We start from the raw sequence: 51,778 nt of genomic DNA on the forward strand, positions 1-51,778 counted from the left end.
TGCTGGCCGGGATGGACGCGGCACGGGCCATGATCGCTTTCTGGCTACCCCATAAAGCGAACAGGACGCCTAAGGGGAAAACGAGCAGGGCCAGTGCCAGTTCGCCAGTTCCAGGATTCTGATCCGTCTGGTGCCAATACCAGAGCGCGATTGCCCAGCAGACGATGAAGGTGGTGATAACGATTGCGCCTAGTTTGAACCACTCGGCAGGCAAGCGCGCCGGTGTCGTTGTAGTTGTTGTCATCTCAGTCGCTCAGATGTTGTCTATTGTTGCCTGCTGGCCGGCTATCAGGGTGGCGCCGCAGGCGGTTTTGTCGCCGTGACGTGCGGCCGGTTTGCCGTCGATGATCAAGGTCGAGTCGCCGCTGATGATTGGGCTGGATCCGTGCTTGGGACAGCTAGTCTTGTCGCCCATCCGAGCGATACCGACGCCACCGGTATCGCTATGCGGGGATGCTTCGACCACTACTCCTCCATGCGACGTTTTGTCACCGAGCTTGATCAGTGGACCTGCCATGATGTCTCCTTAAGAAGTCTTAACCAATTGAAAAACGGCGGCTAATCCTGTTTCTCATCCAACTGCCATATCGTATTTCCGTAGCTAGAATCCAGTTTAGGGAAGATGTCGCCCTTGCCGAAAAAGCGGCGTGAACCTGGAGACGCTGGGCTGAAATAAAAGCCGCTCATCTCGCAGTGCTCTCCTGCTTCAACGCGTCGCTCTTTACGTTCTACCTGATCAGCCTCAGTATCGATTTCTTCAAATTCGCCTTCTAGACATTCAATGTAAAACCACTTCGAAGGCGCGGATGTGAATGCATTACGCGCAACGAGACTTGGAGCAAGGTCTGGGGTAAAGTCTTCGGAGTAAAAAGGATCTTCTTTTAATTGCGGGTCGTTCGCGTTTTTCCTGACGAATTCAAGCATTGCTTGACCATCTAGCCATAGTTTAGATCTGCCGACGTTGGCAAGGGCGCGTTGACCTAGATCGTTAAAGATGGAACACTCTAGAAGCTTTCCGTATTCATTACCGTTCCATGCAAATTGCAGGGCGCCATCAGGATACTCGGAAGACACATAAACACCGTTTTTTGGCGGAATGTCGCCAGTTTCGCAACTAATGTCTTCACGAATCCTAAACTTGGGCAACCGAGGAAATTGCGATGCATGCTCTTGCCACGCTAAAGCAAGAGAAAAATCATCCCATCTGCCATCGATTTGGCCCTTTTCCATCGTGTCATCAATATTTCCAGCATATCTTGTAATAGACGCAAACATCTCATCAAATTGTTCCTCCTCATCAGGCAGAGCCCACTGCATTGAAAACTCTGCCATTCCCCGACCGCACTGATAAGCTCCAGTTCTATGGTAAATTTCTGAAGCGCGATCTGCCATGTGTTTTGCAACTGACAGTCCAAAATCCGCTAGAAACGACCAAGCGTGATTGGACCAATTTTCGCTGGTGTCACGCTCTCCCCACTGAGAACTCTTCAGGAAACGGTCCCTGCCTTCATCACGGCTCTTGTCTAATATTCCGTCAACGAACGTTTGAAGTGCACGAACGCGCTCATGAAGGCCTTTTAAATATTCATCAGATGCAAAAAAGTAGAGCAGCATTGCTTGCTTCTTTTGCCATGTGGTCAAGGTTTTTTTCGATGTCATATTGTCTTTCGCCTCTTGATTTCGAGAAGATAAACTATGGCTTAAATGAAGTCACTTGCCCCGGTAAGGCAGGTAAGCCAATTTTGTCTGGAAATCCACTACCATCAAAATCGGTGTATCCCCATCCCGTTTCAAACGGACCGCTTATGTTTGGATGCGTGATCTTCTGTCGAATCCCCAAATATTCTTCTTGCTCCGGCTTTGGTAATTTATAAAACTCATCTTGGCTAATCGACTTGTCCAGCGTATTTGCATCATTTTTCTTGTAGTACCTCATTACGTCGTTTCGCCGATCATTCCTTTCAACGTTAAATACGATTTGTTCTCCGCCACCTTCCAAATACCTGTCCGGTAGCGCATCTTTTTTCTGACTTGATGCCGGACCTCTCCATACTTTCAGTGTTTCCCCAGGTTTGATGTCATAAACCACGAATTGGCCGTTCACATTCCAGTCAGGCCAGACGGCCAGAAATTTCCGCCAAGCCGCACGTGGATCGGGAGAATTCTGAATCTCGTTAAAAACTTTTTCACTGATCCAACAATCGCTCATCGCCCGACTGTTTGGCGATAGTATGCGGATAAGTCGTGCGGGGCCTTCTATTTCATCAGCAGTGAGTTTATGAAAAGACTTAATGTTTTGCTCTGTTAAACTGGGCCAGCCGTCCTTCACCTTTTTTGCTACACTTTCAGCGTAGCGTTTTGGATTTGCTTCGGACCAGCGAAGATTGTTACCTTCGCTAAGCCATTTTGGACACGGACGCGGCTTTCGCATCAAAGTAACTGCAGTCGCTTCAGGTAACGCACCGCGATAATGCACATTGTTCAGATTGACAATCGCTTTCTTGCTTAGTGCCGTTTCGTCCAACAAGCGCAGAATGACTGCGTCAAATATGGCGTCAATAGTAAGATTGACCTTTGCTATTCCTTCGGTCGCTCGAGAGCGTACCCACATCACTTGCTCTAATGCTTGAGAGGCTTTAGGTCCAACTACCGGGATATGAGAAACCTTGTCGCTAAGTTGTCGCAGCGTTGCGATTGCGGAATCGAATGCTTTGATAAGTTCTGTAGCACCAGTTTTTGATTTGACTTTCTTGATTTCGTTAGCCAGCCAAGAAAAAACATCATCGATTTTGTGTTCTCGCAGATATTTTTGAAAAACTCTTCGACGGAGCAGCGCTACAACCCATGTAATAGCCTTGTCTACGGCGCTTATAATGGCGTTTCCGCCGGCGCGTCGAATGAAGGCAAAGAAGATCTTTAAAACACCTTTCACAAACGAACCGAGGAAAGGCACCAAGCCGATCAGTGTCAGAGCAAGCGCTACCCAAGCCCAGGTATCAGAGGTGTCTTGATGGAGCTTCTTGCAATTAGCAATCAGGTCGCGCACATCGCAGATCTGATCAACCAAAGGAATCATCGATATCGCCGCGTCGGCGACGATCTGCCCGGTAGAGCGGTTCTCATTGAAGTCCCCCTGAACCGCCTGCCAGAACCATTCCCATGGATTGGAACTTACCTCTTCCTCGGGGCGCTGCTCGTTCGTGGTCCAGGCGAGGGCATCACGCATCTGTGTCGTATTAATGTCAGGCATGGATTACTCCGACGAAGACAGTGGGCAGATGTCGCGATCAACCAAGTAACTTTTGCAAGGGGTCATGTGGTTTTTCGTCCTTCGGCTTGCGCGGTTTGTACACCACCTTTTTCACTGGCTTGTTGTCGACGTTCTCATGACGTGCTTTCCCGTTCGCGTCCAGTGTCCCCGTCAGCACGGGCCCCTTATCGAAATGGATTTCGTACTCCACGTCAGGGATGCCTTCCCCAACCTCAGCATCCAGGTAGTTCAGTGAAATCCAGTGAGGCTCTTCCTCGCCCAGCTCACTCGGCAGGTTCTGGAGATTGGCAGTCTGGCGACCGCCCTTATCAAACACGTGCTGTCCACCCTTGACGGAAAACGTCCCCGGACACGCAAACGTAATGTCCCCACCCTCCAGCGTGATCGACGACTCCCCCGCCTGCAGCACGATCTTTTCCTTTGCCTTGATCTCGATGCAGTCATTCACCGAGATCACCGTGATCTCCTTGTCCGCCAGGATCTCCAACGCATCCGTATGCGCCTGCAAGGACACCGGCCCATTCGCCGCAATCGCCTGAATCCCACCCGAGTGGGTAAACAGGCTGGTAGCCCCACCCGACACCGACGAAAACGTATGCCCCGCCGTCATGTGCAGATCCGACTGCGTCGTCCAGTGCAGATGCCTCCCCGCGTACAGCACCGTCGACGCCGGCGTCGCCCAGTTGATGCTGGCCGCCGAATCCATCAGCACGATCGGCGACCCGAACTTCTCCACAGGTTGCGACATGTCGAGCTCGCGCGACCCCGGCTTGGCCTTGAACGCCGGCTGCCCATTCACTGGCCCTTCATACTTGCCTTTGGCCGCAGGATCGATCTGCTCGATAAACGTCTCTTGCGCCTTCAAGGCATCCTTGCTGAACAAGGCCTGCTGCGCCGCCGCGGCATCCGCCAGCTTGGTCGACAGCTCATGCGCACTCTTGAACTGCGCCACCGCCTCCGCCACATCCATCTGCGTCGAGGTCACGCTGGGTCCTTGTGCACGCCGGGCGCGTGTGGACAGCAACACACCTTCTCCACCGCGAATCACCGCCCAGGCATCGGTGCGCAGCTCGAATCCACTGCCGCGATAAGCACCACGTTGCGAGGTACCAGGCTCCTGATGGATCAGGTAACCCAGATTGAGTTGACTAGCGCCGACGCTGGTCGCCAGCCGCATGCGCAGCTGCCCGGTCGTGTCGTCGATCTGCCACTGGTTGTAGCCGCTGCCGTCGAAGTTGCGGGTATGGATCCCCGACAGCACCCCCGCATGGTTGGCGTTTGAGTCGACGCCGGCCGAGAACGGCGGCAGGTCCGCCCCGTTATAGAGCTGCGCCACGATCACCGGCCGGTCGATATCGCCTTCGATGAAGTCGACCAGCACCTCGGTCCCGATACGCGGCGTGAACACCGTCCCCCAGTTCGGCCCGGCCAGCGCCTCGGCCACGCGTACCCAGGTGCCGGAGGTCTCGTTCCCCGGAGCGCAGCCCTTGTCGTCGGTGTTGTGCGCCATCCCGCCCGGGTTCGGACGCGCACCCCGCTGCCAGGCGAACTGGATCCGCACCTGGTGATCGCGGTTGGTGGTCGATACCGCATCCGCCAGCCCGACGACCAGGGCACACTGCGGCCCCGGCGCCGTGGTCCGGTGCGGCGCCACCGTCAAGGAAGGAACGAGCGGCACCACCTCGCGCACGCAGGAAAACGCGTTGCGGTAGGTCCCATGCTCGACACCGGACGAGACGGCGCCTGCCACCCCCGTCCGGAAGTTGTTGCGCGCCTCGTGCCGCACCGACAGCAGCTTGAAGGCGTTCTCACCGTCGGGATAACGGTCGTGCTGGCTCAGGTAAAAAGCATGGCCGGCCGCCAGCCTGCGCACCGCCCCGGTCCCGTCGAACACCTTGTTCCCGAGCTCCAGCGCCTGCAGCATCAATTCGCTGTGCGTATCGGCGGCGCCGCGCTCGGTGGCGATGCGTTCGCCGCTGCCGTCGTACAGGTGCAGCGGCGGCAGGTCCCCCGCATCGAGATGCGAGACGTGTTCGTACGCGGGCGCCAGCAGCTGCGCCGGATCCCAGCTGCTGATCGCCACGCTGTTGGCCTGCACGCTGCGGCGCGCCCGGAAGCCGTCGATCGCATCATCCTGCTCGGTAGCACGCACGCCATGAAAGCGCAGGACCTCACCGCCCGGCGTGGCGGGCGCAATCGCCCTGCTGTCGAACACGATCAGCCGGTGCTTCGCCTGACCGTCCGCGCCATTTTCCGCATCCTCCGCCTGCTCGTGCTCGAAGCGCCAGTTCAGGCCCTCCGATGCCAGCAGCCGCGTGAAGAAATCCAGGTCGCTCTCGCGGTATTGGGTGCAGACCGCCCGCGGCAGCAGGTCCTGCGTGATGTCGAAATCAAAACGTAGCTGTGGATAATCCGCGAGTAATTCACAGACGATATCGCGGACGTTCTTGTCCTGGAAGATGTAGCTGTCGCGTCGCAGCGCCAGCATCGATAGCGCCGGCTCCAGCCGCAGACGGTAGCGCGCCACGCCGCCATCCGCTCCCAGCCACGAAGCCGCCGTACACAGCCCGTGCCACATGCGCCGCGAACCGTCCGGCTGCAGCAGTCCGATGCTCAGCTCTTCGCCGATGAACAGCCCCAGGTCGAGGTCCGTCGAGGTGCTGAGCGCATCCACGTCGAACGCGAACAGTGCATTGACCGCCTCGACCCCGCTGAAGGCTTCCGCCACCAGGGATTCGGGCAGGCCGCTATCCTGGCTGCTTGCCAGGGTGATGAGCCGTGCGTGCTGGCTCAGCCCCGTGCCAAAGATGCCCAGGGCCGGGAAATCCGGTACCGCCTTCATGCGGCGACGGCCAGTAGCTCGAGCCGCAGTTCCTTCAGGCCGGCCGGGACGTAGATCGAGATCGATTGGGCCTTGAGCATGCGCTCGTACATCGGCCCTTTCGCCTCCAGCACGAAGTAGCAGGTCTCGGGACGCACCGGCACCGCCGCCGGCAGTTGCGGCGCGTACTGCAGCCGCACGCCCGGCAGCGCCGACAGCACGAACGTCTCGACGTCGTCCGGCGCGCCGACCTTGAAGCGTAGCGGCACCACGTCCACCAGCTCTACCGCGGGAATGGCGGCCGATACCACGATGTAGAAGGTGGTCCGCTCGTCGATCTTGCCCGAGTCGAGCGCGCCGATGTGGTAGGACGGCCGTACCTCGCTGAGGGCGATGGCGAAGTATTTGGAAGAGATCACCGTGTCGAGCAGCTCGCGGATGATCGCATGCAGCTTGGTGAAGGACGGTCCCGGATCGTTGTGCTGGTAGGGCGGCAGGTCGCCCAAGGTCCAGCTCTTGGAGAAAGTCATCAGCCCGCCCGCCAGATCGAGCAGCTGCTCGTACAGGCGCTCCGGATGCAGGGCCGGATGGTTGAAGTGGTGGGTCAAGGTCGCATACGCGGAACTGGCCGTGTGCAGCAGCCAGAACGAGGACATGTCGCCCGAGCGGAACTCCACCACGTTGCGGCTCGGCTCGCGCTGGTGCCCGTACAGGGCGGCAGTCTTGGCCTGCAGTGCATCGAGCAGGCGGCGCAGCTGCTGGAACAGCACCGGCGCGGCCCCGGTCGACAGCGTCGGCGGCACGAAGCTCTCGTCCATCTCGAAGCCGCCGGTGGAGGCGCGCCGCAGCCGCAGTAGCGGAAAGTGGATGTAGGAGTCGCGCGGCTCCGACTCCGACACCAGCCGCACCGCCTTCTTCAGGTAGGCCAGTTGTACCGGCGCGGCCTGGGTGTACAGGTCGGGCGTTTCCTGGTTCGCCTGCACGAAGCGCGCCGTGTTGCTGGCCTGCCCGGGCGGGGTGAAATTGCCGCTGAACGGCTTCATGCCGGGCAGGGCGACGTAATAGGTGATGGTCTGCTGGGAGGGCGGCAGCAGGCTCAGGTCCACCGTCTCGGGCAGGGCGTCGACGTCCGGGGCGTCGACCAGTTCCCCGTCCTGGAAGCGCACCGCCAGGGCCAGCAGCCGCAGCATGCTGTTGGCCAGGGCTTCGCGGTCGACCTGCAGGGCCTCCACGCCCCATGCATAGGGATGGACGGCCTTGATGCTCTTGTGGAGGCATTGCTCGTGATAGAGGTCTTGCCGCTGGAAGTGCTGTGGACGCAATAACAGGCCTTCGCCCCAGAGAACTTTGCTAGTCATCTCTGCCTTCCCTCAATGTTTGGTGTGATTTGGCGGAACCTACCCGAGAAACCATAACAACTGGAAAGGGTTGCCCATGTGAAGTTGATCAAACGTTGACGCTGCCCGGCATGGCAACATCGAATTTCGTTTTTTGCCGTCCACACGGCGGCACAAAGGGGAGCGCGATGAAGGGTTACACGCCAGGCTTGTTCGACCGCCTGCTGGGCATGCCGAGCCGCGGGCCGGGCAAGACTGCCGCGCAAAGGCTGACGATCGACGAGCTGAAGGACACGGTGGCGCGTGACCTCGAGTCCCTGCTCAACACGCGTTCCAGCATCCCGGAAGGCGCGCTCAAGGCCTACCCCGAATGCAGCCGCTCGATGGTCACCTATGGGTTGAACGACTTCGCCGACCGCTGCCTGTCCAGCCCGACCGACCGCGCGTCCATCTGCGCCAGCATCGAGAAGACCATTGCCTGCCACGAGCCGCGCCTGCGCAACATACGGGCGAATCTCGACCTGCACGGCGAGTCGGTGAACCGCCTGAATTTTTCGATCACCGCCGTGCTGGTGGCCAGCGTGTCGCAGGAGCCGGTCAACTTCGACGCCGTCCTGACGCCATCGACCCTGCAGTACAGCATCAGCAAGGCCGGCAAGGCAGCGCGCGCCGCGCCGCTGGGGACCTGAACCATGGACCAGATGCTGCCCTATTACGAGAGCGAACTCGGCTACCTGCGCCGCGACCTGCGCGAGTTCGCCGAGCGCTATCCACGGATCGCCGGGCGCCTCCTGATCAGCGGCGAGGTATGCGAAGACCCGCATACCGAACGCATGATCGAATCCTTCGCGCTGCTCAACGCGCGCATCGCCAAGCGCCTCGACGACGACTACCCGGAGTTCACGGAAGCGCTGTTCGAGGTGCTGTATCCGCACTACCTGCGCCCCTTTCCTTCGTGCTCGATCGCGCGCATGGACTTCGGCGGCGCCGCCAAGCAGGCCGGCACCAGTATCATCGCGCGCGGCACCCAGCTGAACACGCGCCCGGTGCGCGGCGCGGCCTGCACCTTCCGCACGGTCTATCCGGTTACGGTGGCGCCGCTGGCGCTTGCCCGCGCCGCCTTCTCGGCCATCATCGACGCGCCCGACGCGGTGCGCCTGCCGGGGAATGCGTCTTCCAGCATCAGCCTCACCGTGTCCTCTACTTCCGAGCAGGGTTCGATCGCCCAGCTCGCGCTGCCGATGCTGCGCGTCTTCATCGACGGCGAACCCTCGTTCTGCGCGGCCCTGCGCGACGCGCTCTTCATGCGCGGCGTCGCGGCGTATGTCGAAGCCGACAACAGCGGCCGCTGGACTGCGCTGCCCGCCATCCCGGTGCATCCCGCCGGCTTCGACGAAGAAGAATCGCTGATCGATTTCCCGGCGCGTTCGCACGCCGCCTACCGCCTGCTGACCGAATACTTCTGCTTCCCGGAGAAGTTCAACTTCGTCGACATCGATTTGCACGCGCTGGCCGCGCATGCGCCTCCCGGTGCGCGCACCCTGACCCTGCACCTGGCCCTGTCCGGTGTGCGTTCCGATTCGAACCTGGCGCGCATGCTCGGCACCCTGTCCACCAACAACGTGCTGCTGGGCTGCACCCCGGTGATCAACCTGTTCCGCCAGCGCGGCGAACCTATCCGCGTGACGCACACCAGCGCCAGCTACCCGGTGCTGGCCGACGCACGGCGCGCCTTTGCCTACGAGGTCTATGCGATCGAGTCCTTGAGCCTGATCCGCCAGACCCCGCAGGGCGAGACCCTGGTGCAGTTCCGTCCCTTCTACGCGCTGAAGCACGCGCAGATGCCGGATGACGCCGGCCACTACTATGCGGTGCGGCGCGACGCGTCGCTGGCGGAGAGGAGCCCCGGTTTCGAAACCCAGGTGTCGATCGTCGACATCGACTTCGACCCGGGCGAAGTGGAAACCGACACCCTGAATATCGAACTCACCTGCACCAACCGCGACTTGCCGGCCAGCTTGAGCTATGGCCAGCAGGGCGGCGACCTGTTCCTGGAAGGCGGCTCGAGCGTCCGATCGATCGCTTTCCTGCGCAAGCCGACAAGCTCCCACCGCTTCGCCAGCGGCCGCGGCGCGCACTGGCGCCTGATCTCGCACCTGGCGTTGAACCACCTGTCGCTGGCCGACGGCGGCGTCGATGCCTTCCGCGAGATGCTGGCCCTGTACGACCTGCCCCGCTCGCCATCCTCGCAGCGCCAGATCGGCGGCATCAAGGCGATCGCCCAGCGGCCCACCACGGCCTGGCTGGCCGGTAATCCCTTCACCTGCCTGGTGCGTGGCGTCGAAGTCCGCCTGAGCATCGACGAGGAAGCCTTTGTCGGCAGCGGCATCCATGCCTTTGCCCAGGTGGTCGAGCGCTTCCTGGCGCTGTACGTGCATGCCAACAGCTTCACCCAGCTGGTGATCGCATCGAGCAAAACCGGAGAAGAGATATTGACATGCCAGTCCCGCAGCGGCGATTTGAGCCTGCTGTAATCGAGCGCCTGTTCCGCGAGCCCTACCGCTTCGAGTACGTCCAGGCGGTGCGCATGCTCGAACTGTGGCTGCGCCGGCGCGGCAAGCCTTCGCGCGACCTGGTGGCGCAGTACCTGCGCTTCCAGAATTCGGTCTCGCTCGGTTTTCCGGCCAGCCAGCTCGAAGCGGTGCAGGCCGAGCCGCGCGACATCGATACCAGGCCTGCGGCGCTGGCCGCCGCGCTGGACGCGGGGGCGCTCAAGTACGTGCGCCTGACGCCGTCCTTCATGGGCCTGCTGGGCGGCCACGGCGTGCTGCCGCTGCACTACACCGAGCGCATCGCCGAGCACCAGTCGCTGGAAAAGGGGGAATCGGAAGCCGAAGGCGCACGCGCCTTCCTCGACACCTTTTCCAACCGCACGCTGGCCCTGTTCTACGAAGCCTGGCGCAAGTACCGCCTGGCCCTGCAATACCAGCGCGACGGCCACGACGCCTTCCTGCCTTTGCTCCTGAGCCTGGCCGGACTGGGCAGCGGCGCGCTGCGGCAGCGCCTGGCCGGCAGCGAGGATGGGGTGGTGCTGGACGAGTCGATCGCCTACTTTGCCGGTGCGATGCGCCAGCGCCCGGCCTCCAGCATGCAGCTGGGGCGGGTGCTGTCGGAATATTTTGGACAGCGCGTCAATGCCGAGCAGTTCGTCGGCTGCTGGTACGAGGTGCCCCCAAGCCAGCAGACCATCCTGGGCAGCGACAATGCGGTGCTCGGTGGAGGTGCCATCGCCGGCGCGCGCGTCTGGCAGCGCGACCTGCGCCTGCGCCTGGTGGTGGGTCCGCTGGACCGGGCCGGCTTCAACGACTTCCTGCCGGGCGGGCTGGCCGCGCGGGCGCTGCGCAGCATGCTGGCGATGTTCACCGGGCTGTCGCTCGAATACGAGGTGGAACTGGTGCTGCTGGCAGCCGACGTGCGCAACGTGCGGCTGGAAGGGGATGAAGGCCGGCTGGGCTGGGATGCCTACCTGGTCGAGGGATTGCAGACCGAAGACCGACGCGATGTGCGCTACGAATTAAGTCTCTAGCGCCGGCTCAGCTCGCGCTCCAGGTCCACCCGCAGCGTGGTGGCCGTCGGTGTCAGCCCGCGGTCGCCCGGCGTATAGAAAATGCCGGGCAATACCTCATCCTCTTCCAGCTGGGGCAGCAAATCGCTCATCAGGTCGTCCAGTGAAAAGGCTTGCGGCTCGTAGCCATCCCATTCGTATTCCGCGCACAGGTCGGCGAATTCGCTGGCAGGCCACATGGCGAACACCAGGGTGCCGTCGTCGGTCTTGGCCAGCGCCCAGCCGTCGCGGTACAGTCCCCATGCTTCGCCCGACGCCGCCACCTGCTGCACGAAACGCGTATAGCGCTGCCGGGCGGGCAGGGTGACCACGTCCGCCAGCTGCTGCGCGCCGAGCTTGATTGCTGAAAGTGTCTGCTCGCTCAAGGTATCCACCGCCAAAATAAATGCCGTCTCCGGGAGGATACGCCGGATCGCGAATCGGTGGCGCGGGCACCCGTCACCATTACCTGGCAGGTAATCGCCAGCCCCCAGCCGCCTGCGGAAAAATGGTGGCCAGCGTCACCGGTTTCCTCGACAAGGCGTGAAGCCTGGGCCACAATCGGCCGCAACTGGATCGGAAGGCAAGCCATGGATACTGCAGCGCGCGCAGTGGACAACCAGTACTTCAGCGATTTCGCCGCCGCGCTGCGCTATTGGCGCGGCAAGCGCGGGGCCAGCCAGCTCAAGCTGTCGGTGGACACCGGCATCTCGCAGCGCCACCTGAGTTTCCTGGAGACGGGCAGGGCGGCGCCAAGCCGCGAGCTGATCCTCAAGCTGGGCCTGGTGCTCGACATCCCGCTGCGCCAGCGTAATGCGATGCTGCTGGCGGCCGGCTTCGCGCCGGCCTACCGCGAGCGCAGCCTGTCGGACCCGGAGCTGGCGTCCGTGATGCAGGCGCTCGACTTCATGCTGGCCCAGCAGGCGCCCTATCCGGCCCTGGTGGTCGACCGCCTGTGGAACCTGGTGATGGCGAACGAGCCGGCCGCCCGCATGATGCGTTTTTTCCTCGGCATGCCGGCTAATTCCCCGATCCCGCGCGACGGTTCGGTCAACGTGCTCAAGCTGACGCTCGACCCGGACGGCTTGCGGCGCCACCTGCTGAACTGGGAAGACGTCTGCACCGACCTGCTGCAGTGGGTGCAGCGGGAGGCGATGGGCGATGGTCCGGGCAGCGAGGCGAGTGCCTTGCTGGACGAGCTGATGGCCTTTCCCGGCATCGCAGGCGCGACCAGCCAGCCCAACCTCGACCGCCGCGCCCTGCCCTTCCTGCCGGTCCAGCTGCGCAAGGACGAGGTGACGCTGAACCTGTTCACCACCATCACCACGCTGGGCACGCCGCACGACGTAACCGTGCACGAGCTGCGGCTGGAATCCTTCTTCCCGGCGGATGCGGCCAGCCGCGCGTGGTTCGAGGCACAAGCGGCTGGCTGAGGATAAGATGGGCGTTTTCCACAAGCGCGTCCTCCATGCCCTTCGATCTCCTGCCCTTCGGCCGCATGGCCGGCCTGTTCTTCGTCACCGCCATCGCCGAGCTGCTCGGCTGCTACCTGCCTTTGCTGTGGCTGACCGGAAAGGGCTCCGCCTGGCTGCTGGTTCCGGCGGCCCTCAGCCTGGCGGTCTTCGTCTGGCTCCTGACCCTGCACCCGGCCGCCAGCGGGCGCGTCTACGCCAGCTATGGCGCGGTCTACATCGCCACCGCGCTGGCCTGGTTGTGGATCGTGGACGGCATCAGGCCGGTGTGGAGCGATTACCTGGGTGTGGCGCTGGCGCTGGCGGGTGCCGCCTGCATCGCTTTAGGACAGCGCCAGGCTTGAACCGTCAAGCGGCCAGCTTCGCCAGCAGGTCCTGCACCACGTCCAGCTGCACCGGCTTGGTCAGGTGCTGGTCGAAGCCGGCCTCGTTCGACTTGCGGCGGTCGCTATCCGCGCCCCAGCCGGTCAGCGCCACCAGCGTGACGTCTTCCAGCCCTTCCAGCCCGCGCATCGCGCGTGCGGTCTCGTAGCCGTCCATGCCGGGCATGCCGATGTCGAGGAAGGCCACCTGCGGCCGGAAGGCCTGCGCGGCCGCCAGGGCCTCGATGCCGCCGTGCGCCACCTGGGTCGTGTAGCCGCAGGCTTCCAGGATCATCGACAGCGTCGTCGCCGCGTCGACGTTGTCGTCCACCACCAGGATCCGGGTGCCGCCCACCGCGCCCTCCGCCGATTGCGGCACGGGCTGCACCAGCGTGTCCTGGGCGCCGTCTGCGAGCGGCAGGCGCACGGTGAAGGTGCTGCCGGCATGCGGCCCGCCGCTCGCTGCCGCGACCGATCCGCCGTGCATGTCCACCAGCCTGCGCACCAGCGACAGGCCGATCCCCAGCCCGCCTTGGGCGCGTTCCAGGTGGTGCCCGACCTGGCTGAACATCTCGAACACCGAGGAGAGTTCGTCCTGGGGGATGCCGATCCCGTTGTCCGAGACCGCGATCAGCGCGTCCGATCCTTCGATGCGCAAGGACAGGCCGATGCGCCCGCCGTTAGGGGTGTACTTGGCCGCGTTGTTGAGCAGGTTGGCCACCACCTGGGCGATGCGCGTAACGTCGGCCTCGACCGGCACCGCATGTTCCGGCACGTCCACCGACAGCTCGTGGCGGCCGGTCTCGATCAGCGGCAGGCTGGTCTCGACGGCGTTCGAGAGCACGCCGCGCAGGTCGGCGCGTTCCTTCTTGAGTTCCAGCTTGCCGCCGCTGATGCGGGCGATGTCCAGGAGGTCGTCTATCAGGTGCACCATGTGGCTGACCTGGCGTTCCATCATCTCGCGCACCCGCGCCACCGAGGCGGGGTTGTCGCCCTTCAGGCGCATGACCGACAGGCCGCTGCGGATCGGCGCCAGCGGGTTGCGCAACTCGTGCGCCAGGGTGGCCAGGAATTCGGTCTTGCGGCGGTCGGCCTCTTCCAGGTCGCTGGCCAGCTTGCGCAGGGTTTCCTCGGATTGCTTGCGCGCCGTGATGTCGCTGAACAGCAGGGCCACCCGGCGGCTGGCCGGCCCGCCGAGGCGGGTGGCATAGACGTCGAACCAGCGTCCCATCGCAGGGGCCGCGTTCTCGAAGCGCACCGGCTCGCCCATTTGCGCCACCCGGCCGTAGGTCTCGAACCAGAACGCGTCGAGGGTCGGGATCATCTCGCGCGCCGTCCTGCCCACCGCGTCATGCAGGCCCGTATGGGCCTCGAACATCGGGTTCATCTCGAGGAAGCGGTAGTCGACCGGCCGGTCCTGCGCGTCGAAGATCATCTCGAAGATGCAGAAGCCCTGGTCGACCGATTCGAACAGGGTGCGGTAGCGCTCCTCGCTGGCGCGCAGCTTCTCGGCGGCGCGCCGGCTTTCGGTGGTGTCGACCACGATCGCCACCAGGCCCTGGAATTCGCCGTTCGGGCCGCGCAGCGCGTTGACGCTGCTGGTGGCCGGCATTACGCTGCCGTCGCGGCGCAGGTATTCCTTGTCGATGACCACGCCCGACTCGCCGCCGGCCAGCAGGCGCACCGCCTCCAGCGTCACCGGCACCGAATCCGGGGCGGTGACGTCGAGCACGCTGGCGCCCAGCAGTTCCGCCTCGGTGCGCTGCACCATCTCGCAGTACTTCTGGTTCACCAGGGTGATGCGGCCTTCGTGGTCCAGTTGCACCACGCCGGTGGCGGCCTGGCTGACGATCTTCTGGAAGCGTTCGCGGCTTTCGTACAGCTCGATCTCGGCGAGCTTGCGGTCGGTGACGTCGATGCCGTGCACCAGGATGCCCGTCACGCGGCCGGCGTGGTCGCGCAGCGGCATGTAGACCTGGTCGACGAAACGGCGCTCCAGCGGCGCATCCGGGCGGCGCTGCAGCATCACCGGCACGTCGTTGCCGAATAGCGGCTCGCCGCTGCGGTACACGCCGTCCAGCAGTTCGACGAAGCCCTGTCCGGCGAGTTCCGGCAGCGCCTCGCGCAGGGGCACGCCGATGTTGGAGCGGCCGCCGACCAGCTGCAGGTAGCGTTCGTTTTCCAGCTCGAACACGTGATCCGGGCCGCTGAACACGCACATGAAGGCCGGCGCTTGGCGGAACACGTCGTCCAGGCGCTGCTTGGCGCTGCGTAGCTGGGCCAGCAGGCCTTCGCGCTCGGCCTCGGCGCGCACCTGGCCGGTGATGTCGCGCGAGTTCGCCAGCAGGCCATCCTGGCCAACCCGGCTGACGGTGACCTCCCACCATTTGACGGTGCCGGCGGCGGTCGGGCAAGGCGCGCGCAGGCGCCCGACGCCGGTGCTGCGCGCCGCCGCCATCGCGGCTTCGACCTCGGCCCGGCTTCTCTCCGGCCACAGCGCGGTCCAGGGCTGGCCGCGTACCGCCTCGAAACCGTCGAGTTCCAGGGCGCGCAGGCCGTTGCTGTTCATCGCGACGATATGGCCCGCCGCGTCGAGCAGCTTGACGCAATCGGGGCTGGCTTCGAAGAGTAGATGGCCTAGTGTGGCGGGGTCGAGCGCCTGGGAGGCGTCACGGCTGTCCTGCATGGTAGGGTCCTTGTTGGGTACTCGGCAGTATATCTGCATGCCAGGGGTATCGTCGCCAAATTCGTCAAATTTGTCACACAACTGTTATCGAATGGTCACAAGGAAGTCATGTTCCCTCCCTACCATGCACGGACTATTCCTAACAACCAACAGGATCACCCGTGAACAAGCCGACCGACCTCGCCCGCATCCCTGTCGACCATGACGACATCGATACGAACGTTTCGTCGAATGAACACTTCAGCACTGTCCTCGAAGCCCGCCTGAGCCGCCGCAGCCTGCTGCGCGGCGGCGCCGCGACGGCTGCCTCCGCCCTGCTGGGCGCCATCGGCCTGAGCGGATGCGGCGGTTCGGACAACGACATCGCTACCCTGCCGACGCCGCCAGTCGGCAGCACCCCGCCGCCGCCGGCCGAAAAACTGCTCGGCTTCAGCGCCGTTTCCAAGAGCCTGGCCGATACGGTCGTCGTCCCGGCGGGCTACACCGCCAGCGTGCTGTACGCCATGGGCGACCCGCTGACCGCCTCCACGCCCGCATTCAAGAACGACGGCACCGACACCGACCACGAGAACCGTGCCGGCGACCAGCACGACGGCATGGAATTCTTCGCGCTCTCCAGCACCGGTATGCCGTCGACGACGGCGGCCGACCGCGGCCTGCTGGCAGTGAACCACGAAGCCACGATCGACGAGAAGCTTTCCGCATTCTTCCTGCACCCGAACGGCGGCACCATGAGCCTGCCGCGCCCGGCGCTTGAGGTGGACAAGGAAATGGCGCTGCATGGCCTGTCCGTGGTCGAAGTGCGCCGCAACGGCGCCAAATGGGAATACCTGAAGGATTCCGCGTTCAATCGCCGCGTCCATCAACAGACCGACATCGAGATCTCCGGCCCGGTACGCGGCAATGCGCTGGTGGTCACCAAGTACTCCACCAACGGCACCAGGATCCGCGGCACCCTGAACAACTGCGGCACCGGCAAGACTCCGTGGAACACCTACCTGTCGGGCGAAGAGAACTGGGCCGGCTACTTTACCCGCGGCGCGGCCGACAATGCCGCGCGCGGCAACGACAAGAGCGTGGTCTCGCTCAACCGTTACGGCCGCAGCCAGGGCGCGGCATCGCGCCACGGCTGGGAGACCGGTGGTACCGAAGACAAGTACGCTCGCTGGGACATCAGCAGGAAGGGTGCGTCGCTCGACGGTAGCGACGACTACCGCAACGAGCTGAACGGCATGGGCTACATCGTCGAGATGGATGCCTACGACAAGACCAAATCCATCAAGAAGCGCACCGCGCTGGGCCGCTTCGCCCACGAAAGCGCCGTCTTCGGCAAGCCGGTCGCCGGGCAGCCGCTGGCCGTGTACATGGGCGACGATTCGCGCAACGAATACATCTTCAAGTTCGTTTCGAACGCCGTCTGGGCCGCGGCCGACGCGACGCCGCTTGACCGCATCGCCACCGGCGACAAGTACCTCGACAGCGGCAAGCTGTACGTGGCGAAGTTCGCCGCCGACGGCAGCGGCCAGTGGATCGAACTTTCGATCGGCAATCCGGAGATCGCCTCCTACGCCGCCTACAAGTTCGCCGACCAGGCCGACGTGCTGGTGAATGCCAGACTAGCCGGCGACGCCGTCGGCGCGACCAAGATGGACCGCCCGGAATGGTGCTCGGTACATCCCGGCACCGGCGAGATCTACTTCACGCTGACCAACAACAGCAACCGCCGCGTCGAGCCGAGCGGATCGAGCCAGGCCGCGCCGGATGCCGCCAATCCGCGCGTCTACACCGACATGAAAGGCACGACCGCGCAGGTGGGCAATCCGAACGGCCATATCATCCGCGTCAAGGAAGGCGCTGCCGGTTCGACAGCCACCAGCTTCATCTGGGACATCTACCTGTTCGGCGCGGAATCCGGCGCCCCGGCAGGCACGGTGAACCTGTCCGGCCTTAGCGCCGACCAGGATTTCTCGAGCCCGGACGGCCTGGCCTTTACCCCCTCCACCGGCATCTGCTGGATCCAGACCGACGATGGCGCCTACACCGACGTCACCAACTGCATGATGCTGGCCGGCGTGCCGGGCCGCGTGGGCGACGGCAAGAAAGTCACCCTGAACTACCCGCGCGCCAACGGCAGCACCCTGAGCGTGGACACCTACGTCGGCCTGGCCGCGACCCAGGATACGCTCAAGCGCTTTCTGGTGGGCCCGGTCGGTTCCGAGATCACCGGCATCACCGAAACGCCGGACGGCAAGGCGCTGTTCGTGAACATCCAGCATCCGGGCGAGACCACCGCTGCAGCCAATGCCGCCGATCCAAGCAAGTACACCAGCCAGTGGCCGGCGAACGCGGGCTACGGCGCCGGCAAGCGCCCGCGCTCGGCCACCATCGTGATCACCAAGAACGACGGCGGCCGCATCGGCACCTGAGCCTGAAGCGGCGCTGACACAATCTCCATCCTTTGGGGCTGGACGTCCACACGTCCGGCCCTTTTTTTCGTCCATCGCAAAGAGGTTTGATGCGAGGCATGCCAGCATCGTGGATGCGCCCTTCAACGCCGCAGGAGCACGCCATGCCAACCGTCACGCTGTCCACCTATCTCCGCATCACGCGCGCCAGCGCCCTGTTCGATATCCTCATCGTCGCGCCCTTCGCCACGCCCTGGACCTTCCAGCTGCTGTACCCTCAGCTGGGCAAAGTCAATCTCTGGCTGGGCGGCGCGGCGCTGCCGCCCTTCGCCCAGCTGCATATCATGATCACCTGCCTGATGGGCAGCCTGGTGCTGCTGTGGTCCGTGCGGCGCTTGCTGGAACCGAGCCTGGCGCTGGGCCGCTACGACGGCGCCGGACGCTTCCTGTTCGCGACCTGGATGCTGTGGGCGCTGGCCCAGGGCGGGCTGCCGTTGGTCTGGCTGTTCCTGGCGCCGGAACTGCTGTGGGGCGTGGCGCAATGGTGGCCGGTGGCGCCAGCGCGCACGGCCCAGCGCAGCAACGGGCCGGGCCTCAAGCTCGTGCATGCTTCCTAAGGCAGCGGCAGCAGCACCGCGCGTGCGGTCTTCACCAGCGCCGCCCCCATGCGTTCGAGCCGGGGTGGCTGGATGCGCCAGGCGTGCCAGTAGAGCGGCACGTCCATGTGCAGCGTGGGCGCCAGGTCCACCAGGCTGCCGTCCTCCAGCATCGCACCGCACTGCTCCATGGGCAGCATGCCGTAGCCCATGCCGATCCGGATCGCCGTCACGAACGGGTCGCTGGCCGGCACGTAGTGGAACGGATAGGAGCCCTCGGGCAGGCCGAAATGCTTCAGCAGGAAGGCCGACTGCAGCGAGTCCTTGCGGTCGAAGACCACCACCGGCGCGCGGCGCGCCGTCTCGCGGTTGAAGCCGTCGGCGAACCACTGCCGGGCGAAGCTGTTCGACGCGACCATCCGGTAGCGCATCTGGCCCAGCGGGCTCACGCTGCAGCCGTGCATCGGCATCGCCTCGCCCGATATGCACGCCACCACGCGGCCCTGCTCCAGCAGCGCAAAGGTATGGCCCTGGTTGTCGAGCACGAATTCCACCAGCAGTTCTTCCTGCGCGAGGATGGGCGCCAGCACCGGCAGCAGCCAGGTCGCCAGGGTGTCGTTGTTGACCGCGATCGACACCCGGGCCGGGCCCTCGTCCATGCCCATCTCGGCCAGGAACTCCGATTCCAGCAAGGTCGAGCGGCGCAGGTACTGCAGCAGGCGCGTGCCCGGCCCGGTCGGCCGGCAAGGGCGGCTGCGCACCAGCAGCGGCGTGCCGAAGTCCTGCTCCAGCGCCGAGATGCGCTGCGAGACGGCCGAGGGGCTGAGCGACAGCTGGACGGCCGCCGCTTCCAGGCTGCCGGTGTCGACGGCGGCGATGAAGGCCGCGCTGCGGCGGGGATCGATTTGCATGGATCAGTTTTGCTTAACCAAGTTTAGAAATCATGAATATATTTGAATTTTGCTGTGCGGTAAGCAAACATGGCGGTTTTCGTCGAGGTGCATCATGTTTTTCCAACAGGTTTTCCTGCAGGGGCTGGGTTTGGGAGCCAGCCTGATCATGGCCATCGGTGCGCAGAATGCGCACGTGATCCGTACCGGCGTGCGCGGCCAGCACGTGCTGGCCACGGTCGCCGCCTGCATCGCGGTCGACGTGCTGCTGATCGGGCTCGGCATCGCGGGCCTGGGCGCGCTGGTGGAAGCCTCGCCCACGCTCATGGGGGTGGCGCGCTACGGCGGCGCCGCTTTCCTGGTCTGGTATGGCTGGCGCTGCTGGAAGAGCAGCCTGCGCGGCGGCGCGTCGCTCGCGGCGTCGCCCGACGAGAAGGCCCAGACCCTGGGCCGCGCCCTGGCCACCGTGCTGGCGCTGTCGCTGCTCAACCCGCACGTCTACCTCGATACCGTGGTGCTGCTGGGTGCGGTCGGCAGCAGCCTGGCCGGCGATGCGCGCCTGTCCTTTGCCCTCGGTGCGATGACGGCCTCGGTGCTGTGGTTCTCGGCGCTCGGCCTGGGCGCCCGGCGCTTCGCGACGGTGCTCGGCCGTCCGGCGGTATGGCGCGGAATCGAGGCCCTGACCGGCACCTTGATGCTGGTGCTGGCGTATCTGCTGGTACGCGGCGCATAAGCGCGCGGCTCTCGCTATACTCATGATGACACCTTGACTACGGAGCCGCCATCATGAGCCACGACCTGCTGTCGAAGCTGGACATCCGCTACCCCATCATCCAGGCCCCCATGGCGGGCGTCTCCACCCCGGCGCTGGCCGCCGCCGTCTCGGAAGCGGGCGGGCTCGGCTCGATCGCCCTGGGCACCTCGACCGTGCAGGCGGCGCGCGCCGCCATCGCGGCAGTGCGCGAGAAGACCGCCCGGCCGTTCAACGCCAACGTGTTCACCCATGCGCCGGCCCAGGCCGACCCGGCGCGCGAAGCCGCCTGGCTGGCCTGGCTGCGCCCGCATTTCGCACAGTTCGGCGCCGAGCCTCCTGCCGCGCTGTCGGAAATCTACCGCAGCTTCCTGGCGGACGAGGCGATGCTCGAGCTGCTGCTGGAAACGCGCCCGGCCGTGGTCAGCTTCCATTTCGGCCTGCCGCCGCAGGACTGGATCGACGCGCTGAAGGCCGCCGGCATCGTCCTGTTCACCACCGCGACTTCGCTGGACGAGGCGCAGCGGATCGAGGCGGCCGGGATCGACGTGATCGTCGCCCAGGGCATCGAAGCGGGCGGACACCGCGGCATCTTCGATCCTTCCGCACCCGACCCGGCCTTGCCCACCTTCGAGCTGCTGGAACAGCTGCGCGACAAGCTCGCGCTGCCGCTGGTCGCGGCCGGCGGCATCATGGACGGCAAACAGATCCGCACCGCCTTCTATCACGGCGCCAGCGCGGTCCAGATGGGCAGCGCCTTCATCGCCTGTCCCGAGTCCTCGGCCCCGCCGCACCACCGCGCGCTGATCGCGCAGGGCAGCGGTCTGCAGACCGAACTCACGGCCGTGATCTCCGGCCGGCCGGCGCGCGGCATCGTCAACCGCTTGTTCCTCGAGGTCGGGGCCGACGGCCATCCGCCGCTGCCGGACTATCCGATCGCCTACGACGCCGCCAAGGCCCTGCATGCGGCCGCATCCAGCAAAGGCAGCCAGGATTACTCGGTCAACTGGGGCGGCACCAACTTCGCCCAGGCGCGCGCCATGCCGGCGGGCGAACTGGTCGCCACCCTGGCGGCGGAAATGAACGAGGAAGCCTAGGCGTCGCGCGCCAGCGGGCGGCAGCGTTCTTCGACCAGGGCATGCAACAGCTTCACCGCGGGCGAGAACTGCCTGCGGTGCGGGCAGACCAGGTGCAGCGGGGTGGGCTCGCCCGGCAGCTCCGGCAGCAGCACTTCCAGCCGCTTCTCCGCCACGTCCTGGCTGACGTCGAGCCAGGATTTGTAGGCGATGCCCTCGCCGGCCAGCGCCCAGCGCCGCACCACCTCGGCATCGTCGCTCACCAGCCGCCCCGACACCTGCACCAGCCGCGCGCCTTCCGCGGTCGGGAAGGACCAGCGGTCGTAGGTGCGGCCGCGCAGCCGGTATTGCAGGCAGTTGTGATCCGCCAGCGCGTCGAGCGAGCCCGGGGCGCCGTACTGGGCGAGGTAGGCGGGCGAGGCCACCAGCACGCGGCGGTTAGTGGGCGCGACCGGCAGGGCGACGTAGCTGGCGTCATCGATCTGCCCGTAGCGCAGGGCGATGTCGACCGGGTCGCGGAACACGTCCGCCACCTGGTCCGACACCAGGAGCTGGATGTCGAGCCCCGGATGGGCGCGGCGAAATTCCGAGATCCAGGGCAGCAGCAGATTGCGCCCGAAGTCCGAGGGGGCCGCGATCTGCAGGGTGCCGGTCAGGCAGTTGGCGTCGCCCCGGAGGCCGTCGTGACCCTCGCGCAGGGCATCCAGCGCGTCCTGCGCGAAGGGCAGGTAGCGCTTGCCTTCCTCGGTCAGGCGTAGACTGCGGGTGGAGCGCGCGAACAGCCGGATGTCGAGCTCGCGCTCCAGGCGCCCGATCGCCGCGCTGGCCTGCCCGGGCAGCAGGTTGACTTCGCGCGCGGCCTTCGAAAAGCTGCCCAGGGCCGCGGTACGGACGAACAGCGCCAGGTCATCCAGCCTGATCATTTTCTCTCCAGCTGTGAAAGTGAAATCGCTCCAGCCGGGTTTTTCATCTCCGGCCTGCTACATAGAATCGTCATTGACCTCAAAACTTACCGGAGATTCAACATGAAAGCAGTAGTGTATACCCAGCATGGCTTGCCCATCAGCGACCCCCAGTCCCTGCAGGAGATCGAGCTGCCGATGCCGCTGGCCGGTCCGCACGACCTGCTGGTGGAAGTACGCGCCGTCTCCGTCAATCCGGTCGATACCAAGATCCGCCTGGGCAGCCCGGTCACCGAACCGCGCGTGCTGGGCTGGGACGCCAGCGGCATCGTGCGCGGCGTCGGCAGCGCCGTCAGCCTGTTCAAGGAAGGCGACGAAGTGTTCTACGCCGGCTCGCTGCTGCGTCCCGGTTCGAACAGCCAGTTCCAGGCCGTGGACGAGCGCATTGTCGGCCGCAAGCCGGCAACGCTCGATTTCGCCCAGTCGGCCGCCCTGCCCCTGACCGCGATCACGGCCTGGGAGCTGCTGTTCGACCGCCTGCGCATCGCCGAGGGCGGCGGTGGCGGGAAGTCGCTGCTGGTGATCGGCGCGGCCGGCGGAGTCGGCTCGATCCTGTTACAGTTGGCACGCAAGCTCACCGGGCTCACCGTGATCGGCACCGCCTCGCGCGAGGAAACCCGCAACTGGGTGCGCGAGCTCGGCGCCCACCACGTCATCGACCACGCGCAGCCATTGCGTCCGCAGCTCGAAGCGCTGGGCTTCCCGGCGGTGGACATCGTCATCAGCCTGACGCACACCGACAAGCACTATCCCGCCATCGTCGACGTGCTGGCGCCGCAGGGGCAGTTCGCGCTGATCGACGACCCGGCCAGCCTGGACGCGGTGCCGCTCAAGCGCAAGTCGATCTCGCTGCACTGGGAGCTGATGTTCACGCGCTCGATGTTCGAGACGGACGACATGATCAAGCAGCACAAGCTCCTGAACCTCGTCGCGCAGATGGTCGACGAGGGCAGCCTGCGCACCACGCTCGGCGAGCATTACGGCAGCATCTCGGCGCAGAACCTGCGCCGCGCGCATGCCCTGATCGAGAGCGGCCGCGCGGTCGGCAAGATCGTGCTCGAACATTTTTAAGTCAATGTAACAAGCTAAGGAAACGAACAAGATGGATATTCTCGCAACCGCCCGCAAGCGTCACACAGCCAAGGCCTACGACAGCGAACGCCGCGTCCCCGAAGAACTCATGCAGCAGGTCTACAGCCTGCTGCGCCACAGCCCCTCGTCGGTGAACTCGCAGCCCTGGCACTTCATCGTCGCCAACACCCCCGAGGGCAAGGCGCGGGTGGCCAAGGCGGCGCAGGGCGGCTATGGCTACAACGCGGCGAAGATCCTCGATGCCTCGCACGTGATCGTGTTCTGCTCGCGCATCGACATGGACGACGCCCACCTGGAGCGCCTGCTGGCGCAGGAAGCGCGCGACGGGCGCTTCCGCGACGATGCGGCGCGTGCGGGCCAGGACGCGGGCCGGCGCGGCTATGTGCGCACCCACCGCTACATCACGCGCGACCTGCCGCAGTGGCTGGAAAAGCAGGTCTACCTGGCGCTGGGTACCGCCCTGCTGGGCGCGGCTTCGCTCGGCATCGACGCCACGCCGATGGAAGGCTTCGACCAGAAGATCCTGGACGAGGAATTCGGCCTGCACGAGCAGGGCCTGGCCAGCGTGGTGCTGGCCAGCTTCGGCTACAGCTCGAGCGCCGACTTCAATGCCGGCCTGCCGAAGTCGCGCCTGCCGGAAGAGCTGACCTTCACTTTCGTGTGATGAGCGCCGGCGGCCCGTAGTGGTAATCCGCAGGATCCCGCGGCGGGACCGGGCAACGCTGCATCTCCAGCACCGCGCGCCGGTAGGCCTCCAGCGGCGCCATCCCGAGCCGCGCGCGGCGCGCCTCGACCTGCGCCCGGTCGTCCATGCGGTCGAACGCGAGGGCGCAGTAAATCCCGGTCGGGGCCGACAGCTGCGTCCCGTAATGCTGCGGGCGCTTCTCCATGACCGCGATGCGGTCGTACAGGTAGGCGAAGGACTCGTCCAGGCCGTCGCCGCCCGCGCTGGCGGCCTGCTCGACCAGGGCCAGCGCCTGCTTCTGGAAAGGCAGGTCGCGTTCTGCCTGCTGGACCACCACCCAGGCATCCTTGACTGCTCCTGCGCCATGCGTGGCCGCCGATGGCCAGCCACAGCGCGCCATCAGGGCCTTCAGGCGCTGCGTGTTGGTGCGGTCGACCAGCTCGACGTGCTGCAAGAGTTTCTGCTGAACGGGGCTCTCGGGGGCGAGGTAGTCGATGCGCTTGCGCAGTGCCTGGCCGGCCTCTTTCATGACCGCGAGTTCGCCGGCCAGCCCGCCGCAGGATTCGTCGGCCTGGGCGGACAACGGCAAGGCCAGGCAGGCGGCGAGCAGAGTGGCAGTCAGGCGCATCGTGTTCTCCAGTTCATCGTCGAACCAGTGTAGCGGGAGGCTCCGCTAGCGTCCATGCGAGGCGCATGGCGATGCCGCATCCCTGCTTGCCCCGCAGCCGTACGCTCGTCCATGTGCCGGGGCAGGATAATGCCCACAGCCGATCCGAGGGGACAAGCATGCTGCGACGACGCTTCCTGGCAATATCTGCCCTGCTGGCCAGCGGCCGCCTGGCTGCGGCCGAGCGCGACTTCTGGCAGCGCCTGCAGGAGGGCGGCTACGTGCTGCTGATCCGCCATGCCGCCACCCATCCCGGCATCGGCGATCCGCCCGGCTTCCGGCTGGCCGTGTGCAGCACCCAGCGCAACCTGTCGGACCAGGGCAGGCGCGACGCACGCACGATTGGCGTCGCCTTCCGCGAACGCGGCATCCCGCTCGGGCCGGTGCTGTCGAGCCGCTGGTGCCGCTGCCTCGACACCGCCCGCCTGGCCTTCGGCCGGGTGGAAGAAGCGCCGATGCTTGATTCCCTGTTCCGCGACAGCGAGGCCGCGGCACGCGCCAAGACCCGCGAAGTGCTGGACCGGGCCGCTGCATGGCGTGGAAACAAGGCCAACCTGGTGCTGGTCACGCACGACGTCAACATCCGCGCGCTGGTGAACGAATATGTGGCGCAGGGCGAGATCGTGGTGGCGCGGCCGGGACCGGACCGGCTGGAAGTCGTGGGTCGGCTGGGTGCACAAGATTTGGGCGTACAATAATTTGCCTTTTCCTTGACGGGAGACTGTCCATGAAACGCTGGTTTTTACTCGCTGCACTGGTCGCCACCACCGCTTCCGCCCACCATGGCTGGAGCGAATACAACGCCGACAAGCCGCTCACCCTGTCCGGCACCATCGAGGAGTCGGGATACATGCAGCCGCACGGCTTCGTGCGCCTCAAGACCGCCGACAAGACCTGGCTGGTGGTGCTGGCGCCGCCGGGACGCATGGAAAACCGCGGCTTGCCGAAGGAAAACCTGGCAGTGGGGGGCCAGGCCACGGTTGTTGGTTATCCACACCGCAGCAAGGCCACCGAGCTGCGCGCCGAACGCATTACCATCAAGGACAAGACCACGGAGCTGCGCTGATGCTGCAAGACGCGGCGAGCTTCGCCGCGTCCTTGCCGCTGGCGCAGGCCCTGCGCGAAGGCGCCTGGCTGTACCCGGCCGTCGAGACGCTCCACATCATCGGTTTCACCGTGCTGGTGGGCGCGGCGGCGATGTTCGACCTGCGCGTGCTCGGCTTCGGCCGCCAGCTGCCGGTCAGGGCGCTGGCGCGCCACCTGCTGCCCTGGTCGGCCGGCAGCATGCTGCTGGTGGTCCCCACCGGCCTGCTGCTGTTCGTGGCCGATCCGCTGGCCCTGCTGGCCAACCGCGTGTTCCTGCTCAAGCTCGGTCTGATGGTCCTGGCCGGTCTGAATGCGCTCGCCTTCCACGCCGGACCCTACCGCCGGGCGGAGGCCTGGCCGGACCGGGCGCCGCCACGGGCCATGCTGCATGCCCTGCTCTCGCTGGCTCTGTGGTTCGGCGTGATCGCCTGCGGACGCCTGCTGGCCTATTTCTAGTAGTTGCACTATGCTGGACGGATCATGTGCGTCAACTACCATACCCCCACCCGTGAACAGTTCGGCACGCTCGGCGCCTTCAGCGAGCTGCCGGCCGACTGGCGCTGGCCCGACGAAGTCTGGAAGGACTACAGCGCGCCGATCGTGCGCCGCGGCCGCGACGGCAGCCCTGAAGTCTGCCTGGCCAGTTACGGCATGGTGCCGCGCCGTCACATCCCGCCTGGGGTGAAACCCTTCGACACCATGAACGCACGCGCAGAATCGCTGGGCGAGCGGCGCTCCTTCGCCCCCGCCTGGCGCCGCCTGCAGCTGTGCGCGGTGCCGATGAGCTGGTTCTACGAGCCCTGCTACGAAAGCGGCCGCGCGCTGCGCCATGCGATCGGCATGCACGACGACAGCCCCTTCCTTGTTGCCGGCCTGTGGCGCGAGTGGACCGAGGCCGACGGCCGGGTCGAGTCCTCGTTCACCCAGATCACGATCAACGCCGACGAGCACCCCTTGATGTCGCGCATGCACAAGTCGGGCGACGAGAAGCGCTCGCTGGTCGTGGTCAGGCCGGAAGAACTCGAGGACTGGCTGGCCTGCCGCGACGTGGATACGGCGCGCAGTTTTCTCCGCCACTATCCGGCGGCAGGCATGAAGACCTGGGCGGCGCCGCAGACGGTCAAAAAACCCCCGGAGCCCTCGCCGAACCTGTCGCTGTTCTAGCGCTCCGGCGCGCACCCCATGATCATGCTAGAGTTTCAGCATCATGCTGAAACCACTCGCCACCTTCGCCTTCGCCGCCGCCATTGCCGTCCCCGCCCAGGCAGCCGTCCCGGTCTACGGCTTCGTCGTCAAGAACAGCTATCCGCACGACCCGAAGGCCTTCACCCAGGGCCTGTTCTTCCGCGACGGCCACCTGTACGAAACGACGGGCCGCAACGGCAGCTCCTCGCTGCGCAAGGTGGACCTTGCCAGCGGCAAGGTGCTGCAAAAGGCCGACATGCCGGCGGAAGTCTTCGGCGAAGGCTCGACCCCGGTCGGGAACAGCATCCTTGCCCTCACCTGGACCTCGCAGGTCGGCTACGTGTTCGACATGAAGACCTTCAAGCTGAAGCAGACCTTCAAGTACGTCGGCGAAGGCTGGGGCCTGGCCAGCGATGCCAAGGCGGTGTACATGAGCGACGGCAGCTCCTTCATCCGCGTGCTGGAACCGAAGACCATGAAGGAAGTGCGCCGCATCCAGGTGACGCACCAGGGCCAGCCGATCGCCCAGCTGAACGAGCTCGAGATGGTCGAGGGCGAGCTGTTCTCGAACGTCTGGGGCACCGACCTGATCCTGCGCATCGACCCTGGCAGCGGCAAGGTGAAAGGCGTGATCAACCTCGAAGGCCTGCTGCCCCCGGCGCAGCGCGGTACCCTCGACCCGGACGCGGTCCTGAACGGCATCGCCTGGGACAGCAAGGGCAAGCGCCTGTTCGTCACCGGCAAGCTGTGGCCCAGGCTGTACGAGATCGAACTGGTGCCGCAGAAGCGTCAGTGATCCTCTAGTGATCCTGGCTGGTCACATCGATGACCACCTTCCCGAAGTGCGAGCCTGATTCCATGTAGCGGTAGGCCTCCTGGGCCCGCGCGAACGGGAACACGCGGTCGATCACCGGCTTCAGGCCGGTGACGTCGGCGAAGCGCATCACGTCTTCCAGCATCGTGCGGCTGCCCACGAAGATGCCGACCATGCGCTTGGCGGTGGCCAGCAGCGAAGCGGGGTTCACCTCGCCGCCGAAGCCGCTGACGCCGCCGATGATCGCCACCGTCCCGCCCATCGCCGCCGCCGACACCGAGCGGTTGACCGTGCCCTTGCCGCCGACTTCCAGCACCACGTTTGCGCCCCTGCCCTGGGTCATGGCCAGCACTTCCTCGTGCCATTCGGGGATTTCCTGGTAGTTGATCGTATGGTGCGCCCCGAGGTGGCGGGCGCGCTGCAGCTTCTCATCGCTCGACGAGGTGATGATGGTGCGCAGGCCGGCCGCCTTGGCCAGCTGCATGCCCAGCACCGAGACGCCGCCGGTCCCGAGCAGCAGCACGGTGTCGCCCGGCTTGAGCCCATTGCTGGACACGAAGATCGCATTCCACGCGGTGACGCCGGCGCAGGGCATGGTGGAGGCCTCGATGAAGCTCAGCGAGGCCGGGATCTTCGCCAGCGCGTCCTCGTGCAGCACCACTTCCTCGGCCAGCATGCCGTCGATGTCGCCGCCCAGGGCGTGGCGGATCTTGTCGGCCGAGGTCATGCCGTCCTGCCAGTAAGGGAAGAAGGAGCCCGCCACGCGGTCGCCGACCTGTACGCGCGTGACGCCCGGCCCGACTTCCAGCACTTCGCCGGCGCCGTCCGAGCAGGGGATGATCGGATCGTCCACGGTGACGAGGTAGTTGCCGCTGGCGACCATCAGGTCGCGGTAGTTCAGCGACACCGCATGTACGCGGATGCGCACCTCGCCGTGGCCGAGGTTGCGGTCCGGGTAGTCGATGCACTGCAGGCCGTCGATGTTCGCGCCGGGAAGAATCTGGTATGCCTTCATGGGGTTCTCCTGAGGATGATCGGTTGTCAAAAAGAGCGCCTAACAAAACCCCGAGGGCAAGGCGCATCGTCGAAGACAGTACGCTAGTACGGCGAGACGATGCAACGCAGCCATCGGGGGAATTGTTAGGCGCTCTAAAGGTCACATCGGCTTGGCGACCATTAGCCAGAAAATCACCACGAAGGCGATGAAGGCCGGCACGCCGAGCGTGACCCAGATGCGGAAAAAGCGCCAGTACTGCGGCGTGAGTTCGGTGCCCGTGCGCGCCGCCTCCTGGGCGATGTCGCGCATGCGGATCTGCAGCCACACCACCGGCAGCCAGCAGGCACCGGCCAGCACGTACAGGATGATCGACCACATGATCCACTTGCTGTGCAGCGGGTAGCCCGCCAGGTGGATCAGGTAGAAGCCGGTCAGCGGCTGCGCGATCGCGGTGGTTGCCGTGAACAGCCAGTCGGCCACCACCACGTACTTGGCCACCACGGCGATCGCGCGCACGTCGCGGCTGACGTTGGCGAACAGCATGTACCAGGCCGAGCCGATGCCGGTGCCGAACAGGAAGGTGGACGACAGGATGTGCAGCCACTTGACGACGACGTAGTCCATCTATGTTTCCTCCAGTTCGTAGAGCAGCCAGATGGCTGCCAGCATGGGCAGGTTCTTGGTGAGCGGCCCGTAGGGATGCAGCAGGAATTCCGGCAGCTTGATGGCGATGACGACGGTGTAGAAACCGATCAGGCCGAGCTGCGCCAGCCACAGCCAGCGCCGCCGCGCCAGCAACAGGATGCCCAGGCCCAGCGCCAGGTCGAAGGTGGCGGCGCCGTACAGCATCAGGGGCTGCAGCGCCGGCGGAATGCCGGTGCGGGCCAGCAGGTCGTAGCTCGCTTCGACCGGATACAGGCCGTAGGAGACGATGGCAGTGATGATCCACACCGCCACGATCGACAGGCGCAGGACCGGCAGCAGCCAGCCCAGCTTGGCCTGGGTGCGCTCGGCGCCGGGGTTGCGGATGAAGTCCTGTACCGGGCGCGGCGGATGGCCGAGCAGCTGGGTCGTCATCGACACGTCGCCGGCATTGCCGCGGTCCAGCATGCGCAGCGCCTCCTCGTCGAGCAGCCCGCCCGGCAGCACGCGGCCGAACTTCGCCATCAGGCGCGCCAGCGCGCCGGGCAGCGGCAACACGGGCTGGCGCCCCATTCCCATGCTTGTCCGCAGCGCCTGCAGATAGTCGGTGAAGGGCATCGCCTGGGGCCCGACCAGGGGCACGCGCAAGGCCGTGCCGTTGGCGGGCGACAGCGGCAGGCGGTGCTTGAGCAGGCCGGTGACGGCCGCCACCAGGTCGTCGATGTGGATCGGCTGCACCAGCTGGGGCGCGCTGCCGAAGCGCAGCGTGAGCGGCATGCTGGCCAGGGTGCGGAACACCCTGGCGCTGGTTCCCTCGCTGCCATATACCAGCGAGGGCTGCACGATGTAGGCGCGTACGGGAAGCGAGGCCAGGTAGTCGTCGGCCGCCTTCTTGGACAGGTGGTAGCGGGTGTCGGCGGCACGGTCGGCGCCCAGGGCAGAGAGCTGGATCACCATCTGCACCTCGTGCGATTCGGCGCAGGCGGCGAACAGGGCGCGCGGCGCTTCGGTATGCAGGCGCTCGAAGGTCTGGCTGCCGGTTTCGCGGAAGATACCGACCGTGTTGATCACCACGTCGATGCCGGAAAGGCGCGCCAGCCAGGCGGATTTATCGGTATCTTGGGTGAAGTCCGCATGGATGTAGGCGAGGCGCGCGCTGTTGCCGGATTCGGTACTGCTCCTGGGCCGGCGCACCGCGCAGACGACGTGGTGGCCTTCGGCCAGCAATGCCTGGAGCAGGTGTTGTCCGATGAAACCGCTGGCTCCCGTCAGCAAGATCCGCATCCATGCTTCCTTTCACGCAATTCAAGTGTAACCCGATCAAGAGGACCCTATGCAAACGCAAGCCTGGAACTCGGCACTACAGCGCGGCCTCGTCGGCGGCGCCACCTCCAGCATCCTGTCGACGGTGGCGCTGGCGGCCCTCGGCAAGAAGGAAGTCGGCAGCGCCTACGCGCCCACCAATGCGGTCAGCCACTGGCTCTACGGCGACAAGGCGGCGCGCCACAGCGGCCCGTCCATGCGCTACACGGTGCCCGGCTACCTGATCCACCACGCCAGCGCTACCTTCTGGTCGATCCTGTTCGAGCGCTTCGCCGGCAAGTATCTCGACCGCAATACGCCGGTCGGCATGCTCACCGCGGCGGCGGCCACCTCGGCCTTCGCCTGCTTCGCCGACTACAACCTGACGCCCAAGCGCTTCCATCCCGGCTATGAAAAGCACCTGTCCAAGCCTTCGCTGGCCGTCGTGTATGCCGGCTTTGCACTGGGCCTGGCGGCGGGCGCCGCGCTAATGCGTCGCAAGTAGTCTAGAGCAGGCAGAGAAAACGTGCCGCCCTATGTCTATGCGTTAATAGTGCATGGGGTCATCGGCTTCCTCGACGTGGCGATCAACCACGAATGGCTGGCGAAACTGCCCTCGCGGCCTGAGTGCGTGTCCGAAGAACGCCTGCACAGCGCGCGCGAATTCCTGTTCGCCGCGCTGTTCGCCTCGCTCGCCTGGTTCGAGTGGCACGGGGCCTTTGTCTGGTGGATCGTGGCGCTGTTCGCTGGCGAACTGCTGGTCACGGCGCGCGACGTGGTGGTCGAAGGCGAGGTGCGCCAGCTGCCGGCCAGCGAACGCTTCCTGCACCTGTTCCTGTTCATGAACCTCGGCATCATGGTCACGCTCACCGGACAGGCGCTGCTGGCCTGGCACGCACTGCCTACCGGGCTGGCGCCGGTGAACCATGGCTGGGCCAGCTGGTTGCTGAGTGCGATGGCCCTGGGCGCGTTTGCCTGGGGGGTGCGCGATGCACGCGCGTCGCTGCGCCTTGGCCGGGAAGCGCTACCGGCCTGATATCGGAAATAAAAAAGGCCGCGCGAAGGCGGCCCCGACTCTCCTATCCGGGAATCGTCAGAACTCGTAACGTGCGGTCACGCGGACCGAACGCGGAATCTGGAACGAGGTAGGCTGCATGTAGTTCAGGTTCAGCTTGCCCTCGCCGACGGTGTCACGCGAATAGTCGCGGCGCTCGTCGAACTCGACCGCTTTCTGGCTGTTGAACACGTTGAAGACGTCAGCCTGGAGGGTGAGCTTGCCTTTGGCGACACGCGGCATGTAGGCCAGCTGCAGGTCGAGCGAGCCGGTCCATGGCGTACGGCCCGCGGTACCGCGCTGCACCAGCGTGGACGTGCCGCCCGATTTCAGGCAGTAGTACGACGACGCGGTGGTGTAGTTGGCTGCGTCGTCGTAGTCGTCTGCCGACTCGGGCACGAAGCCGATGCAGCTGACCGGACGGCCCGACGACACCGTGGCGTTGAAGCCCAGGCGCAGTTCGCTGGTGAGGCCGTAGTTGCCGTACATCTTGAGCACGTGGCGGCGGTCGTTCGACAGGTAGCCGTTCGAGCCGTGGGTCAGCGACGCGAAATCGAAGTCCTGCGACACACCGGCATCTTCCTGGTTGATGACCGAGTTCACATAGCCCTCGGCGCTGCCCTTGACCTTGGACAGGGTATAGGATGCGGCCACGCCCCAGGTGCCGTTGAACGGACGCTCAGCGGTGAACTCGAGCGAGGAGTAGTTGCGGGTGTACTTCTCCAGGCCCAGGTACTTCGCCGGAATCACTACTTCCGTCAGCTTGCCGTCGTTGTTGAGGTCCATCTGCAGGTTGACGTCGTTGCCCGGGTTGAGCAGGAGGCATTGCGCCATGGTGCTCGAGTCGAAGTTCTTGTGCCCGTTGTCGGCTGCCCAGCGCTCGAAGCCCATGTGCGAGCAGAAGTCGTCCATGCCGTCCTGGACCTTGCGGTAGCTGGCCTTCACACCCATGCTCCAGCCGCTCGCCAGCGCCTTCTGGAAACCGAGGATGAATTCGTCCTGCGACATCGGCTTGAGCTTGGTGTCCGCGATGGTCGCCGGGTGCGGCAGCGAGCCGTCACCGACGATCTGCGGTACGCCGAAGTCGTTGGCGCTCACGCCCACCGGACCCTGGGTGCGCGGATCGCGGCCGGTGAAGGTGTAGAAGCGCTGCTCGTACAGTTCGCCCTGGGTAGCGCGGATGTTGGTGTTCGACGCGACCGGGATGTAGTAGCGGCCGGCGTTGGCGTACACCTTCAGCGTCGCATCGCCCTGCACGTCCCATGCGAAGCCCAGGCGTGGCGCCAGCAAGTGGTCGGCCTTGACGAAGCTGACGCCGTCGCCGTTCTTGTTGTTGAACGATTCCGAGCGCAGGCCTGCGTACAGCAGCACGTTCTGGGTAACTTTCCAGTTGTCTTCCACGTAGTAGGCGCTGTTCTCGACCTCGAAGCTGCCGCCGGTGCTCACCGACTCGCGACGGCGCACGTATTGGCCGCCCGGCGCGACGACGTTCGGCACGCCGTTGACGGTGCCGTTATCCGACACGAAATAGCGCCAGTAGTAGCCGCCCGAGTAATCCGACTGGCCGCCTGCATACGAGGTGAACTTCTGGTGGTCGACACCGGCGCGCAGCGTGTGGCTGCCGAGCGAATAGTCGACGTCGAAGCGGAAGGCGCGGCGCTTGTCTTCATCGACCGGACGTGCATTCGGGTCGCGCACCGGAGCACCCGGGAACGGCATCGCCCAGCAGCCGATCTCGGTCTGGTCGACGTCGAGCACGACCGGGCAATCCTGGCCCGAGTTGCGCGCGCCGACGGTATGGGCGACCTGGTCGTTCACGGCGCCGACCAGGGCGGACACGGTCAGGTTGTCGGTCAGGTAGCCGGTGTACTTGCCGATCAGGATCTCGCCGCCCGAGGTGATCTTGCTGATCGCCGGTTCGCCCAGGTGGTAAGTCAGGTTCTTCTGGTTGGGGCGGGTGACGATGTCGCGGTTAAAGTCGAGGATCTCGTCTTCGTGCTCGTTCGAGATCGCGGTCAGCTCCAGGCGGTGCGCGTCGGTCGGCATGAAGTCGACCTTGATCATGCCGTTCGGCTTGCTGGAGGTGGTCCGGGTGCTGAGCGCTTCCGAGAAGGTGTCGGTGCGGTCGTGCCGGCCCTCGATGAGGCCGAATACGAACAGCTTGTCCTGGATGATCGGGCCGCCGCCATAGACGTTGAAGGACAGGTCGGTCTGCTGGCGCGCCTTGCGGAAGGAAATGTAGTTGTTGGCGCCCGGATCGTTCAGGTCAGGAATGTCCTTGCCTTTCGAACGCAGCCCCTGCGGTTCCAGTAGACCGATGCGCCGCCCTTCCAGGTGTTGGTGCCGCGCTTGGTCACCAGGCTCACCACGCCGCCCAGCGAACGGCCGAACTCGGCGCCGTAGCCGCCCGACTTGACCTGTTGCGCCCCGATCGCGTCGAACGGCAGGTTGGCGTAGGACAGGAAGTTGCGGATGTTGGTCACGTCGAAGCCGTTGATGTAGTAGCCGTTCTCTGCAACCGACGAACCGCCGAAGGAGGGCAGGCCGCCGACGCCCAGGTCGGCGTCGCCCTTGATCACGCCGGGAGCGAGCAGGGCGAACGAGTTCGCATCGCGCGCGACCGGGAGCGCAGCCATCTGTTCGGCGGTGAACACCGTGTTCGATTCCACGCTCGAGACGTCGATCACGCTGCGCACGCCTTTCACGACCACGCGCGAGACATTATCGACCGCCAGGTCGACCGCGGTACCGGAACCGATCGCGACGTTCACGTCACGGGTGATGCCGCCGCCTTCGACGCGGTACGAACCCGGCTGGAGCTTGGCGGCGGTGTAGGTGCCGTTCGCATCGACCGTGATCTGGCGCGTCGCGCCGTTCTCGATACTGGTGATCGTGATCTTGTCACCGGGCTTGCCGCGGCCATAAATCGAGCCTTCGGAACTCTGCGCGACGGCGACAGAGGAAATCAACATGCCCACTGCAATTGCGGCGACGCTAAGCTGATAGCGCCCGGATGAGAAACGCATAGATGCTCCTGTAGTAATAAGAGTGTTGTGATCAGTCGTCAGCAAATATTGCTAAGACGAAATGATTACTGATCAGAGTATCTGTCAATACACCGTGTCAAACAGTTGTTTGTCTAGACAACATTACTCACGAGATATCATGCGCGCTGAGTGACTTCTGATACCAAAAAGCGACAAGTCGCTGCCTGGCATGTCGATGGCGTGCGCTTGGATGACTGGCCAGGACGGCCATGGAAACGGCGGAGAGGGAGTCGGACAGCCAATGGACTGTCCGACAAAAGAGACTGCGCTCAGTGCGCTTTCTTGCCGCGCATGCGCTGCACGAGGGTCACGACCATCAGCACGAGGGCGCCGACCACGACGCCGGCCAGCGCATCGACGATGGTCGGGGTGATTGCCGCCAGCACGCCGCCGACGCCCGGCACGCCTGCTGTCACCTGCGCCGCGCCTTCCGCGAAATGGTGCAGCGGCTCCCAGGCGTGGGCGATGATGCCGCCGCCGACCATGAACATGGCCGCAGTGCCGACCACCGACAGGACTTTCATCAACCGGGGCGCCGTCGCGAGCAGCAGATTGCCGGTGCCGCGCGCCAGGCCGCTTGCTTTCTGGCTCAGGGACAGGCCCACATCGTCCATCTTGACGATGGCGGCCACCAGGCCGTACACGCCCACCGTCATCGCCAGCGCGATGGTAACCAGCACCATGACCTGCTGGCTGAACGGTGCGTTTTCCACTGTGCCGAGGGCGATCACGATGATCTCTGCCGAAAGGATGAAATCGGTGCGAACCGCGCCCTTGATTTTTTCCTGCTCGAGCGCGTGCATGTCGACTGCGGGATTGACCAGCGCTTCGCTCAGTGCGGCTTTGTGCTCTGCGTCTTCCTTACCGTGAAGGAACTTGTGCGCCAGCTTCTCGGCGCCTTCGAAACAGAGGAAGGCGCCGCCGATCACGAGCAGCGGCGTGATCAGCCATGGAACGAAGGCCGAGATCGCCAGCGCCGCCGGCACCAGGACCGCCTTGTTCTTGAGTGAACCCTTCGCTACCGACCAGACGACAGGCAGCTCGCGTTCAGCATTGACACCGGTAACTTGTTGCGCATTCAGCGCCAGGTCGTCACCCAGTACGCCAGCAGTCTTCTTCGCCGCCACTTTGCTCATCACGGCCACATCATCGAGGACACTTGCAATATCGTCTAGTAGTAATAACAGGCTGCCAGCCATCGTTGCTCCAATCATGTCAAGTTCATATCATCTTACCTGAGCGGTGATTTGCAGTCACACGGTTCAGCGCGGCTTTATGCATTTCAGTCGCGTAAATCTGCATCTCGTCGCTTTTGCCGGGCGTCCGGAAAATCGCGTACGTATAGTGCAGGCTGTTGGCTGCGGTACTGCAGCCTCGCCACCGAAGGAGACGCCATGAATACCGAATCGACCCTGCAAGCAGCACCTGTGCGCCGTGCCCGTCCGCCGAAACGCAAGACCCGCATCACGATCTACCTCGACGACGAAGTCCTGAACGAATTCCGCAACCTGTCGGAACGCTGCGGCACCGGTTACCAGACGCTGATCAACGCCGCCCTGCGCCACCGCCTGGCGGCGCCGAGCGTCGAAAACAGCCTGGCCTGAGGCTGCGCGTCGCTTCGCCTCCGGACGGGATTACATAGAGCAATTCTTTTGTGCTAATCTTCCCGCTCTTTTAACCCCGGAGGGACTTATGAAAAAAGGCGAACTGATCGCGGAATTCGCGAAGCGCACCGAGATGTCCGGCGCGGCTGCCAACACCGCCGTCAACACGATCATCGAGATCATCACCGAGCGCCTGAAGAAGGGTGACACGGTCGGCATCACCGGCTTCGGCACCTTCTCGGTCACCAAGCGCGCTGCGCGCAAGGGCCGTAACCCGGCAACCGGCGACGTCATCAAGATTGCAGCATCGAAGACCCCGCGCTTCGCTGCCGGTGCGACGCTGAAAGCAGCTGTCAACCCAAAGAAGAAGTAAGCAGTACCCTGGCCTTGCGCCGCGCTCCGGTTGATCCGGACGCGCGCGCTGGCCCGTTTCGCATTACCCTCCTCCCTCTTTCCCTTCCTTTTCCCCTAGCAGCATGAGCTTCGCTACCTGGATCGCCTTCGTCATCGCCGGTTCCCTGATCGCCATTTCGCCCGGTTCCGGCGCGGTGCTGTCGATGTCGCACGGCCTCGCGTACGGCCTGAAGAAAGCCAGTGCTACCGTGCTGGGCCTGCAGCTCGGCCTGATCCTGGTGCTGGTGATCGCCGGCGCCGGCGTGGGTTCGCTGCTGCTGGCGTCTTCGGTGGCGTTTACCGCCGTGAAGATCGTCGGCGCGCTATACCTGATCTACCTGGGCATCGCGCAGTGGCGCGCGCCGGCGGCGCCGGCCACCGATGCCGGCGCGGTGAGCAGCGCCGGCCTGCCCGCCCACCCGGGCTTCGGCAAGCGCGTGATGACCGGCTTCCTCACCAATGCCACCAACCCCAAGGGCATCATTTTCATGGTCGCGGTGCTGCCCCAGTTCATCAACCAGAAAGCGCCCCTGCTGCCGCAGCTGGCCATCCTCGGGGTGACCATGGTGACCATCGATTCGATCGTCATGCACGGCTATGCCGGCATGGCATCCATGATGCAGCGTTTCCTGCGCGACGTGCGGGCCGTGAAGCTCCAGAACCGCATCTTCGGCGCCGTGCTGGTCGTCATGGGTACCCTGCTGTTCCTGGTCGAACCCGGCCGCCGCGCCTGAGTCATGTATCTTGCTGTGTCTGTTACACAGCAGTTGCAACTTTCTGTAAGTTACGTATTCCCGGCACGCCTTCGTGCGTTGTAATCAGGTAGCCGTCCTTCGTCCACCTAGCGGAGCCCCCATGAACAAGCGATTCGCCTGTACCGCCGTGATGCTCGCGCTCACGGCTTTATCCACTGCCGCCCTGGCGCAGGGCACGCTGGAGACCGAGCCGCCGGGCCGCGTCGGCCGCGTTTCGCTGGCCCAGGGCAAGGTCAGCATCAGCGGCGACGTGGGCGAAACCGCCACTGCCGCCCTGGTCAACTGGCCCGTCACCAGCCGCAACCTGATCACCACCGAACCGAACGGACGCACCGAGGTGCGGATCGGCTCGACCGCGATCCGCATCGACGGCGACAGCTCGCTCGAAGTGAGCGAACTGGACGACGACAGCCTGCGCCTGCGCCTGCACTACGGCAGCGCCAGCATCCGCATCCTGAGCGAGGACGTGCTGCCGGAATTCGAACTGAGCACGCCCCAGGGCCGCGTGCGCATGCTCAAGCCCGGCCGCCTGCGCGTGGATGCCGAGCGCGTGCGCGATACCAGCGTGGTCAGCGTGTTCGATGGCGAAGCCCAGGTCGATGGCGGCGGCGCCAGCCTGACCATCCGCGCCGGCCGCAGCGCCGAGCTGCGCGACGACGACGTGCGCACATTACAGGCGCAACGCGACGCTTTCGACGACTGGGCATTGGGGCGCGACCGGGAGCTCGACGGTGCGCGCTCGGCGCAGTACGTCACCACCGAGATGACCGGCTATGAAGAGCTGGACCGCCACGGCATCTGGCAAGACGACATCGAGTACGGCCCGCTGTGGATCCCGTCGGTCACCTCGAGCTGGGTGCCCTACCGCGACGGCCGCTGGACCTGGATCGCCCCCTGGGGCTGGACCTGGGTCGACAATGCGCCCTGGGGCTATGCGCCCTTCCACTACGGCCGCTGGGTGCACGTGAAGAACCGCTGGGCCTGGGCCCCGGGCCGCAAGGAACACTACGGCCGCCGTCCGATCTGGGCGCCGGCGCTGGTCGGCTGGGTCGGCGGCAGCGGCTGGAGCGCGAGCTTCCACCAGCACGGTTCGCGTCCGGCCACCGGCTGGTACCCGCTCGGCCCGCGCGACCACTACGTGCCGCACTACCGCCTGTCGGACGAGCGCCTGCGCCGCCTGAACTCCTGGAGCTGGCGCGACCGCAAGGACGGCGACCGCCGCGACCGCAATCGCGACCGTGGCGACGGACCGGGCGTGCCCGACTACCGCCAGCGCGGCCTGACCGTGGTCCCGCATGCGAACTTCGGCCAGCGCGGCCAGGTCGTGGTGCCGGACGTGCCGCGCGCCACCCTGCCGGGCGTCATCCCGAGCGGTCCGGGCGCCGCGCCGCCGGCGCCGCTGACATGGCGCGACCGCGCCGCCCGCCGCGACCGCGACCGCGACGGCATTCCCGACCGCATCGACCGTATCGACGGACCGCGCGACCGCGATGGGGACGGTATTCCGAACCGGGTCGACAGCCGGCCCGGCGGCATCCGCGACCGTGCCGACCGTGATGGCGACGGCATTCGCAACCGTTTCGACCGTGATCGGGATGGCGACGGCATCCCGAACCGCGTCGACCGCGAAGGCTGGGGCCGCGACCGCGCCGAACGCGGCCAGCGTCCGCCGGTGCTGACGACCAATCCGGCGCCCCGTCCGCCGGTGGCGGCAACGCCGGGCCAGCAGCCGTTCCAGCCGGGCGCGATCACCACCGCGCCACCACCGGCGCCGGCCGTGGTGCAGGAACCCGCCCGTCCGCAATGGGGACGCGGACGCGAGGACGAGCGCCGCGAACGTCCCGAGCGTGCCGAGCGCTGGGACCGTGGCGAGCGTGGCGACCGCGGCGAGCGATTCGAGGGCCGCCGCGAGCGTCCGCAGCCGGTGGCGGCGATGCCGCAGCCGGCCGCACCGAGCATGCCGCCTCCGCAGGCGGTCGCGCCCCCGCCGCCACGCGTGATGGCGCCGCCGCCTCCGCCGATGGCAGCCCCGCCCGCGCCGCCACCGGCGCGCGCCAGGCTCGAACGCCGCTCCGAAGCCCTGGACCACGGGCGGCCCAACGAAAGAGAACGCTGATGTGAAGGCGGCGGCGGCGCCGTCCATGCCGCCGTTTGCGCCGCCCGTCACGCCAGGCTGCCGTTCGTCCCATAGCGCTCGCGGCGTGGCCGGCGGAGGAATACAGTGGCATCACTCGCTCGCAGGCAGCAGCGCTGCTCCGAGCGACCCCCATGTCCCGCTATTCTTCCCATTCCAAAAAGAATAGTTCAGGCCGGCCACAGCGCCGGCCTTTTTTTTCGCCCCTGCAGCACCATATGGGATTGGCTACAATGCCGCTTTGCACAGGACAAATACTATGGACCAGAAAGAATCCCTCATCGAATACCCGAGCGACTTCCCGATCAAGGTGATGGGCGCGACGCATGTCGATTTCGCTTCGACAATTGTCGAAGTGATTACGCAACTGGATCCGACTTTCCACGCCGGAAAGATGCAAAGCCGTCCTTCCGCCAAGGGCAACTACACCGGCCTGACCGTGACCGTGCGCGCCACCAGCCGCGAGATGCTGGACGACGTCTATCGCGCCCTGTCCTCGCACCACATGGTCAAGATGGTCCTCTAAAGAGCCAAACGGGATCGACGGCCGGCGGGCACGATGCATCGCGCTGGCTTATAATGACAGGGCTGTCCATATTCCCGCCCTATACCCACATGTCCGCTACCCGTCCCGCCACGCCGCTGATCCGCGAGCTCGGCCGCGCCGACTACGAACCGACCTTTGCCGCGATGCGCGCCTTTACCGACGCGCGCACCCCGGAGACGCAGGATGAGTTGTGGATCGTCGAGCATCCTCCCGTGTACACGCTGGGCCTGGGTGCCGACCGCGCCCACGTGCTGGCGCCCCACGATATTCCCGTGGTCCAGACCGACCGCGGCGGCGAGGTGACCTACCATGGTCCCGGCCAGGTCGTGATCTACCTGCTGATGGACCTGCGCCGCAACAAGCCGGGCGGCAAGCTGTACGCCCGCCAGTTTGTGGCAAAAATCGAACAGGCGGTCATCGAGGTGCTGGCGGCGTATAATCTCGCGGGCGAACGCGTTGCCGGGGCGCCCGGCATCTATATCGCGCAAGGGCCACGCAAGGGCGCGAAGATCGCCGCCCTCGGCCTCAAGGTGCGCGGCAACGGCTGCACCTACCATGGCGTATCGCTGAACGTGGCGATGGACCTGGCCCCGTTCACGTGGATCAACCCGTGCGGATACTCGGGTCTGGCCACGGTCGACATGCGCACCATGGGTGTGGAAGCCCCGCTGGTGGATGTCCAGCAGGCGCTGGCGCAGCAGCTGATATATCAGCTGCGTGCGCCAATCGGCTCGGTTGAAGCAACCGAGCCGTAACCGAACAAACTCTCTGAATGGAAGCCCGCCAGGGCACGAGCCAAATGACCACCGACACCACCACCGGCACCGCCCAAGCTTACGACGCCACCGAGAAGCAGAAGGGGGCCAGCAAGACCTCGCGCATCCCGATCAAGATCGTCCCGATCGCCGATACCGAGCGCTTGAAGAAGCCGGACTGGATCCGCGTGAAGGCCGCGACCGCCTCGTCGCGCTTCTACGAGATCAAGGACATCCTGCGCGCCAACAACCTGGTGACCGTGTGCGAAGAGGCGAGCTGCCCGAACATCGGCGAATGCTTCGGCAAGGGCACCGCGACCTTCATGATCATGGGCGACAAGTGCACCCGCCGCTGCCCGTTCTGCGACGTCGGCCACGGCCGTCCGGATCCGCTGGACGTGAACGAGCCGGGCAACCTGGCCAAGACCATCGCCGACCTGCGCCTGTCCTACGTCGTGATCACCTCGGTGGACCGCGACGACCTGCGTGACGGCGGCGCCGGCCACTTCGTCGAGTGCATCACCAAGACCCGCGCCTTGAGCCCGAACACCAAGATCGAAGTGCTGGTGCCGGACTTCCGCGGCCGCCTGGAAAAGGCCCTGAACATCTTCGCCGATGGCCTGCCGGACGTGATGAACCACAACCTGGAAACCGTGCCGCGCCTGTACAAGGAAGCGCGTCCGGGCGCCGACTACAAGCACTCGCTGGTGCTGCTGCGCGACTTCAAGAAGATGTATCCGACCGCGGTCACCAAGTCCGGCCTGATGGTCGGCCTGGGCGAGACCGACGAGGAAATCCTGGAAGTGATGCGCGACATGCGCGAGCACGACATCGACATGTTGACCATCGGCCAGTACCTGGCGCCGTCCAACTCGCACCTGCCGGTGCGGCGCTACGTGCACCCTGACACCTTCAAGATGTTCGAAGAGAAGGCCTACGAGATGGGCTTCGTGCACGCCGCCGTGGGCGCGATGGTGCGTTCGTCCTACCATGCCGACCAGCAGGCGCACGAAGCGGGCGTCGCTGCCTGATTCGCGTTTAAGCAAGTTTGCAGGCCAGCCAGTCGCTATACGCGACGGAGCTGGCCTTTTATTTTGCGGCAGCGGACAGGTTACAGCAGAACGGCTTTGTTTTACTCAGCCAAGCAGCCTTAACAATTTTTGTGTTGGCTACCGATGTTGAACCCGAGCCTTCTCAAGAGGAAAGATTAGCTGTACAGCTAATCTTTCCTCTTCGTCTAACTTAGGAATATGTGCTAGATTAGCTGTACAGCTAATCTAAATATTATGCATAACAAAGATATTTCCTTGTTGCACGATTTTACGGGAACTCTTCAGGACGCTACCGGCTTCGTGGCTGAACATGAAGAACTAGAGGTCCCGGTCACGAGTGACCGCTCAAATAGCCGACTAGATGCTCTCGTCAGAACACGGACGCCAAACGGAGACGTCTGTTTATTAGCAATCGAGCTCAAACGAGTCGCCTATCCCCGCGATGTTCGAATGGCAATTAGCCAGCTTGCGGAATATCGGGATGTTATCTCTAACGATGAGCGAGTTGAACTATGTTTGATCGCCGATCAGATCAGCCCTGGCTCACGACAAGCTCTGCGGGAAGCTGGAATCAACTACTTTGATCAGAGCGGAACCCTATATTTTAGGCATCAAACATGGTTGGTGGATGTTGAGCGTCCCCCCTTGCGTGTAAGTCGAAGAAAAGATGTGGCGTTATTTAGCGGAGCACGTGAGCAGGTAGTCCATGCACTGCTCCACCATTGGCACACATATTCTGGCGATGAGTACATCTCTGGAACCGAGCTTTCTTCTCTCGCACACACTTCGACGTTTACCGTGTCGAGCACGATGCAAGGCCTTGAACAACTAGATTTAGTTGAATCCAAGGGCAGCGGCCCTGCGCAGCGTCGCCGCGTGCGTGATCCTGCGGCTCTTTTAGACGCTTGGGCCGAAGAGTGGGTTCGACGACGGGAAACGCGCACTCGCTGGTACACATACGCTCCCGGTGGGAACATTACTGATAAGGTCATTGAAAGCTTCATAAAGCACTCGCAGAATCAGTGGGCGCTGACCGGGGCTGCTGCTGCGAATGCCGTGGTTCCACGATTAACAAATGTTGATCGCGTAGAAGTCATCATTCAGCCTGGTGAAGCGGATGAGCTTGCGTCAGCAATGGGGCTAACGAAAGCAGAGAAAGGTTCCAACGTGATCTTGATCGAGCGATCAGGGGCATCCTTAATGTTTTTGGACGAGCATCCGGAACGCCCAAATTCCAGATTTGCCAGCCGATTCATACAGTATCTTGATCTACTCAACGGATATGGACGAAACAAAGAACTTGCAGAAGAGTTTCGAAAGCAAGCACTCAAAATAGAAAGTAGCAAGTGAACACAAAGTATAAAACTGCTGCGGAGTACAGTACCGACCACACAAAGGCCTGCGAGACGGCTCTCGTCGCGTTGTTACGGGCATTCGGCTCGCTAAAGGCAGACTTGCGACTCGTAGGCGGGCTGGTGCCCCGGTATTTGACACCCGCGCGACCACCAGAAGTCCCAGAACATTCCGGCACAACCGACGTTGATGTTGTTCTCAACATCACCTTACTCGCTGCTAAAGGTACTTACGCTAAATTGAAGCGGCAGTTGAAAGATGGAGGATTTGAGCGGTATCAGCGCGATCAGGAAGGCCCACCAAGTTCTTGGCAATGGGTATACCGGGTTGATAGCAAATCTATCGTTGTTGAGTTCCTGCAGCACACCGACGATCCGAACCAAAGCGCAAGGCTCGTGGAGATTGATGGCGAGGAGGTCTCTGCATGCCAAATTCTGCATGCCGGCATTGCGCACAACTGGTTTGAAGAGACGGAAATCGTCGTTGAACTTCCCGATAACGGCGGGACTGTAAAAGAGATCATTCGACATGCTGACGCCGTGGCTTTCATCGTGCTGAAGGCCATCGCCTTTAACCAGCGTCATGAGCGTAAGGATGCAGCAGATCTCGTCCATGTGATGCGTTACTGGGGTACTCTGGAATCCCTCGCTCAAGCATTTACCGATCGTTTGGCAACCAAGGTCCATGTACCTGCCATCGATCAAGCATTGGCAGCATTGGCTGCGAACTTTTGCGATGAAAAAGATATTGAAGGCTATCGCAAAGATGGACCATCAGCTGTGGCCAACTTCCACGGACTTCAGGAAGGAAAAGAGGATGACCGAATTCGTGAACAGCGAGAAGTGAGTGGTATGGTGAGTTACTTTCTTCAGCAGGTGGCTCAGCTACGCGGAGATGATCCAATTAGATAATCGAGCATTGACCCGTCTCTCCAGGGGCATGTGCCTGGGCGTCGACTAAAGCACCCGAACGAGCCGTAATCATCTGCGATTCGTAGCAAGGGCCGGCCCAGCGCAAGCGGCGCCGGCCTTTTTCGTTAGCCCGGCTTTCGTTTGACTCCTTGCCCGGACAATAATAGACTCTGATGATTGCGCTAACATTAATTGTTGGCTATAACAATCGGAGGAGACATGGCAGCACCAGCGAGGCCCGGCAGCGGGATCGGAACACGCATCATGGAGCGGCTGCTGTGCTGCCTGGCGCTCGGCCTGTGCCTGTCGCTGCCGGCCGAGGTGCACGCGCTCGGCACCCCGCGTTTCGTCGACGTGCAGGGCAAGGATGGCGTCCAGCTCGTGAGCAAGGGCCGCGCCGCGCCGATCGTGGTGGGCAAGGACGACTTCCCCGGCGTGCTGCGCGCGGCGCGCGACCTGCAGCGCGACATCCAGAAGGTGACGGGCAAGACGCCCGAGTGGCAGACCGGCGCAGCGGGGAGCGACGTGATCATCGTCGGCACGCTCGGCCGCCACCCTCTCATCGATGAACTGGCGAAGCAGGGCAGGATCGATACGCGCACGCTGGCCGGCCAGTGGGAAGGTTTTCTCATCCAGGCGGTGACGGACCCGCTGCCCGGCGTGAAGCGCGCCCTGGTCATCGCCGGCAGCGACAAGCGCGGCAGCATCTACGGCATCTACACGCTGTCGGAACAGATCGGCGTCTCGCCCTGGCACTGGTGGGCCGACGTGCCGGTGGCGCGCCATGCCGCGCTCAGCGTCCCGCTGGACACCCGCCTGATGGACAAGCCGGTGGTCCAGTACCGCGGCATCTTCCTGAACGACGAAGCGCCGGCGCTCACCAACTGGGCCAGGCAGCGCTTCGGCGGCTACAACCGCAAGTTCTACGAGCAGCTGTTCGAACTGATGCTGCGCATGCGCGCCAACTACCTGTGGCCCGCCATGTGGGGCTCGGCCTTCTACGACGACGACAAGGGCAACGGCGAGCTGGCCGACACCATGGGCATCGTGATGGGCACCTCGCACCACGAGCCGATGATGCGCGCCCACCAGGAGTGGATCCGACACGGCAGGGGCCCGTGGGACTACAGCCGCAACGCCGACACGCTGCGCGCGTTCTGGGCCCAGGGCCTGCGCAACACGCGCGACCACGAGAAGGTGATCACGATGGCGATGCGCGGCGACGGCGACGAGCCGATGTCGGAAAGCGCCAACGTCGACCTGCTGGAGCGCATCGTGCGCGACCAGCGCGCGCTCATCAAGCAGGAGCTGGGCAAGGATCCGGCCACCGTCCCGCAGCTGTGGGCGCTCTACAAGGAAGTCCAGGAATACTACGAGAAGGGCATGCGCGTGCCGGACGACATGCTGCTGCTCTGGTGCGACGACAACTGGGGCAATATCCGCCGCCTGCCCACGCCGGAGGAACGCAAGCGCAGCGGCGGCGCCGGCGTCTACTACCACTTCGATTACGTGGGCGGCCCGCGCTCCTACAAATGGCTGAACGTGACCCAGATCGCCAAGGTCTGGGAGCAGATGAACCTGGCCAACGAGTACGGTGCGAACCGGCTCTGGATCGTCAACGTGGGCGACCTCAAGCCGATGGAAGTGCCGACCGAGTTCTTCCTCGCGTATGCCTGGAATCCGCAAGCCTGGCCCGCCGAGAAACTGCTGGCCTACCTGGAGGCCTGGGCCGCGCGCGAGTTCGGCGTCCGGCACGCCGGCCGCATCGCCTCGATCGTCGAGCGCTACACCCGCTACAACGCGCGCCGGCGTCCGGAACAGCTGGAACCGACCACTTACAGCTTGAGCGCTTACGACGAAGCCGAGCGGGTGGTAAACGACTACAACGCCCTGGTCGAAGAGGCCCGCCAGGTCGGCCAGGCCCTGCCGAAGACGATGCAGGACGCGTACTTCCAGCTGGTCGAGTATCCGGTGCGCGCATCCGCCAATGCGCTCGACATGTGGGTGTCAAGCGGCAGGAACGCCCTGTACGCGCGCCAGGGACGCGCCACCACCAACGACCTGGCCGCCCGCGTGCAGCGCCTGTTCGACCGCGACGCCGAACTGACCCGCCAGTACCACGGCAGCAATAGCGGCAAGTGGAATCACATGATGTCGCAGAACCGCTTCGGCTACACCAACTGGGCCCAGCCCTATCGCGACGTGATGCCGGCGGTATCGAGGCTGCGCCTGCCGGAGCCGAGCACGCCGGACGGCATCCGCGCGGCCGACCAGATGGGCGTGGTGGTGCAGGGCAGCCAGGCGGTGTGGCCGGCCTACGGCCTGCAGCACATGAGCGTGCCGGCGCTCGATGTCTTCGACAGGCAGCCGCGTTATCTTGAACTGTTCAACCGCAGCAGGGAACCCTTCGACTACGCGGTCAAGGCGAGCCATCCGTGGATCCGGCTCAGCCATGCGGCAGGGCGGGTCGACAAGGAACAGCGAATCCTGGTGGACGTGGACTGGAACGCCGTCCCGGCCGGCAGCATGGAGGCCGAGCTGACGGTGACGGGTCCGGAAGGGGCGAGGGTGCTGGTCAAGGTGCCGGTGCACAAGCCGGCAGGCTTGAGTCCGCAGTCCGCGCAGGGGCACGTGGAGAGCCGCGGCGTGGTCGCCATCGAGGCCGAGCACTTCAGCCGCCAGCATGCGCCGCAAGGTCGCCGGTGGCTCAGGATTCCCGGCTACGGCCATACCCTGTCGGGCATGACGACGATGCCGGCCGCCGCGCCGGCGCTGAGGGTGGAAGACGGCATGCGGCTCGAGTACGACGTGCACCTGTTCAAGGCCGGCGAACTGAAGCTGCATGCGACCCTGGGACCGACGCTCAAGTTCCAGCCGGGGAAGGGCTTCCGCTTCGCCGTGTCGATCGACGACGGTCCGCTGCAGGAAGTCAACGTGCACGCCGACGAATCCGAACAGTACTGGAACCAGCTCGTGTCCGATGGTGTGGCGAAGTTCGTCACCACCCACCGCGTGGACCGGCCGGGGCGCCACACGGTCAAGTTCTGGGCCCTGGATCCGGGACTGGTGCTGCAGCGCCTGGTGATCGATGCGGGCGGGCTGCAGCCGAGCTATCTCGGTCCGCCGGAAAGTCCTTACTATCCGGTCAAGCGGTAACGGTCGAAGGAGGGGGCTTGCGCAGGGGAACGGAGCCATGCATGTTCGCGCGCTGCGATATAGTGATGGCAACATGACATCACGCAAGCAACCATGAATCAATCCCACCCTCCTTCCGACGACACCGAACACGACGACGCCTTCCTCGAGCGCGAGCTCGACTTCGCCGAGCGCGGCATCGAACTGGTCAAGATGGAAGGCCGCGTGTTCCTGCGCTTCTCCGGCGAAGTGCGCTACGAAGGCCTGCGCGTGCCCTACCGCCTGGTGCCTTCGCGCGGCGTGCTGGCCAAGCCGAGCAAGTGGCGCAAGATGGACATGCTGGCGCGCCGCGACCTGCTCGAGGAACGCGCCACCCCCGATGCCATCGAGGATCTGCAGACCGAAGCCGAGGCCTTCGTGCGCGACATCGCGGAGGAAGCCGACGATTTCGGCTGGGACCCGATGCTGTTCCTGCACGTGCTCGACGAGCTGGAAACTTCGGAGCCGGCCGAATTCGTGTTCCAGCGCATCTCGCAGCGCCTGACCCATGCGATCGAGCGCGAGCAGGAAGAGCGCCACGCCGCGCGCACCAAGGAAAGCATCAACCTGGCCGAGTACCCGGAATCCTTCGAGGTGGCCAGCCGCATGCAGCGCAAGTTCATCGCCCTGCTCGGGCCAACCAACTCGGGCAAGACCCACCGTGCGATGGAGGCGCTGGCCAAGGCCGCGAGCGGGGTCTACCTGGCTCCCTTGCGCCTGCTGGCGCTGGAGAACTACGAGCGCCTGCAGAACGCCCGTCCGCACGGCAAAGAGATCAAGGTCAGCCTGATCACCGGCGAAGAGCGCCGCATCGCCGAAGACGCGACCCACGTCGCCAGCACCGTCGAGATGCTGGATACGAAAACGCAGGTGGAAGTCGCGGTGATCGACGAGATCCAGATGCTGGCCGACCGCGACCGCGGTGCAGCCTGGACCGCGGCCGTGTGCGGCGCGCCGGCATCGACCGTGTTCCTGGTCGGCGCCCCGGAAGCGCGGCGCGCGATCGAGGCGCTGGCCGAACGCCTGGAAGTGCCGCTGGAAGTCCACGTGCTGAAACGCATGGCGCCGCTGGCGATGGAGCCTTCGCCGGTGCGCAAGCTCGGCAACCTGCGGCGCGGCGACGCCGTCATCGCCTTCTCGCGGCGCGACGTCCTGATGTGGCGCGACATGATCACCGAGAAGGGACTGTCGGTCGCCACCGTGTACGGCAACCTGTCGCCCGAAGTGCGGCGCGCCCAGGCCGAGCGCTTCCGCGAAGGGCAGGCCGACATCGTGGTCGGCACCGACGCGCTGGCGATGGGCCTGAACATGCCGATCGCGCGCATCGTGATGACCACCGCCGTCAAGTACAACGGGGTCGAGGAAGAAGAGATCTCGGCGGCGCTGGCCAAGCAGATCGCCGGCCGGGCAGGGCGCTACGGCGTGCACGAGGAGGGTTTTGTCGCCGGCTACGACGACGACACCCACGAGGTGATGCGCGCGCTGATGAAGGAAAAGATCCCGCCGGTGGCGGCCACCGGCTTCGCGGTCGCGCCTTCGCTCGAGCAGCTGCACCGCATCTCCTCGGTGACGGGCGAGACTTCGCTGGTGAAGCTCTTGAAACGCTTCGTGCACAACATTGACGTGCCGGACGGCTTCTTCTATCCGCGCATCACCGAGGAGCAGAACGAGCGGGCCGAATGGCTCGACACGCTGCCGCTGTCCGTGGCCGAGAAGTTCATGCTGTCGCTGGTGCCGATCTCGAGCCGGGTGCCGGTATTGCAGAGCGCCTGGGAGCATTGGGCGCTGTCGCTGGCCAAGAAGAAGGTGTGCAAGCTGCAGCCGCCTATCCAGGAGCTGTATTACATGAACCTGCAGGAGGTCGAGGATACCTGCCGCATGTACTCGGCCTACGCCTGGCTGGGCTACCGGGACCCGGAACACTTCCCCAGCATCGAACTGGCGCAGCAGCTGGCGCGTGAGGCTTCGGAGCGGGTGGATGCGATGCTGCAGCAGCAGAATACGGCAGCGCGGCAGCGACAGGGCGGCAACGCACGCCGCCGCCGCTGAGTTACCGCCCCTGAGTCGTCGCCGCTCAGAATTGATAAGCCTGGCCGTCCTCCGGCACCAGCACGCGCTGCGCGTCCATGCCGTTTGCCTTGATGTGCGCACGCAGGTCGGCACGGCTTTGCATCATGTGGTTGACCGCTTCCATGTGGCTGCCAATGATGCTTGCGCGCGGCGCGGCCTGGTAGGCGCGCGACAGGTCGTCCTTGCCCATGATGATCGAACCGTCGAAGCCCTGCAGCCGGGCGTAGCCGGTATTCAGGACGATGACGTCCGGCTGGTAAGTCCAGATGGCCTGGTCCACTTCCGGGCGCCAGATCGTGTCGCCGGCGATATACACGGTCTTGTGGCCGGGACGCTGGAACACGATGCCGGACACTTGGCCCAGTAGGGCGCCTGCGGGCGAGACCATCATCGCGTCGCTGCCGTGCTGTCCTCCCGTCCTCGTGAGGCGCACGCCCTTGAACTCGGTGGCCGCGCCAAGCACGCGCACATCGGTGAATCCATCTTTCCGGATTGCCTGTGCATCGGTTTCATTTTGCGCGAACACGGGGATGCTCTTCGGTAGCGATTGCTTGGCCGCGTCGTCCCAATGGTCGAGGTGGGTATGCGTGACGATCACCGCATCGGCACGCATGACCTCGTCGAGCGGCAAGGGCAACTCGACCAGCGGGTTGCGCAGCTCGCTGTTGTAAGTCCCGGGAAAGCCCGGATAAGCACCTTTTTTCGCCAGCATCGGATCGACCAGGAAGCGTGTGCCAGCATACTCGATCTTGAGGGTTGCATTGCGGATCTGCTGGATGCGTACGGTCGGCGTGCCGCTTGCCGCACCGGATTGCGGATCGGTGGTACCTGTCGGCGTGGCGCAGCCGGCGAGCAGGGCGAGGGCGGTCGCGGCGGCGATCTGTGTCAAAGGGCTGAAAAAGCGCATGGCGGTCCTGTGGTGGTGTTGTGGAAGGAAGCATCTGCTTTCCTTGGTGATCACATTCTCGCGCCATCGGCATCGAGGTAATAGTGGCCTGAAGGACGATATGCGATAAAATCGGGCCATGACCACATCAACCGACCAGACACGCCGGCGCCACCGGGTTGCCGTGATCGCTTTCGACGACATGACGCCGTTCCACCTGTCCGTACCCTGCCTCGTTTTCGGTACGGTGCGCGACGATCCGGCGGCACCCGCCTTCGATGTCGCGGTCTGCGCCGTCGAACCGGGCGCCCTGCGTACCTCGGCCGGTTTCGCCATTTCCGCCGGCTGTGGCCTGGAGGCGCTGGAGGATGCCGATATCGTGTTCATGCCGGCCTGGCACGACGATTGCCGTCCTGCGCCCGGCCTGCTGCTGGAGGCATTGCGCCGCGCCCACGCACGCGGGGCGACTGTCGTCGGCTTGTGCCTCGGGGCGTTCCCCTTGGCCGAAGCGGGTTTGCTGGACGGCCGGACCGCGACGACGCACTGGGGTTGTGCCGACCAGATGGCGTCGGGCTATCCGAAAGTGAAGGTCAACCGGGACGTCTTGTATGTGGACGAAGGCAGCGTCCTGACCTCGGCGGGCGTGGCGGCGGGATTGGACTGCTGCCTGCATCTGCTGCGCCGCCTCGCCGGTGCCGAAGTGGCGAACCGCGTCGCCCGCAAGCTGTTGGTAGCGCCGCACCGGCAGGGCGGCCAGGCCCAGTTCATCGAGCGTCCGCTGCCGGAATCGCACAGCGAAAGCCGTTTCGCGGAGGTCCTTGCGTGGGTGGCCCAGCATCTCGAACGGGAACACAGCATCGATACGCTTGCCGCACGCGCCGCCATGAGCCGCCGTAACTTCACCCGGCACTTTCGCCAGGCGACCGGTACCTCGTTCAAGCAGTGGCTTCTGAACCAGCGCCTGGCCTACGCCCAGCGCATGCTGGAAGGCAGCGACGTATCGATCGACGTCATCGCCCAGCAGGCTGGCTTCAACTCGGCGTTGTCGCTGCGCCAGCATTTCCGCGCCAGCCTGCAGACTTCGCCGTCGGCCTACCGCAAGCTGTATCGCAGCGAACAAGCGATGGTGTGACAGGCAGGCCGCTGAAGCGCTCACGCGCACAGTGTAGGATGCGTCTTTTTGACAATCAGGAAACAGCAGTGACGATGAACCCGAAATACACCCCTGAATCCTTCAACGAATTCGGGGAGAATAGGGAAAACGGAAAAAATCGGGCGCTAAGCCCTGTTACCGATTCTTGAAGTCCGCAGCGACCGATATTTTTCTCATCAACCTTCTT

At 64.6% G+C, this 51,778-nt stretch carries 48 protein-coding genes (1 of these 48 cut by a window edge); 30 read left to right on the forward strand and 18 right to left on the reverse strand.

All coding sequences use genetic code 11. From position 1 onward, the window contains the following. The 6 genes in view from YWC_RS0106685 to tssK are tightly spaced (at most 41 nt apart) and all read right to left on the reverse strand, a layout consistent with a single transcriptional unit that may run on beyond the window. Nucleotides 1-244: the beginning of a hypothetical protein gene (locus tag YWC_RS0106685; protein WP_156923538.1), read on the reverse strand. Its footprint begins 1,157 nt before the window's first position; only the first 244 of its 1,401 coding nucleotides appear in the window; the start codon lies at nucleotides 242-244; its stop codon lies off the left edge, out of view. Between the two features lie 9 nt (nucleotides 245-253). Then, nucleotides 254-517, reverse strand: a complete 264-nt coding sequence (locus YWC_RS0106690) for a PAAR domain-containing protein (protein WP_027864677.1) — start codon at nucleotides 515-517, stop codon at nucleotides 254-256. 41 nt (nucleotides 518-558) lie between these two features. After that, complete coding sequence (locus tag YWC_RS32705) at nucleotides 559-1,659, reverse strand: hypothetical protein (protein WP_156923540.1); 1,101 nt, start codon at nucleotides 1,657-1,659, stop codon at nucleotides 559-561. A gap of 34 nt (nucleotides 1,660-1,693) precedes the next feature. Then, nucleotides 1,694-3,250 (reverse strand): hypothetical protein, encoded by a 1,557-nt coding sequence (locus YWC_RS31950; protein WP_084416336.1) that lies wholly within the window; start codon nucleotides 3,248-3,250, stop codon nucleotides 1,694-1,696. A 37-nt stretch (nucleotides 3,251-3,287) separates the two neighbouring features. Then, nucleotides 3,288-6,113 carry a type VI secretion system Vgr family protein gene (locus YWC_RS0106700; RefSeq protein WP_027864678.1) on the reverse strand — a complete coding sequence of 942 codons (2,826 nt, stop codon included), beginning with the start codon at nucleotides 6,111-6,113 and terminating at the stop codon, nucleotides 3,288-3,290. Further along, nucleotides 6,110-7,450 carry a type VI secretion system baseplate subunit TssK gene (tssK, locus tag YWC_RS0106705; RefSeq protein ID WP_027864679.1) on the reverse strand — a complete coding sequence of 447 codons (1,341 nt, stop codon included), beginning with the start codon at nucleotides 7,448-7,450 and terminating at the stop codon, nucleotides 6,110-6,112. The genes YWC_RS0106700 and tssK overlap by 4 nt, the downstream gene beginning before the upstream one ends. A 167-nt stretch (nucleotides 7,451-7,617) precedes the next feature. Here tssK and tssE point away from each other — a divergent pair, with 167 nt between their 5' ends. From tssE to tssG, 3 genes are read left to right on the forward strand one after another with little or no spacing between them, the layout of a single operon-like run. Beyond that, nucleotides 7,618-8,118 (forward strand): type VI secretion system baseplate subunit TssE, encoded by a 501-nt coding sequence (tssE, locus tag YWC_RS0106710; protein WP_027864680.1) that lies wholly within the window; start codon nucleotides 7,618-7,620, stop codon nucleotides 8,116-8,118. A gap of 3 nt (nucleotides 8,119-8,121) precedes the next feature. Beyond that, the gene (tssF, locus tag YWC_RS0106715; protein WP_027864681.1) at nucleotides 8,122-9,963 is read left to right on the forward strand and encodes a type VI secretion system baseplate subunit TssF; all 1,842 of its coding nucleotides are present in this window, start codon (nucleotides 8,122-8,124) and stop codon (nucleotides 9,961-9,963) included. Further along, nucleotides 9,927-11,015, forward strand: a complete 1,089-nt coding sequence (tssG, locus tag YWC_RS0106720) for a type VI secretion system baseplate subunit TssG (protein ID WP_027864682.1) — start codon at nucleotides 9,927-9,929, stop codon at nucleotides 11,013-11,015. The genes tssF and tssG overlap by 37 nt, the downstream gene beginning before the upstream one ends. Here the strand turns inward: tssG and YWC_RS0106725 are convergent. Continuing rightward, nucleotides 11,012-11,419, reverse strand: coding sequence for a DUF2750 domain-containing protein (locus YWC_RS0106725; RefSeq protein WP_211238949.1), 408 nt, complete (start codon nucleotides 11,417-11,419; stop codon nucleotides 11,012-11,014). The two genes, tssG and YWC_RS0106725, sit on opposite strands and share 4 nt — an antisense overlap. Before the next feature lie 204 nt (nucleotides 11,420-11,623). Between YWC_RS0106725 and YWC_RS0106730 the strand changes: the two genes are divergently transcribed. Both YWC_RS0106730 and YWC_RS0106735 read left to right on the forward strand, forming a co-directional pair. Beyond that, entirely contained in the window at nucleotides 11,624-12,466 is an 843-nt protein-coding gene (locus tag YWC_RS0106730; RefSeq protein WP_036213379.1) for a helix-turn-helix transcriptional regulator, read from the forward strand. Nucleotides 12,467-12,501: 35 nt separating this feature from the next. Beyond that, on the forward strand, nucleotides 12,502-12,849 hold the full coding sequence (locus YWC_RS0106735) for a YnfA family protein (protein WP_051306284.1): 348 nt from the start codon (nucleotides 12,502-12,504) through the stop codon (nucleotides 12,847-12,849). Between the two features lie 4 nt (nucleotides 12,850-12,853). On the opposite strand, the gene YWC_RS28560 is transcribed toward YWC_RS0106735, so the two are convergent. Beyond that, nucleotides 12,854-15,553: a PAS domain-containing protein gene (locus tag YWC_RS28560; RefSeq protein ID WP_169728094.1), complete on the reverse strand. Its 2,700-nt coding sequence runs from the start codon at nucleotides 15,551-15,553 to the stop codon at nucleotides 12,854-12,856. 161 nt (nucleotides 15,554-15,714) lie between these two features. Between YWC_RS28560 and YWC_RS0106745 the strand changes: the two genes are divergently transcribed. After that, nucleotides 15,715-17,979, forward strand: a complete 2,265-nt coding sequence (locus YWC_RS0106745) for a PhoX family protein (RefSeq protein WP_027864686.1) — start codon at nucleotides 15,715-15,717, stop codon at nucleotides 17,977-17,979. A gap of 143 nt (nucleotides 17,980-18,122) precedes the next feature. Next, a complete protein-coding gene (locus YWC_RS28565) occupies nucleotides 18,123-18,575 on the forward strand; it encodes a hypothetical protein (protein ID WP_051306285.1) in 453 nt (150 codons plus the stop codon). Here the strand turns inward: YWC_RS28565 and YWC_RS0106755 are convergent. Next, nucleotides 18,572-19,465: a LysR family transcriptional regulator ArgP gene (locus YWC_RS0106755; RefSeq protein WP_027864687.1), complete on the reverse strand. Its 894-nt coding sequence runs from the start codon at nucleotides 19,463-19,465 to the stop codon at nucleotides 18,572-18,574. The two genes, YWC_RS28565 and YWC_RS0106755, sit on opposite strands and share 4 nt — an antisense overlap. A 94-nt stretch (nucleotides 19,466-19,559) precedes the next feature. On the opposite strand from YWC_RS0106755, the gene YWC_RS0106760 reads away from it, so the two are divergent. Together YWC_RS0106760 and YWC_RS0106765 are read left to right on the forward strand one after the other, a co-directional pair. After that, on the forward strand, nucleotides 19,560-20,177 hold the full coding sequence (locus YWC_RS0106760; RefSeq protein WP_027864688.1) for a LysE/ArgO family amino acid transporter: 618 nt from the start codon (nucleotides 19,560-19,562) through the stop codon (nucleotides 20,175-20,177). A 53-nt stretch (nucleotides 20,178-20,230) separates the two neighbouring features. Further along, nucleotides 20,231-21,292, forward strand: a complete 1,062-nt coding sequence (locus tag YWC_RS0106765; protein WP_027864689.1) for an NAD(P)H-dependent flavin oxidoreductase — start codon at nucleotides 20,231-20,233, stop codon at nucleotides 21,290-21,292. Here YWC_RS0106765 and YWC_RS0106770 read toward each other — a convergent pair. After that, entirely contained in the window at nucleotides 21,289-22,194 is a 906-nt protein-coding gene (locus tag YWC_RS0106770; protein WP_027864690.1) for a LysR family transcriptional regulator, read from the reverse strand. The genes YWC_RS0106765 and YWC_RS0106770 overlap by 4 nt on opposite strands. 102 nt (nucleotides 22,195-22,296) lie before the next feature. Here YWC_RS0106770 and YWC_RS0106775 point away from each other — a divergent pair, with 102 nt between their 5' ends. Beyond that, nucleotides 22,297-23,304, forward strand: a complete 1,008-nt coding sequence (locus YWC_RS0106775; protein ID WP_027864691.1) for a zinc-binding alcohol dehydrogenase family protein — start codon at nucleotides 22,297-22,299, stop codon at nucleotides 23,302-23,304. 31 nt (nucleotides 23,305-23,335) lie between these two features. After that, a complete protein-coding gene (gene nfsB / locus YWC_RS0106780; protein ID WP_027864692.1) occupies nucleotides 23,336-23,989 on the forward strand; it encodes an oxygen-insensitive NAD(P)H nitroreductase in 654 nt (217 codons plus the stop codon). On the opposite strand, the gene YWC_RS31480 is transcribed toward nfsB, so the two are convergent. Then, a complete protein-coding gene (locus YWC_RS31480; protein ID WP_051306286.1) occupies nucleotides 23,976-24,638 on the reverse strand; it encodes a DUF6624 domain-containing protein in 663 nt (220 codons plus the stop codon). The genes nfsB and YWC_RS31480 overlap by 14 nt on opposite strands. A 158-nt stretch (nucleotides 24,639-24,796) precedes the next feature. Between YWC_RS31480 and YWC_RS0106790 the strand changes: the two genes are divergently transcribed. The 5 genes from YWC_RS0106790 to YWC_RS0106810 are packed head-to-tail and all read left to right on the forward strand — an operon-like array spanning nucleotide 24,797 to nucleotide 27,744. Beyond that, nucleotides 24,797-25,375, forward strand: coding sequence for a histidine phosphatase family protein (locus tag YWC_RS0106790; RefSeq protein WP_027864693.1), 579 nt, complete (start codon nucleotides 24,797-24,799; stop codon nucleotides 25,373-25,375). Nucleotides 25,376-25,404: 29 nt separating this feature from the next. Then, complete coding sequence (locus tag YWC_RS0106795; protein WP_027864694.1) at nucleotides 25,405-25,743, forward strand: DUF6152 family protein; 339 nt, start codon at nucleotides 25,405-25,407, stop codon at nucleotides 25,741-25,743. Then, on the forward strand, nucleotides 25,743-26,219 hold the full coding sequence (locus tag YWC_RS0106800) for a hypothetical protein (RefSeq protein ID WP_036213381.1): 477 nt from the start codon (nucleotides 25,743-25,745) through the stop codon (nucleotides 26,217-26,219). Before YWC_RS0106795 ends, YWC_RS0106800 begins: the two co-directional genes overlap by 1 nt. Before the next feature lie 24 nt (nucleotides 26,220-26,243). Then, a complete protein-coding gene (locus tag YWC_RS0106805) occupies nucleotides 26,244-26,927 on the forward strand; it encodes an SOS response-associated peptidase (protein WP_027864696.1) in 684 nt (227 codons plus the stop codon). A gap of 43 nt (nucleotides 26,928-26,970) precedes the next feature. Continuing rightward, a complete protein-coding gene (locus tag YWC_RS0106810; RefSeq protein WP_027864697.1) occupies nucleotides 26,971-27,744 on the forward strand; it encodes a glutaminyl-peptide cyclotransferase in 774 nt (257 codons plus the stop codon). Nucleotides 27,745-27,748: 4 nt separating this feature from the next. On the opposite strand, the gene YWC_RS0106815 is transcribed toward YWC_RS0106810, so the two are convergent. The 3 genes from YWC_RS0106815 to YWC_RS0106825 form a co-directional block, all read right to left on the reverse strand. Next, nucleotides 27,749-28,777 (reverse strand): zinc-dependent alcohol dehydrogenase family protein, encoded by a 1,029-nt coding sequence (locus YWC_RS0106815; protein ID WP_027864698.1) that lies wholly within the window; start codon nucleotides 28,775-28,777, stop codon nucleotides 27,749-27,751. 141 nt (nucleotides 28,778-28,918) lie between these two features. Next, nucleotides 28,919-29,383, reverse strand: a complete 465-nt coding sequence (locus YWC_RS0106820) for a DUF2269 family protein (RefSeq protein ID WP_027864699.1) — start codon at nucleotides 29,381-29,383, stop codon at nucleotides 28,919-28,921. Then, on the reverse strand, nucleotides 29,384-30,685 hold the full coding sequence (locus tag YWC_RS0106825; protein WP_027864700.1) for an SDR family oxidoreductase: 1,302 nt from the start codon (nucleotides 30,683-30,685) through the stop codon (nucleotides 29,384-29,386). It lies immediately after the preceding gene. Between the two features lie 49 nt (nucleotides 30,686-30,734). Between YWC_RS0106825 and YWC_RS0106830 the strand changes: the two genes are divergently transcribed. Together YWC_RS0106830 and YWC_RS28575 are read left to right on the forward strand one after the other, a co-directional pair. Then, nucleotides 30,735-31,208 (forward strand): hypothetical protein, encoded by a 474-nt coding sequence (locus YWC_RS0106830; protein ID WP_027864701.1) that lies wholly within the window; start codon nucleotides 30,735-30,737, stop codon nucleotides 31,206-31,208. Between the two features lie 48 nt (nucleotides 31,209-31,256). Beyond that, nucleotides 31,257-31,739, forward strand: a complete 483-nt coding sequence (locus YWC_RS28575) for a hypothetical protein (RefSeq protein ID WP_051306287.1) — start codon at nucleotides 31,257-31,259, stop codon at nucleotides 31,737-31,739. A 57-nt stretch (nucleotides 31,740-31,796) separates the two neighbouring features. Here the strand turns inward: YWC_RS28575 and YWC_RS28580 are convergent, their stop codons facing one another. The 3 genes from YWC_RS28580 to YWC_RS0106845 all read right to left on the reverse strand — a co-directional run bounded on the left by YWC_RS28580 (nucleotide 31,797) and on the right by YWC_RS0106845 (nucleotide 36,003). After that, complete coding sequence (locus YWC_RS28580; protein WP_443093621.1) at nucleotides 31,797-34,091, reverse strand: outer membrane beta-barrel protein; 2,295 nt, start codon at nucleotides 34,089-34,091, stop codon at nucleotides 31,797-31,799. After that, nucleotides 34,019-34,729, reverse strand: coding sequence for a TonB-dependent receptor (locus YWC_RS31485; protein WP_051306289.1), 711 nt, complete (start codon nucleotides 34,727-34,729; stop codon nucleotides 34,019-34,021). The genes YWC_RS28580 and YWC_RS31485 overlap by 73 nt, the downstream gene beginning before the upstream one ends. Nucleotides 34,730-35,073: 344 nt before the next feature. Then, complete coding sequence (locus YWC_RS0106845; protein WP_027864702.1) at nucleotides 35,074-36,003, reverse strand: DUF808 domain-containing protein; 930 nt, start codon at nucleotides 36,001-36,003, stop codon at nucleotides 35,074-35,076. A gap of 195 nt (nucleotides 36,004-36,198) precedes the next feature. Between YWC_RS0106845 and YWC_RS28585 the strand changes: the two genes are divergently transcribed. The 11 genes from YWC_RS28585 (at nucleotide 36,199) to YWC_RS0106905 (ending at nucleotide 49,531) form a co-directional block, all read left to right on the forward strand. Then, nucleotides 36,199-36,408, forward strand: coding sequence for a BrnA antitoxin family protein (locus tag YWC_RS28585; protein ID WP_036213385.1), 210 nt, complete (start codon nucleotides 36,199-36,201; stop codon nucleotides 36,406-36,408). 88 nt (nucleotides 36,409-36,496) lie between these two features. Continuing rightward, nucleotides 36,497-36,781, forward strand: coding sequence for an HU family DNA-binding protein (locus YWC_RS0106855; protein ID WP_027864703.1), 285 nt, complete (start codon nucleotides 36,497-36,499; stop codon nucleotides 36,779-36,781). A gap of 103 nt (nucleotides 36,782-36,884) precedes the next feature. Then, on the forward strand, nucleotides 36,885-37,535 hold the full coding sequence (locus tag YWC_RS0106860) for a LysE family transporter (protein ID WP_027864704.1): 651 nt from the start codon (nucleotides 36,885-36,887) through the stop codon (nucleotides 37,533-37,535). Between the two features lie 121 nt (nucleotides 37,536-37,656). Further along, nucleotides 37,657-39,672 carry a DUF6600 domain-containing protein gene (locus YWC_RS28590; protein WP_051306290.1) on the forward strand — a complete coding sequence of 672 codons (2,016 nt, stop codon included), beginning with the start codon at nucleotides 37,657-37,659 and terminating at the stop codon, nucleotides 39,670-39,672. 277 nt (nucleotides 39,673-39,949) lie between these two features. Next, nucleotides 39,950-40,216: an HP0495 family protein gene (locus YWC_RS0106870; protein ID WP_027864705.1), complete on the forward strand. Its 267-nt coding sequence runs from the start codon at nucleotides 39,950-39,952 to the stop codon at nucleotides 40,214-40,216. Between the two features lie 89 nt (nucleotides 40,217-40,305). Continuing rightward, nucleotides 40,306-40,992 (forward strand): lipoyl(octanoyl) transferase LipB, encoded by a 687-nt coding sequence (gene lipB, locus YWC_RS0106875; protein WP_027864706.1) that lies wholly within the window; start codon nucleotides 40,306-40,308, stop codon nucleotides 40,990-40,992. A gap of 44 nt (nucleotides 40,993-41,036) precedes the next feature. After that, nucleotides 41,037-42,023, forward strand: coding sequence for a lipoyl synthase (gene lipA / locus YWC_RS0106880; protein ID WP_027864707.1), 987 nt, complete (start codon nucleotides 41,037-41,039; stop codon nucleotides 42,021-42,023). A gap of 255 nt (nucleotides 42,024-42,278) precedes the next feature. Beyond that, nucleotides 42,279-43,394: a type IV toxin-antitoxin system AbiEi family antitoxin gene (locus tag YWC_RS31955; RefSeq protein ID WP_084416339.1), complete on the forward strand. Its 1,116-nt coding sequence runs from the start codon at nucleotides 42,279-42,281 to the stop codon at nucleotides 43,392-43,394. Further along, complete coding sequence (locus tag YWC_RS31960) at nucleotides 43,391-44,308, forward strand: hypothetical protein (protein WP_084416340.1); 918 nt, start codon at nucleotides 43,391-43,393, stop codon at nucleotides 44,306-44,308. The genes YWC_RS31955 and YWC_RS31960 overlap by 4 nt, the downstream gene beginning before the upstream one ends. A 219-nt stretch (nucleotides 44,309-44,527) precedes the next feature. Next, entirely contained in the window at nucleotides 44,528-47,464 is a 2,937-nt protein-coding gene (locus YWC_RS0106900; RefSeq protein WP_229413032.1) for a glycosyl hydrolase 115 family protein, read from the forward strand. A 93-nt stretch (nucleotides 47,465-47,557) separates the two neighbouring features. Continuing rightward, nucleotides 47,558-49,531 carry a helicase-related protein gene (locus YWC_RS0106905; protein ID WP_036213392.1) on the forward strand — a complete coding sequence of 658 codons (1,974 nt, stop codon included), beginning with the start codon at nucleotides 47,558-47,560 and terminating at the stop codon, nucleotides 49,529-49,531. Nucleotides 49,532-49,556: 25 nt separating this feature from the next. Here the strand turns inward: YWC_RS0106905 and YWC_RS0106910 are convergent, their stop codons facing one another. Beyond that, nucleotides 49,557-50,459, reverse strand: a complete 903-nt coding sequence (locus YWC_RS0106910) for an MBL fold metallo-hydrolase (RefSeq protein ID WP_027864711.1) — start codon at nucleotides 50,457-50,459, stop codon at nucleotides 49,557-49,559. 118 nt (nucleotides 50,460-50,577) lie between these two features. Between YWC_RS0106910 and YWC_RS0106915 the strand changes: the two genes are divergently transcribed. Continuing rightward, on the forward strand, nucleotides 50,578-51,570 hold the full coding sequence (locus tag YWC_RS0106915) for a GlxA family transcriptional regulator (protein ID WP_027864712.1): 993 nt from the start codon (nucleotides 50,578-50,580) through the stop codon (nucleotides 51,568-51,570). The last annotated feature ends 208 nt before the right edge of the window (nucleotides 51,571-51,778 follow it).

Source organism: Massilia alkalitolerans DSM 17462 (assembly GCF_000427785.1).
GTDB lineage: Bacteria > Pseudomonadota > Gammaproteobacteria > Burkholderiales > Burkholderiaceae_D > Telluria > Telluria alkalitolerans.

Coding starts and splice junctions, on each gene's coding strand:
- YWC_RS31955 (WP_084416339.1), top strand. CDS start 42,279: ATGCATAACAAAGATATTTCCTTGTTGCACGATTTTACGGGAACTCTT.
- YWC_RS0106760 (WP_027864688.1), top strand. CDS start 19,560: ATGTTTTTCCAACAGGTTTTCCTGCAGGGGCTGGGTTTGGGAGCCAGC.
- YWC_RS0106910 (WP_027864711.1), bottom strand. CDS start 50,459: ATGCGCTTTTTCAGCCCTTTGACACAGATCGCCGCCGCGACCGCCCTC.
- YWC_RS28585 (WP_036213385.1), top strand. CDS start 36,199: ATGAATACCGAATCGACCCTGCAAGCAGCACCTGTGCGCCGTGCCCGT.
- tssK (WP_027864679.1), bottom strand. CDS start 7,450: ATGACTAGCAAAGTTCTCTGGGGCGAAGGCCTGTTATTGCGTCCACAG.
- YWC_RS0106905 (WP_036213392.1), top strand. CDS start 47,558: ATGAATCAATCCCACCCTCCTTCCGACGACACCGAACACGACGACGCC.
- tssE (WP_027864680.1), top strand. CDS start 7,618: ATGAAGGGTTACACGCCAGGCTTGTTCGACCGCCTGCTGGGCATGCCG.
- YWC_RS0106775 (WP_027864691.1), top strand. CDS start 22,297: ATGAAAGCAGTAGTGTATACCCAGCATGGCTTGCCCATCAGCGACCCC.
- YWC_RS0106765 (WP_027864689.1), top strand. CDS start 20,231: ATGAGCCACGACCTGCTGTCGAAGCTGGACATCCGCTACCCCATCATC.
- YWC_RS0106690 (WP_027864677.1), bottom strand. CDS start 517: ATGGCAGGTCCACTGATCAAGCTCGGTGACAAAACGTCGCATGGAGGA.
- YWC_RS0106815 (WP_027864698.1), bottom strand. CDS start 28,777: ATGAAGGCATACCAGATTCTTCCCGGCGCGAACATCGACGGCCTGCAG.
- nfsB (WP_027864692.1), top strand. CDS start 23,336: ATGGATATTCTCGCAACCGCCCGCAAGCGTCACACAGCCAAGGCCTAC.
- lipA (WP_027864707.1), top strand. CDS start 41,037: ATGACCACCGACACCACCACCGGCACCGCCCAAGCTTACGACGCCACC.
- YWC_RS0106870 (WP_027864705.1), top strand. CDS start 39,950: ATGGACCAGAAAGAATCCCTCATCGAATACCCGAGCGACTTCCCGATC.
- YWC_RS0106860 (WP_027864704.1), top strand. CDS start 36,885: ATGAGCTTCGCTACCTGGATCGCCTTCGTCATCGCCGGTTCCCTGATC.
- YWC_RS0106810 (WP_027864697.1), top strand. CDS start 26,971: ATGCTGAAACCACTCGCCACCTTCGCCTTCGCCGCCGCCATTGCCGTC.
- YWC_RS0106845 (WP_027864702.1), bottom strand. CDS start 36,003: ATGGCTGGCAGCCTGTTATTACTACTAGACGATATTGCAAGTGTCCTC.
- YWC_RS31480 (WP_051306286.1), bottom strand. CDS start 24,638: ATGCGCCTGACTGCCACTCTGCTCGCCGCCTGCCTGGCCTTGCCGTTG.
- YWC_RS0106800 (WP_036213381.1), top strand. CDS start 25,743: ATGCTGCAAGACGCGGCGAGCTTCGCCGCGTCCTTGCCGCTGGCGCAG.
- YWC_RS0106795 (WP_027864694.1), top strand. CDS start 25,405: ATGAAACGCTGGTTTTTACTCGCTGCACTGGTCGCCACCACCGCTTCC.
- YWC_RS32705 (WP_156923540.1), bottom strand. CDS start 1,659: ATGACATCGAAAAAAACCTTGACCACATGGCAAAAGAAGCAAGCAATG.
- YWC_RS0106855 (WP_027864703.1), top strand. CDS start 36,497: ATGAAAAAAGGCGAACTGATCGCGGAATTCGCGAAGCGCACCGAGATG.
- YWC_RS0106830 (WP_027864701.1), top strand. CDS start 30,735: ATGCAAACGCAAGCCTGGAACTCGGCACTACAGCGCGGCCTCGTCGGC.
- YWC_RS0106915 (WP_027864712.1), top strand. CDS start 50,578: ATGACCACATCAACCGACCAGACACGCCGGCGCCACCGGGTTGCCGTG.
- YWC_RS0106770 (WP_027864690.1), bottom strand. CDS start 22,194: ATGATCAGGCTGGATGACCTGGCGCTGTTCGTCCGTACCGCGGCCCTG.
- YWC_RS0106790 (WP_027864693.1), top strand. CDS start 24,797: ATGCTGCGACGACGCTTCCTGGCAATATCTGCCCTGCTGGCCAGCGGC.
- YWC_RS0106900 (WP_229413032.1), top strand. CDS start 44,528: ATGGCAGCACCAGCGAGGCCCGGCAGCGGGATCGGAACACGCATCATG.
- YWC_RS0106735 (WP_051306284.1), top strand. CDS start 12,502: ATGCCCTTCGATCTCCTGCCCTTCGGCCGCATGGCCGGCCTGTTCTTC.
- YWC_RS31485 (WP_051306289.1), bottom strand. CDS start 34,729: ATGTTGATTTCCTCTGTCGCCGTCGCGCAGAGTTCCGAAGGCTCGATT.
- YWC_RS0106730 (WP_036213379.1), top strand. CDS start 11,624: ATGGATACTGCAGCGCGCGCAGTGGACAACCAGTACTTCAGCGATTTC.
- YWC_RS0106805 (WP_027864696.1), top strand. CDS start 26,244: ATGTGCGTCAACTACCATACCCCCACCCGTGAACAGTTCGGCACGCTC.
- YWC_RS0106825 (WP_027864700.1), bottom strand. CDS start 30,685: ATGCGGATCTTGCTGACGGGAGCCAGCGGTTTCATCGGACAACACCTG.
- YWC_RS28565 (WP_051306285.1), top strand. CDS start 18,123: ATGCCAACCGTCACGCTGTCCACCTATCTCCGCATCACGCGCGCCAGC.
- YWC_RS28560 (WP_169728094.1), bottom strand. CDS start 15,553: ATGCAGGACAGCCGTGACGCCTCCCAGGCGCTCGACCCCGCCACACTA.
- YWC_RS0106700 (WP_027864678.1), bottom strand. CDS start 6,113: ATGAAGGCGGTACCGGATTTCCCGGCCCTGGGCATCTTTGGCACGGGG.
- YWC_RS31950 (WP_084416336.1), bottom strand. CDS start 3,250: ATGCCTGACATTAATACGACACAGATGCGTGATGCCCTCGCCTGGACC.
- YWC_RS0106820 (WP_027864699.1), bottom strand. CDS start 29,383: ATGGACTACGTCGTCGTCAAGTGGCTGCACATCCTGTCGTCCACCTTC.
- YWC_RS0106755 (WP_027864687.1), bottom strand. CDS start 19,465: ATGCAAATCGATCCCCGCCGCAGCGCGGCCTTCATCGCCGCCGTCGAC.
- tssF (WP_027864681.1), top strand. CDS start 8,122: ATGGACCAGATGCTGCCCTATTACGAGAGCGAACTCGGCTACCTGCGC.
- lipB (WP_027864706.1), top strand. CDS start 40,306: ATGTCCGCTACCCGTCCCGCCACGCCGCTGATCCGCGAGCTCGGCCGC.
- YWC_RS28590 (WP_051306290.1), top strand. CDS start 37,657: ATGAACAAGCGATTCGCCTGTACCGCCGTGATGCTCGCGCTCACGGCT.
- tssG (WP_027864682.1), top strand. CDS start 9,927: ATGCCAGTCCCGCAGCGGCGATTTGAGCCTGCTGTAATCGAGCGCCTG.